This window comes from Mucilaginibacter sp. AK015, from assembly GCF_014200785.1.
In the GTDB taxonomy this organism is placed as follows: domain Bacteria; phylum Bacteroidota; class Bacteroidia; order Sphingobacteriales; family Sphingobacteriaceae; genus Mucilaginibacter.
Map to the genome: position 1 here is coordinate 346029 of NZ_JACHCV010000003.1, position 57058 is coordinate 403086.

Sequence of the window (57058 nt, forward strand, 5' to 3'; positions counted from 1 at the left end):
GTGCCCACCAGGTAAATGCGGTTCAGCTGAAAAAACGTTTCGCGACGCAGCAATAACGAATAGAACCCGAAAAACAGCGTGAGGTAAATATTTACCAGCAATAAATAATGCCACCAGTTCATAACTATTTATCTTTAAGTTTCTCAATCAGTTTCATGATCTCGTCGGCCTCCTTCAGGTTTATTTTCTCCTTTTTCACAAAAAACGATAATATCCTGTTCACCGAGTTATCAAAATATCCGGTAAGTAATTTTTCGGCCGCGAAGTTCTTATAATCTTCTTTGCTTACAACCGGGTAATATTCGTGGCTCTTGCCAAAAGCGTTATGGTCTACAAACCCTTTAGTCTCTAAAATTCTGATAATAGTTGATACGGTGTTATAAGCGGGTTTCGGCTCGGGCAAAACATCTAAAACATCTTTTACAAATCCTTTTTCCAGCTGCCACAACACCTGCATAATCTGCTCTTCGGCCCGGGTTAAATCTTTTATTTCCATTTACTTAAGATGATTATTATCTGTAAAGCTAAGGTATATCATATAAATCAAAATAACAACTAAATGTTTAGTTTATTTTTGAATAAACTTTTATTTGTCTATTTGGTTGTCTATCACAACTAATTATCAATGGATATTACCTTTCACGGAGCCGCCCGTAATGTAACCGGCAGCAAACATTTACTACGCTTACAGGATGGCACAAGCGTACTTTTAGATTGTGGCATGTTTCAGGGCCTTGGCGAACAAACCGAGGACATGAATGAACACTTTGGGTTTAACCCCAAAAAAGTCGACTATCTTATTTTATCGCATGCGCATATCGATCATTGCGGGCTGATACCCCGTTTGGTAAAAGAAGGTTTTGAGGGGCAGATATTTTGCACTGCGGCAACCATGGACCTGGCCCGGATACTGCTGATGGATTCGGCCAAGATACAGGTGCAGGATGCAGAATACAGCAACAAGCACCGTGCCCGCAAAGGCGAGGCCCTGCTGGAATCACTGTATACCGAAGAGGATGCTATTGCTGCGCTGCGCCTTTTTAAAATTGTAGATTATCACCAGGAATATGCTATAACGCCACGCTTAAAGTTTAAATTTACAGATGCCGGCCATGTGCTGGGCAGCGCCGCGGTACATATTACCGTTTTAGAGGATGCCAAAGAAACCCGGATAACCTTTAGCGGTGATGTGGGCAGGTACGGCGACCTGCTGCTGAAAAGCCCTCAAACTTTTGAGCAGGCAGATTATATCTTGCTTGAATCGACCTACGGCGACAGCCTGCATAAAGATATTGGCCCTGTTGAAGACGCCCTGTTAGATATCATTAAACAAACCTGCGGCATAAAAAACGGCAAGGTGATAATACCTGCTTTTAGCGTAGGGCGCACACAGGAGCTATTGTATGCTTTAAATGCACTGGAACTTAAAGGCGTATTGCCCGATGTACCCTATTATGTAGATAGCCCCCTATCAGAAAAAGCCACCCAGGTTTTAAAGGACCACCCCGAAGAGTACAACAGGAATGTAAAAGAGGTGCTGAAGGTTGATGCCGATCCGTTTGGCTTTAAGGGGTTAAGGTTTATACAATCAACCGAGGAATCTATCGCGCTTAATGACGATGCAAGGCCGTGCGTTATCATATCATCATCGGGCATGGCCGAAGCCGGCCGTGTAAAACATCATATAAAAAACAATATAAGCAACCAAAAAAATACCATACTGATGGTTGGCTACGCCGAACCAAACTCGCTGGGTGGCAGGCTCGCCCGCGGCGAAAAGGAAGTGTATATTTTTGGCGAACCATACCAGGTTAACGCCGAAGTACGATCCATTAAAAGCATGAGCGCTCACGGAGATTACGAAGACCTGATGCACTTTTTATCCTGCCAGGACCCTAAGCTGGTAAAAAAGCTTTTCCTGGTACACGGCGAATACGAGGTGCAGCAGCACTTCGCCGAAAAGCTAAAAGAAAAGGGTTTTGGCGATATACAGATTCCCTACCAGCACGAGAAGGTGGTATTGGAATAATTAACTTGTAAACAAGGAAGCCCGTTTAACCGGGGCTTCCTTGCTTAACTGCCCCCGGTTTATCGCAACATAACATTAGCACATTGGCCTGCCATTACCTGTACGGTTTGACTGGTGCTGTAGGTTGGCGGCGTTACTCCGTCTAACCCTTTCAAAAAGTACACCTTTCCAGTTACGGTATATCGGCCCGGCGCAAGGTCAACGGTATAACAATACTTTGCCCCGCATGATGGTGCAGAAGTATAATGGCCGCCAAAAATTGAATTGGTGCTTGAAACGCCAACTACGTCTACATACATTACATTTATCCCCTGTGGTTTCCAACCATATTCTGTTTGGTTGGTCCATACAATAAGGCTGCCCTTTGCAGGCTGGCCTGAACCACCGCCGTTTCCGGCACCCGTACCACCACCGTTTCCGGTACCTGTACCCGCGCCGCCTGTACCGGTGCCGCCACCGCCCGATCCGCATGGCCAGATGTTACTTTTTATATATTCGGTTTCCTGGTTATTAACCGTCCCCTGGGCCGGCACACCTACTATTAGCTTTCCGTTCTTCATCCTTAAAGGGAAAACTATGGTTTGGCCGCCAACAACAAATGTCATGGTAGATGCGCCGGCGTTATAAGTGCCTGTTGTTGCTGCACCGCCGCTACAGGCAATAGCCGTGGTACCGCTAAGTTTTAAGTAAGCATTTCCCTGTCCATCGTTGCGGGCCCAGGTTGCTTCCATGTCGGCTGAGTTGCCTGTTCCGCCCGTTTCCTCGGTGTCTTCGCTGTTGTCATCCCCGGTTGATTCTTTTTGGCAGGAAACTGCAAATAAAACGACAAATAAAATTGAAAAAATGGTTGTGAGCCTTAAGTATTTCATAAGCTGAATTGTGTTTGATATAAGGATTTAGAGTTCCTTTACAAAGATGCCTCTGCCCTGTTTCGTGCGCAATACTTACTTATGGGTATATTCTATTTTGGGTGATTTCACCCACATCCGGGGTGATTTCACGTGTATCGGAAGGTTTTAAAAGCAAAAAGCCCCCAATATCGGGGGCTTCTCGTTTATCATTTATTTACTTCTTTAAGCCAATTTCCCGTAAACGCTCGTCCAGGTATTCACCGGCGGTGATATCTGTGTAAAGCTTGGGGTGCTGCTCATCGATGGTTGATGGCAGGCTGGTAAGGTCCATACTAACTTTTGGGTGCAGGAAGAACGGCACCGAAAAGCGGGAGTTCTTCATTTGCTCGCGTGGCGGGTTAACCACCCTATGGGTAGTAGATTTTAGCTTATTGTTGGTTAAACGCTGCAGCATATCCCCCACGTTCACTACCAGGTCCTCGCCAAAGGCCGTAACCGGGAACCATGTGTTATCGCGGGTAAGCAATTCAAGCCCGTCGGCGCTGGCGCCTATCAAAAGGGTTATCAGGTTAATATCTTCGTGGGCGCCAGCACGCACTGCATCATCAGGCAAGGCATCAGGGTTTTCTATCGGAAAGTAATGCAGCGTACGCAATATCGAGTTGCCATTATGTACCTTATCGTCAAAATACCCTTCATCAAGCCCTAAATAAACAGCTATGGCCCGCAACAAGTGGGTACCAGCCGCTTCCAGCTTTTTGTACACCTCTAAGGTAGTACTGTTAAATTCGGGCAATTCTGCCACCATAATGTTGTCGGGATATGTTGCTTTTATCGGGTCGTCATCAGTTACCGTCTGGCCAATCTGCCAAAACTCCTTCAGGTCGGGCACTTTAAACCCTTTTGCGGTTTCCTTATTTTTACCTGTATAACCGCGTTGGCCGGCAAGGCCCGGTATCTCGTATTTCAATTTTACTTCTTCCGGCAAGGCAAAAAGCGCTTTTACCTGTGTGTAAAGCTTATCGATAAGCTCTTTACTAAGGCCATGGTTGGTTATAGTTACAAAGCCGGTTTCGTTAAAGGCTTTCCCAATACTATCAGAAAAAGCCTTACGTTCGTCGGCGGCACCATTTATATAAGTATTAAGGTCGAGGCGGGGGATATTTACTGTACTCATAGTTTCAATATTAAACGCCAAAATTATCTAAATCCGCGCAGATATACCGGCTGCGTTGATAAATATATTAGCACATGTAATTATTTTATGACATTGGCTATAAAACATTTACGGTGTTAAACGTTTGTGGTTAAATCAAGTCGAATACGGTATACCAGCTATTAAATCTCGCAGTATGAAAATCTTAAATAAAATATGGGGGATAAGCTTATTGGCAGTTATGCTGATATTGTCCGCACCGCATAAAACCTTAGCCCAGCAAGAGGGCGAATATATATCCGACCAGGAGTTTTACGACGAGTTAGAACCTTATGGCAGCTGGGTAGAAGACCCGCAGTATGGTACCGTTTGGGTGCCCGATGTTGAGGAAAACTTTAGGCCATACGCCACCCGTGGCTACTGGGCCATGACCAATTACGGCAATACCTGGGTGTCGGAATATCCATGGGGATGGGCAACCTTCCATTATGGCAGATGGCATTTTGATAACTACTACGGTTGGGAATGGGTGCCCGGTAACGAATGGGCGCCTGCATGGGTTACCTGGAGAGACGGCGGCGGCTATTACGGCTGGGCACCAATGGAGCCTGGAACAACCTTTGAAGCATCAATTGATGATAGCTACAGCGTGCCTGATGATTATTGGGTGTTTGCGCCATACGCTTACATAAATTACACCAACGTGTATAATTATTATGTGCCGTATACCCGTGTAAGGTACATTATCAGAAACACCCATTGGATGCGCAACAGGGTTACCTATAATAATCACTGGTATAACGCCGGCCCGCGCCGCGAAGAAATACAGCGTTATAGCCATCGCCCGGTACGTGTGTATAATATCAATAACGTAAGCCGGCCGTCGCGCATTACGGTCAGCAACAACACTATTAACCTGTACAGGCCAACTGTTAAGCATAACACCAATGCGCGCCCGGCCCGTGTGGTAGATGGTGCCGCTTATAAACAGCAAAACCCGGCCCACCGTATTGCCAATACCGATAACAGAAGGGGGACGGTTTACAATGCTACAAACGCCGCTAAACTGGCCGAAACGGCAAAAACAAGCACGCCCGATTCGAGATTGGTGAGGATTAGCACTAATGTAGACGGCCGCGGCGCCAATCCAGGCCGCCCTCAGCGGCCCGCCGTTGCAACACGTGATGAAGCCGGTAACGAAGGCCGTACAAACCGCCCGGCAATTACGGGCGATACACGCCAGCAAAGGGCTATTGACAGACAGCAGGGTGTGGTTCAACGTGATCAGATACGTGAGCAGCAACAAAAAGCACGTGAGCAACAAGCCGAACAACAAAGGCAGCAGCTTGATCAGCTGCGCCAGCAACAGCAAACAGATCGTCAGCACCGTGCAAGCCGCGATGCTGCTGAAAGCCAGCAAAAGGAACAGGCACAACAACAACAACGCCAGCAGCTTTTAGAGCAACAAAAGCAACAGCAACAAGAGCAGCAGCGCCAACAACAAGTTAGGGAGCAGCAGGAGCAGCAGCGTAAACAGCAACAAGTTCAGGAGCAGCAACAGGTGCGTGAGCAGCATAGGCAACAACAGGACCAACAACGTCAGCAACAGCAGGAGCAGCAAAGACAGCAACAGGAACAACAGCGCCAGCAACAACAGGAGCAGCAGCGCCAGCAGCAGCAACAAGCCCGCGAGCAACAAAGGCAGCAGCAGGAACAACAACGCCAGCAGCAACAGGAGCAGCAGCGCCAGCAACAGCAACAAGCCCGCGAGCAACAACGCCAGCAGCAGGAACAGCAACGCCAGCAGCAACAGCAACAACAACAGCCTCGCGACGCGCACCGGGGAGCACGCAACTAATGCGATATATACAAAAAAGGGGCGACCGGTTAAACCGGTTGCCCCTTTTTATTTGGCAACAATGTAATTAACTCACAATAAATGATCCTACCAAAAGGTCAAGCACTGCCTGTTTCTCCAACGGTTCGTCAAACGAGGCTGTAGCTATCCTTATGCTGTTGTTAAGGTCAGTTAAATTAACAGGGCCTTGTACCGTGTTTTCTTCACCAGCATAATTGCCGTTCACTCTTGCATCGCCGGTATCGTTACCCAAATGTGTAGTGCTTTGTATATATGGCCGTGTAGTGGTGCTTTGACCAAGATCATACCTAAGCTGGCGTATTGCAGCTGCATGTCGTGCTTCAACGGCATGGATAGATAAAGCTGCGGTTAATACCACCTGATTACCAATTAAGCTGGGCGCCTGGCCTTTGTAAGCCCGCACGCCGGTATCTTCAAATACCTGTGCAACAGTTAAAAAAGTAGGAAAATCTGTTAATGCCGCTTTGAACGGGCCGTTACCACTACCATTACCGCCAGACAGGTCGATATTTGGTTTAGCTACAGGTGTTCCGTTTAGGGAAGTGATCACCTTCTTTAAAAATGCAACGTGCGCGTTTTCGTCCCTGGTTATGGGCGCTATATACGCACGGTTTGCAGCCGGTATAACGTTTGCAGCCGTAGCCTGATTGTAATACTCGGCTTCGAGATACTCTAATGTTAAAGCAAAATTTAAAACACTCACAACATCAGATGCAGGTGCTGCTCCGTAGGCTTTTTTAAACATGGTGCCCAGGGCAAATGGCAAAGCAGCTACAGCTACCTTTGAGCCGAAACTGGTTATGTTTTTGATAGCGGCACGGCGTGGGTTCAATCTTTCGTGTATTTCCGGATCGACCTTTTCTATTTCGTCTATTATATTAAATAAATTCATGGCGATGTTTGATTATGGTTTGTAGTTATAATTTACGGCACTTACCTTAGTTTTCAGGTAAGTATTGGCTTGTGCAAGCACTTCTGCAATTGAAGCCGCTTTGTTTAGTCCGTCGCTGTTTACCTGGTCGGCCGGGACAAAGCTGCCCGGGCTTATCAGGTTAGAAATTAAAGCAGCATGCCTTGCCTCAACCGATACAATCTTTCCCGCAATAGTTAGGTATCCTGCATCTTTTATTAAATAACCCGCCCCATCATAAGCTTGTACGCCTAAATCTTCGAATGCCTTTGCTGCCATCAATACGTTATTACGACTGCCAAAGTCAATCTTGCTAAAGTCGGGGGTTAAAGCACCGATCGCTTTACTGCCTAAGGCTTTCTTGAAAAAGTCGCGGTGTAGTACCTCATGATCGCGGATATCAGTTAAATAAGCCGTTTCAATTGAACTCATACCGCTGTAAGGAGTGGCCACAACCTGTAAATAAAAGGCTGCTTCCAGCTGCTCAAGGGCATAAGCATAGTTCAATATCCCGAAGTCGTCCATACCGATATCGGTTGCTGATGAATTGTTCGGAATTACTTTATCCTTGCTACAGGATGCCGCGCCCATAACAGCTATAGCTGCCGCGCCTGCGCCGGCATAGCGCAAAAACGACCTCCTGGCCATGTTTGCCCCGCCGGTGGTTGGGTTAAATTCTGTTTTCATAGTTGATGTTTTAGTAAAATTTATAAGATTATTACCTCCATTTACGGACAAAGTTTTAACAGGGATTTAAAAAACTATCGTTTATAGCAAATAGGAGTGCGAAAGTTAAAGCACAAAAAAGGCCGAAAAACTCTCGCAGTATTTCGGCCCTACATCTACCTATGAAAAACTCCCTTTGAGAAGGGTTGTTAAATAGTATACAAAAGCAATGCCTTTTACCAAAAACCGTTTGGTAACCGCAAAAAGGCATGTTTATATATCGCGCCAAACTTTATGATGTAGAAATTGGTTCTCACTGTGTAGAAAATTATTTACCACGGTATTAACTTATGCGCACATTTTTGTTGCACAGCCGTATGATAAATATTAGAAACTTATTATAACTAACAATGTTACAGTAGTATGGATTACAATGTGTATTTATTGGCTACCGATCCCAACAATCCTTGCAGGGATGTGATACACTCAAGAGACACCGGGTTAAAGATCCGGGTTTTTTGCCTTAGTGAAGATAAGTTTAGCCCCAGTGATAGCGAAATTCAATTATACGGGTATGCGCATGGTAAGCTTTATGCTTTTGAAACCATCAATATTACCGCAGATGATGCGCTTGATGTGGTTAGCGCCATACAGTGGTATGCCGACTATATTGAGTACCCGGATATGGAAATTTTACCTGAAGACCCCCGCGGCAGCAAAAATATAGCGATGTAACAAAATACAAATTGCTGGTTATCTACGATTTATAAATAATTTAAATTATTTTTTGAGGTATTGACTGCAAATTCTATATTTGCAGTCCCAAAACGAAGGGAGTTTAGCTCAGCTGGTTCAGAGCATTCCGATTACATCGGAAGAGTCACTGACCAGGGAAGTTAAATTAAAACAAAAGGGAGTTTAGCTCAGCTGGTTCAGAGCATTCCGATTACATCGGAAGAGTCACTGGCCAGGGAAGTTAAATTAAAACAAAAGGGAGTTTAGCTCAGCTGGTTCAGAGCATCTGCCTTACAAGCAGAGGGTCACTGGTTCGAACCCAGTAACTCCCACCAAAAGCCTCACAGAAATGTGAGGCTTTTTATTTTTACTCATGTTTTTTACTTATATCCTTTACTCCGCTATTCTCGACACATATTACGTTGGATCTACATCCAACTTAGATGAGCGTATAAAAAAGCATAATACCAATCATAAGGGGTTTACTGGTAAGGCTCCTGATTGGGTAATTAAATGGGCAGAAAAACATTCTTCAAAAGAAGAAGCCGGCCGGCGCGAACGACAGATAAAAGCATGGAAAAGCCGAAAAATGATAGAACAGCTTGTTGCAAAACAATAGCTGGTACAGTGCATCCCGATTTTACATCGGGAGGGTCACTGGTTCGAACCCAGTAACTCCCACCAAAAGGCATCCGAAACGGATGCCTTTTTTGTTCAATATGTTTTCCACTTATATTTTATATTCAATCTTACTCGACACATATTACGTTGGATCTACATCCAATCTGGATGAACGCGTAAAAAAGCATAATACCAATCATAAGGGTTTTACAGGCAAAACCTCTGACTGGGTAATCAGATGATCTGAAAAGCATTTAACAAAAGAGGATGCGGGCCGGCGCGAACGACAGATAAAAGCATGGGAAAGCCGGAAAGATGATAGAACAGCTTATTTTAAAAAACACAATAGCCGCTTTAGTACATCCCGATTTTACATCGGGAGGCTTACTCAACACTCACAGTTAGGCCTTCCTGCTGCAATATTTTACGGTAAACCTCCATTTCGGTAAAGGAGCCTTCAAGCACGGCGCACTTGCCTTCAGTGTGTACCTTCCAGGCAATTTTTTCGGCCTGTGGTTCGGTATAGTCCAGGTACTTCATCATGCAGTGGATAACATGTTCAAAGGTATTATGGTCATCGTTCCACAGAATAAGGCGGTGCATCTCTTTAAGCCCGGCCATTAATTCTTCAAAGGTAAGTGTCTGTTCCTGTACTTCGGTTGGCATATGTACCTGCAAATTTACTCAAAATCAGTAACAAATACGCTAAAATGATAGCGCTTGGTATAAATCTATTCCACCTTGTACCTGAACACTTGCCTGCCAATATTGCCCTGGCTGTCTACACCCTCAATCACTACGCGGTAAGTACCTTTTCCGGCATTATAATAATCTAACAAGGCTTTCCCGTCCCCGGTAACAATATCAGGTTTCCAAAAGATGGTTGTGCGCAGGTCTGCCAGGGTTTGGCGGTTCTTAACATCATACTTCGGCGAGTAGAACGTACGGGCGCGGTAAATCCCTTTCGGCGCGTATGGCTTTATGCCACTTCCAAATGTTTTAGGGTAATAGGTCGGCTCGTCGCCACGCTTGGTTGTAATTACCAAAACGCCATTACCGCCGCGGCTGCCATAAATAGCGTAGCTACCTATGTTCCGCAGCACCTCTATGGATTGGATATCACTAACAACAAGCGTGTTTATAAGATCGGGGCTTGCGTAGATACCATCAACCACTACCAGCATAGGCCCACGGCTGCGGGTTGAGTATGGTATGCCGTTGCGAAAAATCACCCCAAGCAGGCGACCCTGGAGGCAATCGGCAAGCTGCGGGCAACCCAGGGTATAAAAGTCCTTTGCTAAAAACACCTGGTCGGCATTGCCAGGGCCGTTTAAATTTGATGAATGTTTAAGCGCGTTCCGCTTTTCGCGTATTTGCACTTCGCGCAAGCTGATAACATGGTTGCCCAGGCCATACTTCATTTGTTCGTAATAAAGCGCTTTGCTGCTTTGCCCGTACGCGGCAATATCGCTAACAGTATTTAAGGTGAAATCAGCTATGTTTTTAAAATTCCGGGTTGCGGGAGGCGGTATGCTATCCATTGTTATCAATACATTACGCTTATTTTTTGCTGAGCGCGCCTGTATCAAAAATTTAATACTATCGACAAATAAAATATCGTTAAACGCAAACCGCCCGCTGCTGTCGGTCAGCGTATCGAGTTTAAGCAACCCATCGTCAAAGTTGATCAGTTCCACCTTACCACCAACTACAGGGCTTCCCGACTGGGTAGTTACCCTGCCGGATATGGTAAAGTTGCTTTGCGGCGCATATCGGGTTTCAGGTTGGTTATCACTCATGATATCTCGCCATTCGTAACGATGATATCCCTGTGTTAACATCAGCACGTCAAGGTCGGCACGGGTTTTATCATTTACATTATTAAAATAATATGCCGGTTGCTCTATATAACCTTTTATGTCCGATGCAAGCAGCATGTTAGCCAAAATGTTATTTTCGCGGTTCTCATCAACGGGCACCTTACTCTCGTTGGTAACCGCTATAGAAAAACTACCGACCGCCGGCTTGCCCGCGTTATCCTTTGCTTCTATATTCAACTTTATATTTTCTCTTGCCGAATAGCTGCTTTTATCAGGGTTAACGGATATATTAAGTCGGTCTTCCGGGTTATCTATAAATACCAGCCGCTCATTTAGCGGTATACCTGTTGCCGAAAAGAGGGTAAACTGCGCTATCCCCGAAGGAAATTTATTTTTCGGAACAATGGCCGAAAATATCGTGCTCCCGGGCTTGCTTTTAGCTGCATAATAAACCTTGCCTATGCTTTGCGCAACCAGGCTAAATGGTGCTGTATTTTCTTGTGCAGCGCTAACTGCAACTTTTAAATTTGCCGGGCCGGATGGCGAAATGTTGAGCACGTAACCGCTATTGGCGGCAGCAGGCAAGCTAACAGTACCGCTTGAGCCATCGGCATAGATAATGCTGGCCTTGTAAGTATTACCGGCTTGGGGTGTAAATTCAAACACACCCATACCCAGGTGAGCGGTGCTGATGGAAGCTACCTGCTTACCTTTGCTATCTGTAACGCTCCCTTTTATATCAACTCCCAAACCATCTGTACCAATTGCTTTAAAGGCTACCCGGGTTGGTATTCCGTTCACCATGGTACCGCCTTCGGGGAAAAACTGCACATCCGCCCGGCCGGCCATTACCCTTACCGGGATGCTTTTATAAACAGTGCCCTGGCCGGTACCATTTAAACGGGTTACAATCCTGCCTGACCTAAGCAATGCCGGGTTATCCCCGTTAAACTCAATATGCAGGTTACCGGTATCGTCGGTCATTCCTTTCCCTTTCGCTATTACCACATTATCAAACAACACCGAATAATCAACCTGGTTGCCGGCATAGCTCGCGCCATTGGCATCGGTATAATTGATATTGGCGCCAACCATATTGCGACCGTTTTGGGCTGCGTAGGTAAAAGTTGTTTTTGTAAAAACCCTGTTAGTGATGACGTTGGTTATACCAATAGCCCTATCAAAAAAATATTCGCTGCCGGCGTTTCGCATATATTGGGTATAAGCTCTTACGCGGTAATTACCTTCGTGCAGGGTATCGGGCAGGGCAAAATCGCCATAGGCAAGTCCGTTCTTCAGCTGCACCTTTATTTTTTGTTTAACAGAATCCTGCTCGTCTATCAGTTCCACATTCAAAATTCCGCTATCAGGCTGCAGGCGATGCTGCGGGCCCACAACTACATAGGCTTTAAACCATATATCGTCGCCGGCTGCATAATACGGTTTATCAAGCTGCAGGTGTACCTTTTCAATGGGATGGTTTTGAGTCCACTTATCCAGCTGGCGCTGCACTTTTGCGATAATGTCGTCATCGGTGCCAAAACTATAGGCGCCGACAATACCGATGGCCAGTAGCAGCCCGGTAAAAAAACGTTTGTATGCCATAACTCACAGGTAAATCACAATATAAACAATGCTGAGGTTTAATTGTGCTTACCCGCAGCATTAAAACTTATTTTTCCACATCATACTTTCAACGGGGCGTGTGGTTGGGTTATTGTATTTGGCGTTACTTTTGGTATTGTACATGGTTTGTATCTCGCCCTCAACTACAAAGTATATCAGCTGGCCAATGGGCATCCCTGCGTATATTTTAACCGGCTGGGCGCACGATATCTCTAATGTCCAGGTGTTACAAAAGCCCACATCCCCTTTACCCGCAGTTGCATGTATATCAATGCCTAAACGCCCCGTGCTCGATTTCCCTTCCAGAAAAGGCACGTGTTTATGGGTCTCGGTATACTCGCGGGTCACACCCAAATAAAGCGTGTTGGGCTGCAGGATAAACCCATCCTTGGGTATCTCAAAACTTACTATCTCGTTATGCAGCTTGGCATCCAACACCCTGTCCTTATAGGTGGCCAGGTACTTCCCTAAGTGCACATCGTACGAGTTTGTACCCAGGCATTCCAGTTTAAAAGGTTCAATAACAATAGTCCCTTTTTCAATCTCTTCGAGGATGCGTTTATCTGATAAGATCATAAATTTTGAGCTGCCCTAAATTATTATTAATTGCCCTAACCGCCAACATTATTTATGCCTTATTTAAAAGGAAAGCCGCATATACTTTACGTACATGCGGCCAGTTAAGCCACTATTTTGTGGCGCTCATTCACATTATCCTACCTTTACCTTAAATATGTTGCTGCGCTGCGCGCTTTTGTGCGGCGGTTGCGGCCACGCGCTGTTTCATGCAGCCCTCGGTTATGGCAACGGCTAATAATACCGCAGCCGCTATGTATATCTTCTTCATTATATGTAGTTTGTGATAAAAAATGCTTAGTTATTGTTATGACGTAAGTGGTGGTATTAGTTACAATCGCGAAAAATTTATAGTTTAATTATTATAATTAACTGATATAAGTTGACAAGCTTTTTTGCAATTTTACCATCCATGGCTATAGCGTACCGACAACAGATTGATGATGATACAGAGTTTGCCCTCTGGAAGATCGAGGAAACTGCTGATGAGCTATACAAACAGCTTCAACTGGACGAGACCGAGAAAGCCTACACCAAAAAACTCAGCAAAAGCAAACGCTACCTGCATTGGCTGGGCACGCGGGTGTTGCTGCGTAAAATGCTGCGAACCGAAGAGTATATAGATGCCAAGGTTGATGCACACGGCAAACCTTACCTGGTAAGCCTGCCTTATCATATATCGCTAAGTCACTCTTTTGATTATGCAGCCGTGATGATAAGCAAAACCAGCCCGGTGGGCATTGATATTGAACAGGTGAAAGAAAAGGTAGAGCGAATTGCACACAAATTTATGCTGCCGCAGGAGTTAGCCTTTATTGAGGACAAGCACAAGATACAACAACTGTATGTTTGCTGGTGCGCCAAAGAGGCGGTTTATAAATGCTATGGCCAAAAGGAAGTATCGTTTGCAGATAACATATCTTTACAGCCCTTTACCTTTCAGCACCATGACGTGCTGCAGGCCAAACTGAATAAGGGAGATGTAAACATACACTACGAGGTGGGTTACCTGCAATACGAAGATTACATGATAGGATACGTGAAGGGATAGTGCAGATGTGCACTCCCGATAGCTATCGGGATCAGATGTGCAGATGTGCAGATGCACGGGCATCCGATAAATTCGGGTTCAGATAATAATAAATGAAGAATAAAAAGGTAATATTTCAGGATTGGGGGCTTACAGATTACCAGTTAGCGTGGCAACGCCAAGAGCAGCTTTTTGGCGAAACCGTTAAATTGAAAACCGAGATCCGCAACCGTACTCTGGCCTTTGCCGAAGGCGATCCCATTTATGACGATACAGTAACACCTAATTACCTTATTTTTTGCGAACACCCGCATGTTTATACCCTGGGCAAAAGCGGCAAACCCGAGCATTTATTGCTCGACGAACAGGGCCTGAAGGAAAAAAATGCTTCTTATTATCCCATAAACCGCGGCGGTGATATTACCTATCATGGCCCGGGGCAACTGGTGAGCTACCCGATTTTAGACCTGGATAATTTTTTTACTGATATACACCTTTACCTGCGCACACTGGAAGAGGCGGTTATACAAACCCTTGCCCACTACGGCCTTACAGGCGGCAGGTATCCCGGCTATACCGGGGTTTGGTTTGACGCTGATAATGATCGGGCCCGGAAAATTTGCGCCATGGGTGTACGCTGCAGCCGGTGGGTCACCATGCATGGGCTGGCTTTTAACGTAAACCCGGATCTTGATTATTTTAAGAACATTGTGCCTTGTGGTATTGATGACAAGGCCGTAACATCTATGCAAGCCGAGTTGGGCCGCAAGGTTGATATAAACGAAGTTAAAGAAATCCTTAAACATCATATTTCCGTACTTTTTGGTATGGAGATGATGTAGATGAGAATATTAACCATACTTTTTTTAATTGGTACACTAACAGCATGCAAAAAAGCCGATGTTCGGCAGCAGGGAATAAATACCACTTATAATAATATGCCCACCTCCGACTCATTAACATACCTGGCCCTGGGCGATTCTTACACCATTGGCGAGGCTGTGCCGTTAGAACAATCATTCCCTTACCAGTTAACGCATAACCTTAATGCGACGAACCACTTTGTTAAAAATCCGGATATCGTTGCTATTACCGGGTGGACGACCGGCGACCTAAAAAAAGGCATCGCTTCGCGCGACCTTAAAAACCGTCAATACAACGTGGTAACCCTGCTTATAGGGGTAAATAACCAGTACCGCGGTTACAGCAAGGACGATTACCGTACAGAGTTTATTGAATTGCTGAATACCGCCATTAACTATGCAGGTGGTAACAGGCAGCATGTGTTTGTGTTATCTATACCCGACTGGGGTGTAACACCATATGCAAAAGCTAACGGCTTTGACCCGGCGCAGGTTGCTGTTGAAATCGACCAGTTTAATGCCATAAACAAGCAGGAGACAGAAAAACTTGGCGTAACCTACGTTGATATTACGCCGTCATCGCGAAGGGCGAGTGATGATGCAAGTTTGATAGCTAACGACGGCCTGCACCCTTCTGGCAATATGTATAGCATGTGGGTTGCTCAGTTGTTGCCGTTAGTAAACGACCAGATTAAGGATTAGGATAACTGTCATTGTTTTATATTACTTATGGCAACAGTAAAAATAAAACGGGTGTATGATGCGGCTGATAAACAAGACGGAGTGCGCATACTGGTTGACCGCCTGTGGCCCCGCGGCGTAAAAAAAGAAACCGCACACCTGGATGAGTGGATGAAAGAAGTGGCGCCATCTACCGAACTACGAAAATGGTTTAATCACGAAGCACCACACTGGGACGAATTCAGATTAAGGTACATTCAAGAGTTACACCAAAACCACGCAGCTAACGCCTTGCTTGAGCTTGTAAGGAAACACAAAACAGTGACCCTGTTATACGCCGCACGCAACGAAAAACATAATCACGCCCTGGTTTTAAAAGAATTTATTGATGAAATGCTTAAATAGTTATTAAAGCATTAATTATATACTCCTAACACTCCGGCAAGCTTATAGGGATATTAATAGCCAGGCCTCCGTCGGAGGTTTCTTTATATTTAGAGTTCATATCCTGCGCGGTTTGCCACATGGTACGCACCACGGCATCAAGGCTTACCTTGGCCTTATCGGGGTTGCTCTGCAATGCCAGCTGGCTTGCAGTGATGGCCTTAATAGCCCCCATGGTATTACGCTCTATACAGGGCACCTGCACCAGCCCGCCAATCGGGTCGCAGGTAAGGCCCAGATGGTGCTCCATTGCAATTTCGGCGGCCATTAACACCTGGCGCTGGCTGCCGCCCAAACACTCGGTAAGCGCGGCTGCCGCCATGGCAGATGATACGCCAATTTCGGCCTGGCAACCGCCCATAGCGGCCGATATGGTAGCGCCTTTTTTAAATATGCTGCCTATTTCGGATGCTGTAAACAGAAACTGGATGATGCGTTGCTCATCAAAGCCGTCGCAAAACGAGATATAGTATTGCAGAACGGCGGGTATAACCCCTGCCGCGCCATTTGTAGGTGCGGTAACCACGCGCCCGAACGAGGCGTTCTCTTCATTAACAGCCAGCGCGAAACAACTCACCCAATCTAATATATTCTGGAAACCATTGCCCGTTTGTCGCATGGCCTGCACCCATTCGGTGTAGTTAGTGTAGGTTGCACCCTTTAGCAGTCGTTTATTTAAGGCTGTTGCGCGGCGGGCTACGTTAAGGCCGCCCGGCAGGCTGCCGGCGGTATGGCATCCACGGTACATGCACTCCTGCATCACTTTAAAAATATTGAGTACGCCGTTACGGGTTTCCTGTTCGGTGCGCCAGGCCAGCTCATTCTCCATCACCACTTCAGATATTTTAAGGCCTGTTTTTATACACCAATGCAGCAAATCACCCGCGGTATCGATCGGGAAGGGTAGGTCAACTTCTGTTTTTTGCTGGGTTTGCGCACCCTCTTTTACTACAAAGCCACCGCCTATTGAGTAAAAGGTAGCCGAAACCGCCGTTTCGTTACTTAAAAAAGCCTGGAAGGTTACCGCGTTGGGGTGGTAAGGCAAACTTTCGGCAAACAGGAAGAGCATATCCTCGTCTGCAAAAAAACTGATCTCTTTGGCACCTCCTAAAATCAATTTATGCGTGTCGTTGATATCATTAATTTTGGTGTCGATCTTATCTACCTCAAAAGTTACCGGGTCATCGCCGCTGAGGCCAAGCAGTATGGCTATATCGGTGCCGTGCCCCCTGCCGGTTTTGGCAAGCGATCCGTAAAGCAATATCTTAACCTGCACAACAAGCGGCAGTGCGGCCTGCTGCCTCAGCATTTCAACAAACTGCTGCGCGGCACGCCAGGGGCCAAGCGTATGCGAGCTTGACGGGCCTATGCCTATCTTAAACATATCGAATACAGAAATTTGTTCGCGTTGTTGCATCGCTATAAAATTACATATAGTATCGCAGATTACGGGGCAAACTGTTTATTAAGTTAAAAGTTCCGGAACCTTTTAATAAATAACCGGCTTAACGCCCGTTTATTACGCATGCAAACATAAGGATGCTATTTATTCAACACGCCCGAAGGTCTTAGCAAAGAATAAATACATACATTAACTACGCCACCTGTATCATCTTATCAAACAGCGGCAGCATTAAAGCCTGAAAAGGCCAGTATCAAATTTGCATCAGGGATATTTTCCAGGTACTGCGCTTTTTGCGAGTATTGGCCTACGCCGGGATAATCCCCCTGTGCATCTCCAACATCAAGCATCAATTGAAAATGCAGGTGAGGCGGCCAGCTGCCATTTTCGGTGACGTTGCCAAATGTGCCGATCTGCTGGTTTGCATCCACTGCCTGACCGTGTTGTAAGTTAACAAGGCTTTCGCGGCTTAGGTGCCCGTACAAACTGTAAAGGGGTAAGCCCTCAAGCTTGTGCTGCAATATAATGGTCGGACCGTAATCGCCAAAGTTATTGTTGTCGGCAAAGCTGTGCACATTTCCGGGCATGGGCGAGTAAACAAACGTGCCGGCGGCGCCCCAGATATCTACGCCTAAATGCAGACGGCGAGGCTCATTACCGGTGTCAAAATGTGCGCTTCTTGAGTAGATGGTACGGTGCTCCATATAGCCGCCAATGCCGTAGAGGCATTGGTTATCGGCCAGTTTCTTGTCTATCCATTTGCCAAAAGCGTCGGTATCTGCAACAAGGGTTTCAGACAGCTCGGCGTTGGCCGAGGTAAAATCAAACATGTAAAGCTTTTCGTGACTGGCATCAAAATCTACCACCTTACCAATACGCGGCTTGGCCTGTAGGTAAGCTGCCAATAAATCGGTAGCAAACATAGCTTTAGTTATCGTCGTTGTCTGGCTGGCGCGGCTCGTGGCTTAGCTTGTCAAATATTTTATCCATGCGCTCCACATATTCGCTGGTATCATCAACAAAAAACTCCAGTTGCGGGATGATGCGCACCTGGTCTTTAATGCGGGCACCAAGCTTATAGCGGATCTCTGAAGCGTGCATTTTAATGGTTTGCAGTGCGGTTGCGTTATCTGTGTTATTAAAAAAGCTAAGAAAAACGCGGGCGATAGCTAAATCAGGGGTAACCCGCACCCGGGTAATGGTAACCAGGGTATGCGGAAGATAGTTCATCCCCTCGCGTTGAAATATTGCGGCCAGGTCCTGCTGTATTACCCCGGCAAATTTTTGCTGACGTTTAGATTCCATAGTATTAGTAACGCCGCTTGGGCGATTGGGTTTGAATATTGTTTGCGAAGGTAATGCGTTAAAGCTAACGAATTGAATGTGGCATGCAAAATTGTATTTGTAAATATTGCTTACTCTCCCCAAAAGCGCCGCGCCTGTACCCCATATTTACTTGTAAATAATGTAAGGCAAAACCTGTTTTCCATCCTACGTTGCGTAGCCGGTAAGGGCCAGGGGTGGGTTACCTACAGCTCCTGCTTTATCTCGTCCAGCCGTTTAACGCTCAGGCTGGAGCTGATACCGGATGCGATTACCGCGATAACGGTAACCGTTAAAAACACCAACCCAATATCACCTAATTTAAAAGCAACGGGGTATGCATCAAGCACCGACATGGTTGACCCCATTTTTATAAAGCCAAATTGCTGTTGTATAAAACATATAACCAGGCCCAGGGCCAGGCCGGCTATACAGCCTATCACAGATATCATCATCCCCTCGAAAAAAAAGATGCCTTGTATTACCTTTTTATTGGCCCCCAGGCTGGTTAAAATGGCGATATCCTTTCGCTTATCAATAACCAGCATAGTTAACGAACCTATAATGTTAAATATGGCAATAACCAGCACAAACGTTAGTATCATAAAAATAGACCAGCGTTCGTAATTAATGGTTTTGTATAACTCGGTATTCTGTTGCTTGCGATTTTTAACCGTAAAGTCCTTCCCTATCTTTTCAAGTATAGCATCCTGCTTTTCGTCAAGGTCGGTGCCGGTTTTATAATTTATTTCAATGGACGACACCTTATCAGGCTCGTCGAGCAGGTCGCGGGTAAACCCGATAGGCGTAATAATCTGGTCGTCAAAATCCTGCTGGATGCCAAATACGCCCGAGGGATGAATAGACCGGAAGACAAAATCGTTCATAGGGTTTGACGAGTTACCGGCACTGCGCCTGGGCGAAAATATTTGCAGCGACGTAAATTGGTCTTTTAAGCTGACACCCAGGTTACCTTGTACCGTAGCGCCTATAACCGCATAATTTACCCCGTTATCTTTCAACGTAAACGAACCGAACTGTATGGTGCTGTCTAACTGTTTACCTTTTAAAAAGTCATCGCTTACGCCCTTAATGGTACCGATGAACGACCTGTCCGAGTACCTTATCAATGCTTTTTCCTGTAATACCTGCGTGTACGATAGCACATTCTTATCTTTTGCAAGTGCAACAAAGTAAGGCTGGTTTGGGTCAAAAGTTTTGCCCTGGCGCGGTTCTATCTTAAGTTCGGGTGTAAAGTTGCTGTATAACGATAAAATAACCTGTTCCAACCCGTTAAACACCGAAAGGATAATGATCAAAGCCGCGCTGCCAACCAGCACACCCAATATGGATATGCCTGATATAATGTTGATGGCATGGGTCTGCTTTTTGGAGAACAGATACCTTTTGGCTATATAGACGGACGTGTTCAAATGCGCTTTATTTACAAATATGGGTTAGTTTGTTTCTCGTAGCCAATAGTTGTTTCGGGGCCATGGCCCGGATAAACCGTACAATCGTCAGGCAGGGCGAAAAGTTTTTCTTCGATATTTTTTACCAGGGTGCTAAAATTACCCCCGGGTAAATCTGTACGGCCAATGCTGTTCCTGAACAATACATCACCACCTATCAGTATGTTTGCCGTTTTATCATAAAAACACAAATGCGCTGGCGAATGCCCGGGCGCAAATATCAGTTGCAATTCGGTGTTGCCAAATTTAACGGCCCCGGTTTCGGGCAGGTATTCATCAGGCAGCGGCGAAGCGTCGTACCTGAAACCCATGGCAGGTGCATAAGCCACAACCGCCGCCAGCGTGTCCGATTCGCCAATATGAAACCTGGGCTTTAAACCAAACTGGTCGAAAATAAACTTATTGCCCAACACATGGTCTATATGGCAGTGGGTATTTAGCAATAGCACAGGTGTAAGTTTATTCTCCTGAATAAAATCTACCACCGCGTTTTGCTCGGCGGCTGTGTACATCCCCGGGTCAATAATGGCGCATTCGCCTGTTTCGTCGAACAACAAGTAGGTGTTTTCCTGGTAGGGATTGTTTTCGAAGGATTGAATGGTAGCCATGGAGCAAAAGTAGGTTATTGAGCCGAAAGCAGAAAAATTAAAGCCTAAAGCGAATAAAAAGCTTTTTGCTTTATTTCCACTTAAACGTTTTTATCATCACATCCACATCCTTCTTTATGAAGTTAAGCACCGGCTGAATTGAATCGAGGCGCGGCTCGGAGTTAAAGTAAAGAGCACCGCGCAGGTAATGTTTGGTACTGTCTGTAAGGTAAAACTGCGCCGATGATGCCGCGTTGCCATCAATGGTGTAATAAATGCCATATACCTTACGGTCGGGGTAGGCTATCACACCCTCGTCAATAGATGTTGCCTTTACGGTATGTTTAAAGCTAAGCTTGTGAGCATCTTCTATCAACTCGTTAAATTCTTTTTTTGAAGTTACCTGCTGATAGCTTAAATGAAGCGTGGCATTAAACTGCGGGAACTGTATATTTTGCCAGCAGGGTTTTGCATTGGCCGATTTGTCTGCCTCTACCTTGCCATACTTCGGATACTCAAAAGTAAAGGGGCAGCCTTCGGTATATCGCTGATATTCTTTAGCAGGGAATACGATACGGTAGTAACCCCGTGGTTTAGGCGAATAATCGGCATTACCACCGCAGCCGGCTATACCCATTATTACAATAAATAACACAAGGTATCTCATGGGTGCTTTGCTTTTGAATTCCATATTTCCCAGGCTTTTTCTGCTTGCAATACTAACATTTCATATCCGTTTTTTGTAACGGCACCATGCTCCGCTCCTTTTTTCAGGAACAGAGTTTCTTCGGGATTATAGATCAGGTCGAACAAAAGGTGATCGCCGGTTATTGCTTCGTATGGGATAGGCGGGCATTCATCAATGTTTGGATACGTACCCAACGGGGTGGTATTGATGATAAGCTTATTTTCTTTAATAAGGCGAGGGGTAAGATCGCTGAATAATATATTGCCGGGTATGGCTTTACGTGTAACGCAATTATAAGTGATGCCTTTGTTATCCAGCACGCATTTAACAGCCCTGGCCGCTCCCCCATCGCCCAGTATCAGGGCTGTATCGTGCTGGTTGGTAAGCAGCGGACTTATAGACATATCAAATCCATAAATATCGGTGTTGTAGCCTTCGAGCCTAAAATCGTGGCCTTCTACACCAACCTCGCCCGAAAACGCTGCCTGCAATGGGCTTTCGGAGGTAACGCGTATACAATTAACAGCTCCTGCGCCTTTAGCGTCATGCTCTATCCAATCCAGGTATTTTAAAACGGCCACCTTGTGCGGTATAGTTACGTTAAGGCCGCAAAGATTGGGGTGTTGATGCAGCAGTTTCGGCAGGTCGTTGATGTTTTCTAAAGGGTACAACTCGTACGTGCAATCTGCTATGTTTTCCGTTTCAAATTTTTCTGTGAAATATTTCTTTGAAAAAGAATGCGAAAGCGGGAACCCGATAAGGCCATATTGTTTCATTGCCGATAGTTTTATAGAAATGTAATAATAGCAAAATGCGGCAAATAAGTACAATATAAATAACCTTACGGGGGCTGTTTAGCTTTTTACCTTGTAAAATGCATGCATGCAGCCGTGGCAGCGGTAGCGTTTTAATTTTAACCAGGGTAAAAAGGTTTTAACCAGTATGCCACGCTTTATACGCTCACAGGCATTTCTGCCGCAGCGCGGGCAAGCCGCATCTTGTTTGGGTTCTGCCGCCACTTTCATTGTTGCTTTTTGTTCGTTGAATATCAGTTCCATTTTGTGTTTGGGTTTCCCCAAAAATCAGGCGTTAGCCCAAAATAAAACTGCCATTATTGTAAATAAAATTGCCATTTAAGTATACAAAATCGCCATTTTCAATTTAAAATTAACCTATATTAATTAGTGCTATAAAAGTTCGGTAACCTCGCGGCCGTAATGTTCCTTAAATAATTTGCTAAAATAAGCCGGCGTTTCAAACCCCGCCAGGTATGATATCTCGGCAACGGTGCGGTATTTGCCGCTTTCAATAGCTTCGCGCGCAACCTGTAGTCTTACGGTGCGAATATATTTATTGGGTGTTAAGCCTGTAATATCTTTAATACGCCTGAATAGCTGCCTTTCGCTAATGGCCATCTCGTCGCTGAGTATGGTGATATTTATCTCGGTTTTACCAAGATGGGTACGTAGTGTCCTTTCAAAATTGCTAAGCCATACCATATCCGCGGGCGACGGCGGTAAGGGGGCGCGCGCTGAAACCACGTCAGGACTAATTGTATGCCGGTCCGGATCGACGGTGTCAAATTGCGGATAGCCCCTTCCCGAGGCATTGGCCAGCAGGTTGGCGGTACGTGCAAGCAGTTCGCCGGCTATAAATGGTTTGGTTAAATAGTCATCTACTCCGATGTTTAGCGCGCGTAGCTTATTACGGCTATCTGATAAGGCCGTAAGCATTATTACCGGTATACGGCAATAAACAGGATGTTCTTTTAACTTGCTTAAAAGTGTAAATCCATCCATCTCGGGCATCATCACATCGGATATGATCAGATCGGGTAATACCGTGGCGTTGTTTAACATCTGTAACGCAATAATGCCATTGCCTGCGGTTTTTATATTATATGAGGGAGAGATAACCGAAGCAACGTACCGCACCATTTCGTCGTGGTCTTCTACCAGTAAAACCAACTTACTCGTTTGTGAAACTGCGGCGTTGCCTGGTGCGTCAACTTGGCCGGTAAGGCTTACATGGCTGTTTTGTACAGTTACCGCATTCAATGGTATGTATGCTTTAAAGGTAGCGCCTTCACCATATACGTTTTCAATTTCCACACGCCCACCCATCAGTTCGGCAAATTCTTTAGCTATTGAGAGACCTATACCTGTCCCTCCTTCGGCGTTTAAACTGCTTTGCCTGCCCTGGTAGTAGCGGTCAAATATTTGCGGCAGGTCATCGGGGTGTATGCCCGGGCCGTTGTCCTGTACGCTAAAGGCTATCATATCATCGTGCACAGCAGTTACCACATTTACAGACCGCCCCGCTTGAGTGAACTTTATGGCGTTGCTGATGAAATTATTGGCTATCTTCTCAAACTTATCCTTGTCTAACAATACATGCAGGTTTTCGTTAATATTGCAGCTAAGCGTGTACCTGACACCTTTATATTCGGCGGCAGAAGCGAAACCCTGGAAAAGAAGCTTTATAAACGCGGCCAGGTTTACTGTTTGTGGCTTCACTAATAAACCGCCTGAATCTATTTTTCCAAGATCAAGCAATTCGTTAACCATATTCAGCAATTTTTTGCTGTTACGTGTTATTGCCTGCAAATTAGCTGAGTGCTCTTCAGGTGTTAATTTGCCCTGCAGCAACTGCTCGGCCGGCCCCATTATTAAGGTTAACGGAGTTTTTAACTCGTGGCTGATGTTTGCAAAAAATCTGCTTTTCATAGCATCTATTTTTGCCAGTTGCTGATGTTCGCGAACAAGAGCGGCAGCTTCTTTTCTCTTTTTATATACAAACCACCTGTATGCAGCAATAATTGCCAATAGCGCAAACAACGCCGCTATAATTGTAAAGTTGCGTTGCTGCTTAAGCAAATTACTACGGTTATCTGCCAGTAACAGGCGCTTATCATTTTGATACTTTTTATCCAATTCGGCGGCAAACTGGCCCTGGTCGGTTGTAAGTATGCTATCGTTTAGCCGGTTTTCTTTAACCGCAAAATCAAACGCCCGCTTGTAATCTTTAAGCCCGGCGTAAGCATCAGCCAGTTTGTTGTAAATATCGCGCTGTAAAACCCGGTTGCTATTAGCGCCGGATTGTATTGCCAGCGCTCGGGTATCGTAATCAACCGCTTTTTTATATTGCTTACGATCAATGGACAGGGTGGCTAACTCATTAAGGCTATGCTTTGCCAGCGATGGGTAATTATATTTGGAAGCAATATCTAACGACCTTAGCAGCACAGCCTCGGCTTTATCTGGCTTGCCCTGCATCTGGTAAAGCCTGCCCAGGTTGCCCATATAATTAGCTTTTGCAAAATTTGGTATATTCTTCTCAAACGGCGGGTTTAGTATCTTTTCGAGATAATATGCAGCTTTTGCCAGGTTTTCGGCAGGTATATCCCCATGCTTTTTGGGGCCCGAATAAACATTTGATAAGGTGCTGGCTGCAAAAATGTAAAGGCCGGTATCACGCAGGGCAAGGGCTTCATTTGCCGCCTGCCCGGCAAATGGCAATGCCCGGTTAATTTCGCGTAAGGGGCGGTAAATATCTGCAATGCATATTTTGGTTTCAATGCGCAGCTTTCGCCAGCCATATTTATCAGTTATTTTCAGTGTGGCAAAGGCTTCTTTTAAAGCCGGCTCGTTTTGGGCGCTGCGGCTAAGCATGTAAGCTATCATTAACCGCGCCTTTACGTAGGTAACAGAGTCTGCTTTTGGGCTTATTGCAACAACAGCACGCCGCGCATAATCTAACGCGGTATTTTCTTCGCCTGCCTGGTAATATTTAAACGATGTGGTGTAAAGTATCTGGGCTTCAAACACTTTATTATTCTGCTTTTTAGCAATATTTAAGAGCGAATCGCTATAACGCCTTGCGGAATCGACCGTACTGAACCGGGTAATTCTTTTTATTAAAGGCTTATTATCGCCTTTAGGTGCAGCAGCAACCGTTACCATTACGAGCAAAAATAAGCACAGCAAAAGCCCTTTAGGGTGGTGATAATTAACAGGGGCCATAGTACTCGCTAATTTACAAATTAACCTATGAGATAAGGCATCTTTTATTTAAAGTTAATATATAGTACTAAGTAACTTTGTGGGGCGCAATATGTATTATAACGAAAAATAAGCTATCCTTATTCCGCTAAAAAAATGCCATCACGAAAAACGGGACAGCATTTTATATCGGCAAAATAAGTTATTTTATGGCCTCAAACTTTACAACTAATTCCCACCGTTTCGGATTTTCTACCAGCTTGAACATAGGGTCGGCCGAGTCGTTAAACTCGCACCTGCGGATATTGGTAAAACCCGCGTCGCGCAATTCTTTTTCTGTCGATTCCCAATCCCACAGCCAGAGATGTTCAAGGTACCCAAATAAATGTTTGGTAACCGCTTTAAAGCTTCGCGGCCTAACCTCAACGCCCATCATCATTCTTTTGATGAGGGTGATTGACGCTTCAGGATCGTGCTTTACATCTTTATCGTTGATATAATCGCGCACCAAAACCTCCAGGTCGGGCATTATCATTCTGAATATGCCGCCCGGTTTCAGCATTTTATAAGTGTTACGTAGTGCTATTCTGAAATGCTCGAGCGACATGTGCTCTAATACATGCGAACAATAAACCCCGTCGGCGCTGTTATCTTTTATCCCCGGTAAACCCTTGGTAATATCGCCATACCTGACGTTCTTATCAAATACCTGACCCAGGCTTTTTTTAAGCAAAAAACCTACAACCGGTGTATTTTGAATAACAAGCGTTGGCGATACATCAAAATTAGCCCATTCCTGCGGAGCTGTTTGGCCGCAACCATAATGAACATACAGTTTGTTATCAGACATTTTTAAAGGGTTTTTATCGATAAGCGATATTTACTTACCGTTTTAAAGGTAAACTATTTTTGAAAAATTTTAAAGGCGTTAAAACATATAATTCATCACCATTAGTTGTTTGGAAAACCATTTAATGTTTAATAACAACGGGTTTTATTATTAGTTTAGCAATAAATACCCGGGCATGATACACAACCGCAATATTTTGTGCATAAGCGGAACCGAATGGAACGGTAATTACATTAAGGCTGTTGTTGAGCTCATGAAAGTTCTTTCGGCAAGTAACAGGGTATTATTTGTAGAGAACGCTTATACTTATAAAGATGCCCTTGCCGGTGTAAGAGATAAGGACAAAATAGACTTTGCAAAGGCGTTTGGCTTAAAAAGCCGTATAAAAACAATACCAACCGATAACGGGGGCCGGGTATACGTGCTCTTTCCGCCCCTGGTGTTCCCTGTAAATTTTTTGCCAAGCGGCCTGGTGTATAACAACCTGCTGAAGTTTAATGGCTGGCTTTTGCGGCGCAGTATTAAAAAAGCGTTAAAGCAGCTGGAAATGCAGCATGAGCTAATCAATTTCACATCATTTAACCCGGGCATGGGCGTTATAACCGGCCGCACCTTTAACGAAAAAACACTGATATACCATTGTTATGACGAAATTAAGGGCGCCCCATCATGGCTAAGCAAACATGGCCTTCGGCTCGAGGCTGCATTTATGAAAATGGCCGACGCGGTTATTGTAACTTCAAAGGGCCTTTATGAAAGCAAGAAAGACTTTTGTAAACAATGCTTTATAGTAAAGAATGCCGTAAAGGTTGATCTGTTCAGGAAAGGCTTTAACCATACACCAAACCACGCCAAAATGGTTATTGGTTATGTAGGCACTGTGGATGATCGGTCTGATTATGATCTGTTGCAGCACCTTTTCACCCACATGCCCCATGCTGAATTTGTTTTTGTTGGCCGCATACTAAGCGAACGCGGCGAAGCTATACTAAAAAAATACCCCAACGTAAAGGTTGAAGGCCCTAAAGCACCTGAACAGCTCCCTGCTTACCTGCAAGCTTTTTCGGTTGGTATCATCCCTTTTGTAAAGGACAATTTTACAAAGGGTATTTATCCCATGAAAATAAACGAGTATTTGGCCGCGGGGCTCCCTGTGGTAAGTACCAATTTTGGTGACATTGCCGACTTTAGCAACCTGATAAAAATAACCGACGACAAAGAAACGTTTCTGCAATATGTATTAAGCGAAATGACTGAAGATACGCCCGAAAAACGGCAGGCGCGCTTAAAAACCGCCGAGAGTAACACATGGCATAGGCGTGCTGAAGAAATATCGGCCGTGATTGAACGGGTGGAGGAAGGGCTAAAATGAGCCGATCCCGAAAAAAATCCCGTTATTTGAGCATCTCTTTATGAACCCGTATCAACAAAAACGCCTTTGGAAATATTTTTTGCTTGCCTTTGCCGTGGTTATTGCCAGCGGGTCGGTTTTTTATACCAGCTATCTTGTAAAAAATATTGCACACAGCGAACGTACGCGGGCCCAGGTATGGGCATTAAGTATGAAACAGATAGGTAACACATACGATAATGACTTTTTGTCGTACGTGTTATCTGTACGCGATAGCCTTATTGTGCCCGCCATTGTTACCGATGCGAAAGGCGACTTTTTGTTTACCCGGGGGTTAGATTCAACCAAAACCTTCATCAACCTGGATAAAGAGGAACTCAAGAGCCAGAAAAAGAAATTCGACCTGCAGTATTTTAAGGATGAGCTGGCTTATATGAAAAAGCAGCACGAGCCTATAAGGCTTACAACTGTTTTTAACGAACCGTGGCTTGTGTATTATAAAGATTCGCCCCTGCTAACGCAGTTAAAAATATTCCCCTATATACAGTTATCGGTTATCGCCATATTTTTATTAGTTGCTTATACGGCGTTCAGTTCTTCGCGCAAATCCGAGCAAAACCAGGTTTGGGTAGGCCTGGCTAAAGAGACCGCTCACCAACTGGGTACCCCCATATCATCGTTAATGGCCTGGATCGAGGTGATGAAAGAAAAATTCAATGCCGAGGACGACCCGCTTATGGCCGAAATGGAGAACGATGTAAAGCGGCTTGAGATAGTAGCCGACCGTTTTTCGAAAATCGGATCGAAACCAAAGCTGGATGAACACCCGGTTTACGATGTAGTAAAAGATTTTGTAGACTATTTCAGGGTGCGGGCGAGCAACCGGATCACGTTTGAACTGACAGGCAACCGCCGTTTAACCGCCGGACTAAACATCCCACTGTTTGATTGGGTGTTGGAAAACCTGCTGAAAAACGCAGTGAATGCGATTGAAGGCACCGGGACCGTAAGGGTATCTGTAACGGGCAACAAACCAAAAAAACTGATATTTATTGATATTGCCGATACCGGCAAAGGCATAGCACGCTCAAAGTTTGATACGGTGTTTCAGCCGGGTTATACTACAAGGCAGCGCGGCTGGGGGCTGGGACTGTCGTTAACAAAACGCATTATACAAAATTATCACGACGGGCAGATCTTTATTAAAGAGTCTGAGCTGGGTAAGGGTACAACATTTAGGATAGTATTAAAAACAATAAAGTATGATAAGCAAGCCAAACTCTGACGAGTACCCGCCGTATGCTGCAGGATACGTGAACGCAGTGCCTGAAGGCGCCGATGTTTTGCAGCTGTTGGCCGATAATCAGGCGTTTACCTACAACTTATTCCACAACATGAGCGAAGAGCAGGCCATGCATGCCTATGCTGATGGTAAATGGACATTGAAGGAAGTGCTTGGCCACATGATAGATACCGAAAGGGTATTCTCGTTCCGCGCCTTTGTTTTTTCGCGCGAGGATATATCCCTGCCCGGCTTTGACCAGGAAACCTATGTAAATAGCACCGACTTTAACAGCCGTACCATACAAAGCCTTGCTGAAGAGTTTAGAGCGGTGCGCCAATCCACCCTGTATTTGTACCGGTCATTCAGTGCTGAACAATTAGGGCATAGTGGTGTGGCCAGTGGCGCGCTGGTTAAAGTTGCTGCATTGGTATATATTACCGCCGGGCACGAAATATATCACCTTAATATTATAAAAGATCGCTATTTATAAATAAAACGGCCTGTCAAATTTTTTGACAGGCCGTTTTATTATGCAGTTACTCTTTAATAGTTCCAGCTGGTCCTTCTCATATGGTCCACAGCGGGTTCGTCTCCCTGTATTTTCAGGTAGGCCGTAAACTCCGATTCAACGGGTTTATCATTGTACATACTGGGTATCCATTCAACAGCAAACTTATCGTCGGGCAGGGTCACCTTCTGTTTGTCGGCCTTTTTGCCGTTTACCGAGTAAATTACGGTATAGGTTGCTTTGCCATCGGTACCAATACGAGCAGTTACCTCTGCATCCATATCTTTATACTTTGCATCCCTAACGGCGTAAATATTATTTGCCATTAGCTGTAAATAATAATCTACCGAGCAAAGTGGCAACGGAACCGAAGCGTCTTTTCGTACCTTATCTTCATCACTTAAAATGGTAACAATTACGTTATCAAGCGCATGTTCATCTAAAAATGCCAGTTTTTTCTGGTCATAATTATAGCGCATAAATAATTTGAAATCTTTATTAAAAAAGTTCCAGTTACCGGCCCTTTGGTCATCCTTATACACACCCTGTAACCACAAACCATTGTTATTAAGGTTTTGTATTGCATACACGCCCTCTTTATGATTATTGGTGGTGTTCACATTATAAACCACTTCCGAAGCGTTGGTTATTTTCGCCTTCTTCTCAGCGGTTTGCGCTGATGCCGAAAGCCCCGCGACCATCAGCGTCATCATTAATAATATTTTATTCTTCATCACAATTAGAATTTTCATATAAAGATAACAGGAATTAATATTATAACAAAAAAAAAGGAGCCTGTCGGCTCCTTTAAATGCTTCTGCTTATTAAGCTTATTTATTAAGGTCGTTGTCGTAAAGTTCTTTCTTTTCAATACGGTAAGAAAGCACCAGGCCAAGGCCGCCAAATATGGCTATCAGGCCAAAGTAAATTGCTTCATTTTGATATTGGCTGCTGGCGAAAACGGTGCGATCAAGCAGGTAGGCCAAAAACAAACCTAAACCTGCACCAAATAGAGAGCAAGCCAGGCGGTTACGATTATAACGTTGAAAATAAGTCGCGATCGTATTATTTGAATGAGGCTATACAACAATTATTGCCTGACGATGCCGCTATTATAACCATGTTTTACAAGGGCGAGCAATCGCTTGAAGAGATATCGCAGGCCATGGGTATAGAGGCCAACACGGTTAAGGTGAAACTATTTAGAGCGCGCCAGCGTTTGAAAGAAAGGCTGGAGCGTAATTTGAAACATGAAGTTAACGAATTGATATGAACAGTATAGAAGAAAAGCTTTGGAACTACATTGATGGTACCTGCGCCCCGCAAGAGCAGCAGGCCATTGCCATGCTTATTGAACAGGACGAGGTATATCAAAAAAAGTACAATGAGTTGCTGCAATTGAATACGGCATTCAGCGCGATGGACCTGGATGAGCCACCGATGGCCTTTACCTATAATGTAATGGAAGGCATCCGCATAGAAAATGCGAAACAGCCGCTGAAGGCGGCTATTGATAAACGCATCATTTTAGGGATATCAACCTTTTTTGCGTTAAGCCTGGTAATATTATTAATGTATGCCTTAGGCGCGGTAAACTGGTCGGCGGGCACGGGCTTCAAATTATCCGGGCAGCTAAACGTTACGCAATTAAACGTTCCGCAGGTAAGCAGTTATTTTACAGGTCCGGTAATTAAAGGGTTCCTGTTTTTTGATGTGGTAATGGGCCTGTTTTTACTGGATAACTATCTGCGCCGTAAAAACCTCACAAAGCTGCAATAACTGTATGCCTGCTTGTATAAAATAACCAACACTACTGCCGTATATGATAGCCGAGGCCCTTTATAAAAGGTTCTATTCCGTCGTTTTGACACATTTAGAAAATTTTTAGCGCTTGTTCAATTTTGGTATAGTATTTGTTCTACGCTATGCATACCGGCAATCTTGCCGGTTAATTGTGATAAGGTTTAGGTTGAAAGTCCCCCGGAGCAAGTCTGGGGGGCTTTTATTTTTTACGCAGTTCACAAAAATCCTTTGTATATATTTCACTTAAAATTCATCTTACAATTAGTAACTTCGTAATAACTATGACGATGAAAAAATATTTTAAAGGTGTTATAACCATGCTGTTGGCATGTGCTACCATAATTGCTTCCGCGCAGGACAAGCCGCGTATCCCCGAAGCCAGTTCAACCCAAACTATTATACAGGATTTCGGGTTGGGAAAAATCACGATAACCTACTCGCGCCCCAACGTTAAAGGCCGAAAAATATTTGGCGGCATAAACCCGTATGGCGAAGTATGGCGCACCGGCGCAAACGCTGCTACTACCATAACCTTTAGCGAAGATGTATTGGTTGAAGGCAACAAAGTGCCCGCAGGCACGTATGCCCTTTTCAGCATTCCGGAGCCAAATAGCTGGACCATTATTTTAAATAAAACGGCTAAACAATGGGGTGCTTACGACTATAAAAAAGCCGATGACCTTTTACGTTTTACCGTAAAGCCTATAACAGTTAAAGAAAAACGCGAAACCTTTACCATTGCGTTTGCTAACTCAACCACTAAAACAACCGACCTGTATATTATATGGGACCATACCGCGGTTCCTATTCATATGCAAACAGACGATGATGCGCAGATAACTGCCAACATTGATAAGTTGATGCAGGGGGATGTTAAAAAGCGCCCTTATTTTAATGCCATACAGTATTACTACGAAAATGATAAAGACCTTAAAAAAGCTATGCAATGGGTACTTGAAGCTGAAAAGCTTGAGCCAAACGGCCCGTGGTATAAATTATGGAAGGCACGCATACAATTGAAAACTGGCGATAAAGCAGCGGCTGTTGCAACCGCCCAGGAGGGTGTAAGGTTAGCCAAAGCCAGCAACGATGATGAATACGTACGCCTGAACGAAGCCGTAATAGCACAGGCTAAAGAATAAAAGAATAATTACAACACCGTATAGTAAAAAGCCTTAAACAAAAAGTTTAAGGCTTTTTTATTTCGAACAAACTGCTGGGGATGCGTGTGTAGGTTTGCGGTTGTACAAACACCAGCTTTATTAGCGGGAAGGTTGTTTTTATGGCCAGTCGAATCCGCTCTATCGATGCGGTAATATCCTCGGTGTCGATATCCGGATCAAATTCTATTATCAGCATTAATACAACCTCGTCAGGCGCCTGGTAGGTAGATAACACGTTAACCACCTTTATAACAGCCTTATCTTTCTCGGCAAGCACCCTTATTTGATGCTGGGTATCGCGCCCGATGCCTTCGCCCATTAACAGGCTGCGGCTTTCTCTGGCCAATATGGCCGATACAAACACCAGTAGCAACCCAACCAGCACCGACGCAATACCATCCATATAAGGCATGTGATAGTTATGGCCTATCAGCATAAATACAAACACAATAGCAAGGCCAAGCACCGCTGCGCCATCTTCAAATAAAACCAAAAAGCTGGACGGATCTTTACTTTTAACAATCGCGTTCCACCATGACAGGCCACCGCGAACCTTGTTAAATTCTTTTATGGCGATAATAAGCGATGTACCCTCGAAAATTGCCGATAGCGCCAGTACAATATAGTTCCACATGGGGTTGTTAACCGGCTCGGGTTTAATAATATGCTGTATGCCCTGGTAAACCGATATGCCCCCGCCCAAACCAAATATGAGTATTGATACCATGAATGACCAGAAATAAAGTTCCTTACCGTACCCAAACGGATGGATAGTATCCGGCTTTTTTTTGCTTTGTTTTAAGCCATATAATAGCAGTACCTGGTTTACAGTATCAACCATAGAGTGTATCCCTTCGGATATCATAGACGAACTGTTGGTAAAACCGCCTGCAATAAATTTGGTTACAGCTATAAGCAGGTTAGCTGCCAGCGCGCTATAGATGGATGCATTGTTTTTAGCTTTCATACCGGTGTTACAGTACTAAATGCTAAAATACCCGATGTGTTTGTTTGAGCGTACTTTTTTGGGTGGATTACCTTAAAGCAGGCTTTTTTTGCATGATAAATATATTTAACAGCCAGGCAATTATAATTACCCCGATGCAGCCAATTGCGTTTAACCAAAGATAGGCTACCGCATTATAATACCCCATAATACATATTATTATTTCGGTAATCACCGCTGCAGCAAATACGGGCGTACCTTTTATACTTTTTATGTAAAAAGCTACAATAAACACCCCCAGGATGGTGCCGTAAATGTACGATCCGAGCTGATTAACGGCTTCTAACAGGTTGCCTATCTTGCTTGCGTAAAGCGCCATGCCAATACAAACCACCCCCCAAAACACCGTTGCCACGCGCGATGCTGTTACATAAGTATGATCGCTTTCGTTGGGCTTTAATATACGTTTGTAAATGTCGACCATGGTGGTCGATCCTAGGGCGTTAAGGCCACTGGCTGTGGAACCCATAGAGGCCAGAAAGATAATGGCAATAAGCAATCCTATTAGTCCTCGCGGCAGGTAATGCGTTACAAACGTAAGAAAAACGTAGTTGGTATCGTTTACGTTGTCGTTGCCGCTGTTTTTCTTTATGATGCTGATAGCGCTTTTCCTCACCGAGTCGGTTTGCGCCTCCGCGGCTTTTAAACCGGCTTTTGCGGCACTTATCTGCTGTGCATCTTTACTATCAAATGCTTTTATCAGGTCTTCTGTCTTTTGCTTTTTGTGGTTAAAGGCGTCGCCATATCGTTTTTCTAACAGGTTAAATTGCGGGGCATATTGGCTCCTCTTTACCTGTTCTACCTCGTAATTATTAAAAAACACCGGCGGCCTGTTAAACTGGTAAAAACTAAACACCAGCACACCTATCAGTAGTATTAAAAACTGCATAGGAACTTTGATCAGCCCGTTCATGATCAGGCCGAGCCTGCTTTGCCCCACGGAGCTACCCGTTAAATAACGCCCAACCTGGCTTTGGTCGGTACCGAAATAAGATAACTGCAGAAAGAAACCGCCGATGATACCGCTCCATATGTTGTAACGGTTATCCGCATCAAACTTCCAGTCGATAACGTTCATGCGGCCCAGGTTGCCGGCCAGCTTAATGGCTTTTATAAAACCCACGTTTTGGGGCAATAACATTACCACCAAAACACCCGCCACGAACATCCCGGTAAAAATAATGCTCATTTGCAGCAGTTGGGTGTACGATACGGCTTTGGCCCCGCCGTAAACGGTATAAAACAAAACCAGCCCGCCAATAAACAAGGTGGTATAGGTAGTGTTGATATGCAATATACCCGAAAGGATAATAGCCGGTGCATATATGGTGATGGCCGTAGACAAGCCCCGTTGAACCAAAAATAAAATAGCGGTAAGCGCCCGGGTCTTGAGATCGAACCGCTGCTCTAAAAATTCGTAAGCGGTGTAAACTTTAAGCTTATGAAATATAGGAACAAAAGTTATACATAAAACGATCATGGCCAGCGGCAGCCCAAAGTAAAACTGCACAAAACGCATCCCATCGCTGTAAGCCTGGCCCGGGGCCGATAAAAAGGTGATGGCGCTGGCTTGGGTGGCCATAACGGATAAACCTACGTGGTACCATGGCAGCGAACGGTTGCCGAAGTATTGGTCGATATTTTTGCTGTTGCCGCTTTTCCATACGCCATAAGCAACTATGGCAAGCAGCGTGCTGCCGAGAACTATCCAGTCGGTTAAGCTCATTCAAAATACTTTGTGATGAGCCAAAATACTAAAATTAAAAAAACCAGCCATACGATAACGATACCGTAAAACTGGTTCCAGTTTTTTATAAAAGATGGGAGATCGGTATTATCAGACCTCTTCACGGCCTCTCACCAGAAATTTAATGAACAGGGCTGCGGTTAATAAACCAAAAACACCACCTACAGGTATCCAGATAAACCCTCTTTCAACAATAGCGCCTACGAACATACCGCAAACCAAAGCTACCAGGTAGTATACATAATCGTAGTTTTTTTCTTCTTTGTGTGGATGATGATGATGTGACATGATATTTTATATTATGGCAACAAAAGTAGGTGATTAATTGCTTTATATCAACTGCTTATTTTAAGCAATTTATTCCATTACGGGCTCATTTAGGGTTATCAGTTCTTAGGTTTACTTAACAAGTTTATAAATAGGCGATACGCCCCCGGCACACCCGCAGGCAGTTCCCTGAAAAACGCCAGCGATGTATATACAAAGCGCCCTTTGCCAAAGTTTGCTACAATCAGCGCGCCCTTGTTTGGGGCCATGCCGGTATCGTTCATCTGCAGCGGGGTGCTGTATTGGCTGTCGATATCGCTTACAAAGTACAATCCGCGTTCCTGTATCCAGTCATTAAAATCTGCATTGGTTATTTTATTGGGATAGTTTAGCACAGGGTTTTGCGGGTCGGTAAAGGTTACTTTTGCATCTTCTTCAGTTACGCGCTGGTTTACCACCGTAAACGGATAAGGGCCAATTTGCTTGGTTACCAGGCCATTATTATTATTGTATTGCACAACCAAATTACCACCATTTTTTACATATTCCATTAGCCGGGGCTGTTCATATGCAAGACGGGCGCTTACGTTATACGCCCGTACGCCGGTTACAATGGCGTCGTAAACAGACAGGTCGGCGTTAATAATTTCATCCTCGGTTAGCAGGTGCACATCATACCCCACCTCGCGCAGCGCATCAGGCACCAGGTCGCCGGCACCGGCTATGTAGCCCACTTTTTTGCCCGCGGTTTTTAAGTCGATGCTCACCAGTTTAGCCTGCGCCGGCGGGAAAATAGTAATGGCCGGGATGTGATTGTACCTGATATCCAGCAATCCCCGCGAAAACGTTTTGCCGTTGGCGATGATATCCGCCTGCAATACCCCTGTGTTGGTTTTGGTATCAACGGGCGATACGCTGAATGTTACTGCCCACTCTTCGCCTTTGGCTTTATCTGTAAAATCAATTTTAGCCGGGCTTATCTTCCACCCCTTTACAGGCTTTAAACTGATGCTGCCTTTGGTGTTTGTAAAGCTTTTTAATTTTATCTGTAACAGTTGTGGTTGCGTATTGTTATATACGTATGCCTTCTCGGCAATGTTAGCGGTAACAGGTGGGGTTATTTCTAACGGCTGATAGATCTCGCCTCGTGCGGGATCAACATATTTGTAAACCAATTTACGGTTATACGAAATGTCTTTGCCTGCTATATTAAACTGATAATTTATCGCAGGCACATCCGGATTTTCAGGATTACCAACTTTAAGGATGTTATTTATAGCATAGCTCCCAATGCCATGCGATTCTTCCAACCAGTAAGGTTGGGAAAGTTTAACTGCCGGTAACTTATAAGGGAAAGTTTTTAACTGCCCTTTAGTTAATATGCTGTCAGCAAATACAATAAACTCGTCAGCTTGGTTGATGCCAAAAAGTTTCACTGATACATTACTGCGGTTAATCGTCTGCAGTTGAATTTTTATCGTATCGCCCAAAGCATACGCAGGCTCATTTGCGTAAGCCTCAAACCACAATCCCGCGCATTGTGCTATCAGATCTTTTAGCTCGTTTGTTTTTTGCTTGTGCCAGTAATCATAGCTTGAGTTAGCCACTTCAGTTAACCTCACCGTTTGGAAGGCTTTATTGGTAGCTACCGTTTGGTCAACTTCATCCAAAAACTTAACCAGTGCCGGTACCGATGCCTCGGGGGCATCATCATTAAACGCTTTGGTAATAACAGCAAGTTGCGCGGCTACCGGCGCACCAAATGGTATGCGGTTCCAGGTAACATCAACGCCATCCATCAGGTCGGTTTTAGGTGCGTCGCCCAAAATGGTCTTGAAATATTCAAAGGCATCGCCGCGCTGCCTGGCCGAGCCAAAGCCCTGAGTTTTATGGTTACTACGGCTCTCGGCAGCTATTTCGCCATAGCTTTTGCCTAAAATTGGGTTGTAACCGCCAACATTTATCTTAAACTGATCAGGCGAGGTGGTATTCACCGATCCAAAACTAAAGGTGTTCCATAGCAGGCGTTTGGCCTGCCACACGCCAACGTATTTTAATTGTTCGGGATAACGTTTAGGGTCGGCAGCTGCACTGAAAGCCTCCTGTGCTAAAATAGCCGAAGCCGTGTGGTTACCATGGCCGCCCTCGCCGGTTGTGGGGAAACGGCATATCATTACATCGGGCCTAAAATTACGTATCACCCAAACCATATCGCCTAATACCTTGTCCTTATCCCAAAATTTCAGGGTTTCTTCTGGATTTTTAGAGAAACCGAAATCGTTGGCCCTGCTAAAAAACTGCTCTGCCCCATCCGTACGGCGGGCTGCTAAAAGTTCCTGCGTTCGTATCAGGCCCAATAACTCGCCCTGCTCGGTACCTATCAGGTTTTGCCCGCCGTCTCCCCTGGTGAGCGACAGGTAACCCGTACGATAGTGTTTTTCCTGGGCCAGGTAGGCCAGCAGGCGGGTGTTCTCGTCATCGGGATGGGCCGCAATATAAAGTACGCTGCCCAGCACGTTCAGCTTTTTTAAATTTTGCCGGATGGAACCGATATCCGCCTGAGGGGCTGTTTGCGAAAAAACCAAATAGCTTATTAAAACAAAGACAAGAGTGAACGATATGCGCTTCATAACAACAAATATATCTGAAAGATAACTTGGTGCAATAATTGGTACGATAATTATACCGTCATAATTACCCTGCAATTCTCACCTTTTAATCGATTGATTAATTTTTTCAACTTGATTATCAGATAATTACATAATCAGACAAATAAATGACTTTCACTAATCAATCGTTTGATTAATTTTGCGCGGGACAAAAAGAAATGGAAAAAGAAAAAATTGATAAAAAAGACCACATACTCGACGTAGCCGAACGGGTTTTTGCCGAGTTAGGTTATGATGGCGCCTCAACCCGTGTCATCTCCGGCGAGGCGGGCGTAAACATGGCGATGCTTAATTACTACTTCGGGTCGAAGGAAGGGGTTTTTCTGGCAATTTTCGATCGCCGCATATCTACCTTCCAATCGGTGTTGCTTAGCATAGGGAATGACGAGAGTAAAAGCTGGTGGGAAAAACTGGATAAATATATTGACAGCTACGTGGAGAAGGTTATTAACAATAACTGCTTCCATGTAATGCTTCACCGCGAGATATCCAAATCAAAAAAAACGGAGCTCACCGACCAGATAACCGGCATCATTATGAAAAATGTAAGTGTACTGCAGGATATCATAGACGGCGGTATCAAAAGCGGCGAATTTAATAAGGATGTTGACCCGCAATTTGTGGTGGCGACCGTATTTGGCACCAAAAGTTACCTTGTAAATACGCCGCATATATCGTCGGTGATTATAGGTTACGATGTAATGGATGCAAAAAATCAGGACGAAAAACTAAAGCCCCGGTTAAAAAACTATCTAAAAAAACTGTTAAAAGCTTACTTACAGAACGAAAATGACAACCACTAAATACCTACACTTGAAACCTTTAAAAATTAACAAGGCATTAAAGGCCGCGGGCAGTATTGCTATTTTGCTTATGGCGTTGCTGATTACCAGCCCCGCCGCCGCCCAGGAGCGGACAATTACACTTGACGAAGCCATTAGGCTGGGCTTAGAAAACAGCAAAGTGCTAAAACTTTCGCAATCGCGTATTGACCAGGCCGTGTCGCAATACCAGCAGGCTAAAGACCGCTCGTTACCAACCGGATCTGCCAGTTTTGGCTATAACCGGGCGCAGATACCTGCCCACAAGTTAAACCTGGGAGAAGAAACTTTAACCCTGCCTACAAGTGCTAACGCCTACTTAGGTACCTTATCGTTAAACCAGGTAATATGGGCCGGAAATAAGTTAAGGTACGCACGCGAATCAACCAACCTGCTTACCGAAGTTGCGCGCCTGGATGCCGTGAACGACAGGGACCAGATTACTTATAGCATTATTAATGCCTATTACAACCTGTATAAGGTATTACAAAGCAAAAAGATAGTTGAGCAAAATCTGGCCACCATTGATGCCCAGATCAAGCAATCGCAACGCTTTTTTGACCAGGGTATAGTAACCAAAAATGATGTGTTACGCTTTCAGTTACAACGTTCGAACATCGAACTGAATGGCATCGACCTGGAAAACAATCGTCGTATCATCAACTATAATATGAATATTTTATTGGGATTACCCGAAGGCACCCAGTTAAATATTGAGCAAATTACGGAGGCCGAAAGGTCAGCAATGCCTTTGTCCGCTTATCTGGATTCGGCCATGAGCAACAGGCCCGAATTCAAACAAATGGATCTGCGTACCCAGGTTGCTGATATCGACATCAAAAACATAAAAGCAAACACCAGGCCTACCTTATCAGCATCGGGCAGCGCGTATTATGTAGGTGTATCGGCCAACCCGCTGCCCAAAAGCGGCAACTTTATTACGCCAATATCAATCGGGTTAACCTTAGGATGGGATTTTGGCAGCCTTTGGACTAACAAGAACAAGGTTACCGAAGCCAAGCTAAGGCGCGAAGAGGTGATCATTAACAGGGGTATTACCACAGATAATGTCAAAAATGAAGTGAACCAAAGTTATCAGAACTATAAGACGGCACTTGAAAAGATAGCCCTGCTGCAAACCTCTATTAATCAGGCGACAGAGAATAACCGCATACTTGAAAATAAATACCGCAGCAATATATCAACCGCTACAGATCGTGCGGACGCGCAAACCCTGCTTTACCAGGCCGAAATTAACCTTGAACTGGCTAAAGCTGATGCAGGGCTTGCATATTATACTTTACTAAAATCAACAGGAAAACTTAACAAATAATTACAATACATAAAGCGATGGCAAACCAAACACAAGAAACACAACCTAAAAAGAAAAACAAAGTTCTCCCAATAATACTTGGGGTGATCCTTTTAGGGGGTATCATATTCGGTGTAAAAGAATATATATACTTCAGCAAGCACGTTGACACCGACGATGCACAGATAGATGGCGACATTAGCCCTGTTGTTGCCCGTGTAGGCGGCTATGTTGACAGCCTGATGTTTGAAGAGAACACACACGTAAACAAAGGCCAGTTACTGGTTAAAATAGACGACCGCGACTTAAGAGTGAAATTAGAGCAGGCGCAGGCTGCACAGGTTGGTGCAAGCGCAGGCGTTAATGTAAACCAATCGCAAATATCTACCACAGCAGCAAATTCGGCGAGCGCAAAGGCACAGGTTGCATCGGCAGCGGCCCGGTTAGAAAAAGTGCAGAAAGACTACCAGCGCTATGCCAACCTGGTTAAAGACGGATCGATAACACAGCAACAGTTTGACCAGGCCAAGGCCGACCTTGACGTGGCACGCGCTAACTACAATGCCGCAAAAGACGAATACAGGGCGGCCCAGCAGCAAATAGCCACCAGCCGCAGCCAGTTAAAGGTTACCAATACCGGTGTAAGCCAAAGGCAGGTTGATATTGATTATGCCAAGCTGCAGTTAAGTTATGCTAATGTTAAATCGCCGGCGAGTGGTATCGTAGCGAAAAAGAACGTACAGGTAGGCCAGCTGGTGCAGGCAGGACAAACCTTGTTCTCGGTAGTAAACGATAACAGCATATTCGTGACTGCTAATTTTAAAGAAACGCAGCTTAATAAAATTAAGAACGGCCTAAAGGTAGACCTTAAGGTAGATGCCTACCCCGACCTGAAAATTGAAGGTACGGTGTACAATTTTTCGCCTGCTACAGGTGCTAAATTCTCGTTACTTCCACCAGATAATGCTACCGGCAACTTTGTTAAGGTTGTACAACGTGTGCCTGTTAAAATCAAAATAACCGGCAGTAAAGAAGATATCGCGAAACTGCGCCCGGGTATGAGCGTTGATGTTTCGGTAATTACAAAAGACTAAATAAAATGGCTGAAACTGGCTTTAAAAAATGGATAATCACCATTACGGTGATTATGGCGTCATTACTCGAGCTGATTGATACCACCATTGTAAACGTTGCTATACCGCACATTCAGGGAAACCTTGGGGCAACCCTGGAAGATATTGCCTGGGTAGTTACCGGTTATGCGGTGGCAAACGTTATCATCCTGCCTATGTCAGGATGGCTTGGTGGGCGCTTTGGCCGTAAAAGTTACTTCCTTACTTCCATTATCATATTTACCATAGCATCGTTTTTATGTGGTAACGCTACTACGCTCAACGAGCTTGTGATATTCCGGATACTGCAGGGCATTGCCGGCGGCGGTTTGATCTCAACCGGACAAACCATATTACTGGAAACCTGGCCGCGCGAGCAAATTGGTACCGCTACAGCCCTTTTTGGTTTGGGTGCGGTGGTGGGCCCAACGGTAGGCCCAACTATTGGCGGCTGGATCACCGAAAATTACTCGTGGCCGTGGATATTTTATGTAAACTTACCGGTAGGCGCGCTTGCCGCGTTCCTAACTTATACCTTTATCAGGGAAACGCCCAAAGAAGAAAAAAGGCCCATTGATTGGTGGGGCATTGGTTTATTGGCGGTTGCAGTGGGCAGCTTGCAAACTATTTTAGAAAAAGGAGAATCAGAGGATTGGTTTGCTAAAAACTATATCATCGTACTAACCATTACTGCGATACTTGGCATTATACTATTTATATGGAGGGAACTAAGTACCGACCACCCTATTGTAAACTTTAGTATAATGCGGCACCGGAGTTTTGCCGTGGGCATGTTTACCTCCTTTATATTAGGATTTGGTTTATATGGTTCGGTGTTTGTGTTCCCGGTATTTTGCCAAAACCTGCTGGGATTTAACGCACAACAAACCGGCGAATTATTATTCCCCGGTGGTTTGTGTACCATAATTATGATGCCCTTTATTGGTAAAATGCTTAATAAGGGTATCCCCGCACAGTTTATGGCTACAGCGGGCATGTTCCTGTTCTTTGTATTTACATGGATGCTTAGCAACTCTACCCTGGCAACCGGCGAGAAGGATGTGCTGATACCATTGCTTATACGCGGTGTAGGTATGGCCCTGCTATTTGTGCCGTTAACCACTTTGGCAATGGCCGATCTGAAAGGCCCGGAAATTGGGCAGGGATCGGGTTTAAATAATATGATGCGCCAATTGGGCGGCTCGTTTGGCATAGCGGCATTAACAACGCTTATACACATTCGCCAGGGTTATCACCGAAGTACTCTGATTGAACATGTAAACCCATACAACCCCGCCTTTACCGAGCGCTTAAACCAGTTAGTACACGGGTTTATGGCTAAGGGCAAATCGGTTTTAGACGCCACACATATGGCTTATGCGGCCATTGAGGGCACGGTTATCAGGCAAACCATGCTGTTAACTTACGACGATGCTTACTGGATCTCGGGCTTGATCATGCTGTTCTCGATACCCTTATTGTATCTGCAGCCTTTCCGCAAAAACATGAAACCCATCGCCGACGCGCATTAAAAACAAAGCCATTCTGCTTTTACAAGCGGAATGGCTTCTCCAAAAAATCAACAATTAAAATTCTTATCCCCTGGGATCTATAGTCTTAAATAAATAAAATCTTTACGATAACAGGGGGTATTAGTAATGTTAAGCCTTAAAATTAGGGCTTTTATATGAACAAACCCAAATTTTATTTTACATTATTTTTGAACACGGTAAGGATCATCCGGTTTTAAAAAATAATTTTTCCGGTAGCGGTAACCAGTGATGCTATCCTAACGGCATCAAATATGCGCTCCTCGGTGGTGCCTAACTTTATTAGCGAATCTTCGTGCGCGTTTACACACATCTCGCAGCCATTAACAGCAGATATAGCAAGGCTCATCAATTCAAAAAACTCTTTGCCGGTTACGGGCTTCATCATTAATTGCATACGTATGCGTGCAGGTATCTGGGTATACTTTTCCTTTTGAGTAAAATGCCTGAACCTGTAAAATATATTGTTTGAGGCCAGCAACGAAGCGCAGCCTACAGCTTCGGCCACGTCAGCGTCAGTAGCCTCATTTTGCTTCGCTACGCCGGTATAGTAAGCAATAAGCGCCGCGTTTTGATTGTTAACTGCAGTGCTTAGCCCCAGCAAGGCGCATTCTTTCGGGCTAAGATGCTCAGACGTAAGGGTGCTGGTAAAGTTTAACTTCAGATCGCGCAGGTAGCGCGATTCGCCAGTTTCTAATAAAGTAAGGGCGGGTGTACGGTATGATGTTTCCAGGCCCACGCTTTGCAGCAGTTCCTGTATTATCTCGGTGCTTTCGTTCATGATATGTGGTTAATAAAAAAGCCCTGCACTTTTACAGGTACAGGGCCTTTCAATGATATAAAAATTATACAGTTAAAGTTTCCTGGCCTTTTTCCCAGTTACAAGGGCAAAGCTCATCGGTTTGCAAGCCGTCAAGCACGCGCAAAACTTCTTTAACATTACGGCCTACGCTCAGGTCGTTTACAGATACCCAGCGGATGATGCCGGTAGGGTCAATAATAAAAGTAGCGCGGTAAGCGATCTTTTCGTTTGGCTCTAAAATACCCAGGTCTTCGGCTAATGATTTTGAAGTATCAGCCAGCATCGGGAATTTAAGGTCGCGCAGGTCATCATGGTGGGTCCTCCAGGCAGCATGCACAAACTCGCTATCAGTAGAGGCGCCAATTAAACGGGTATCGCGGTCGCGGAACTCGCCAAAGTTTTTGTTGAACTCAGCGATCTCGGTCGGGCATACAAATGTAAAATCCTTTGGCCACCAGAACATTACGGTCCAAACGTTATCATCGTTTTCAAGATAATCCGAGGTGATGGTTTCAAACTCTTTGCCTTTTTCCAAAGAAACTACGGCTGTTTTACTAAAAGCGGGAAATTTTTGTCCTATCGTTAACATAATGGCTATTTTATTAAAATTTATGCAACAAATATACGGATAAAAGCCCATCTAATTCCATCATTAATATCTATATTATATAGTTTTTATCTATAATATAATACACTGATATTGAAGTAAGTTATTACAAAATTTGAAAAAACCTGATTTAATTAAACAAATTTGCCGCATTTATCTCCTCTTTACTACCTCCCGGGGCGGTGATAAAAACCTTTAACGGCGTTTGCCTTATCCGGTAAGCACCGGGCTGCAACACAGGCTGGTTATAAATATATTTCACCTTGATGGTGTGGTATCCTTTGGCCAGGGGCAGCGCCGGCTCAGCCTCGGTTATCTGCAGTCCATCTATAAATACCTGGGTATCGGTGTAGGATGCCTGGGTGAAATTATACGCGCCATCTGCAGGGATGTTTATATAGCCATTGTAAACCACGCCAAAGCTGGGGTTATCCTTTTTAAATTGTTCTGCATTCAGCCTGTCGATGATGGCCGAGTCTTTTGCGGTTACATAATCTAATTGTTCGGGCGTGGTAAATTTGCTTTTTATCAGCTTGTAGCTCAAGCCCGGTTTGTTAGCGGTATAGTTTACAGCGGGTAGCAGCGCGCGATTGTACATCAACACCCTTGTAGCAATACTGAGCCTGCCCGATGGCGTAATAACCCGTGTTTTAAACTCGCGTTTCTCGTTTGCGGGGATAGCGAAAACAATAGGGGTGCCGTTATATTCCAGGTCTGTATCCAGCGGGTCGCGGCCGTTTAGGGTATAGTATATTTTAGCCCCCGGCACCACGCTTTTCGGTGCCCAGGTAAACCGCTGACCAAATACCATGGTATCTATAACCGGCATTGCTGTTGGTACGCGGTAATTGTACCCCTTTGCATCTAACCGCGCAAAGTGGTTAGCCAGGCGCACATTGGCAAAATTGTCGTAATCCTTATTGGCAGGCAGGCTCCACGCCACCTCACTCAACGCGAACAAGCGCGGAAATATCTGGTACTGCAGCTTAGCCATCGTCGGCACGTACTCCGTCCACAGGTTGCCCTGGGTACCAATGATGTATTGCTGCTCTTGGGGTGTCAGTTCTTTTGATACCGGGTCGTAATTATAGGTCTCGTCGAGCGTGGCGTAACGGCCAAACGATACCGGCTCCTGCGGCGAACCGCTTTGGTAATGATCAAAGTAGTTGCCGGTGGTTTGCGGTGTCATGATAACGTTGTGCTTTTGTTTGGCTGCCGCTATGCCGCCTTCTTCGCCTGTCCAGCTCATTACGGTTGCATTTGGCGCAAGGCCGCCTTCCAGTATCTCGTCCCAGCCAATAATGCTGCGCCCTTTACTGTTAATGAATTTTTCCATCCGCTGTATAAAATAGCTTTGCACCCCGTTCTCATCTTTCAGGTCTTTCTCCTTTATCAAATTCTGCACAAAAGCCGACTCTTTCCAGGGCTGCTTATTGGCCTCGTCGCCGCCAATGTGTATGTACTTACCCGGGAAAAGCGCCATCACTTCGGTAAGTACGTCCTCTAAAAAGCCGAACGTTTTTTCGGTTGGGCAAAACAGGTTGTTGTAAGCACGGGCATTGGTCTTACTATCGGCCGGCTGTTCACACTTCAATTCGGGATACGCCCGCAAAGCGGCTTCGCAATGCGCAGGCATCTCAATTTCGGGCACTATGTTTATAAACCTGTCAGCAGCAAATCTCACCACGTCACGTATATCGTCCTGGGTATAATATCCGCCATAAGTTAGGCTGTCGGGCCAGTCGCGGTTGGTGCCAAACATGGTTTGCTGGCGATAAGCGCCTACTGAAGTTAGCTTCGGATATTTTTTGATCTCGATCCGCCAGCCCTGCCCGTCAACCAAATGCCAGTGAAAATTATTGATCTTATAAGCGGCCAGCAATTCAATCACTTGTTTAACCTGCGGCACAGTAAAAAAATGGCGCGATACATCAAGCATCATGCCCCGGTAACCAAAGCGCGGCGCATCCTCAATTACCACGCAAGGCAGCTTTTCGGTGCCCGATGTGGCTACCGGGAACAACTGCATAAATGTTTGCATCCCATAAAATAACCCCGCTCCTTTACCTATAATAGTAATGCGATGCGGCGTTATGGTAAGCTTATAACCCTCTGTCGGCAAGTTTTCGGCACCTTTTGCTGTTAGAATCAGCGTGGTGCCTTTGGTCGATCTTATTTTCGGATTGTATTTGCCAAACCTGTTATTGAAATGGCGGTTATTCAGTAAAAAATCCCTTAAAAAAGCAATGGTTTTGTCTTTAGGGTTATCGGCCTTTACCTGTGTAAGCTGGCTAAATACAAACACCCCTTTATTTTTGATAATAGATGCCGGCGCGGGGATAATGCCCAGGTGCGGGTCGTCGGCAGGAGTTTGGGCGCTGGTTTGCACTATTACAGCAAATAAAAGGGCTAAAGCTAAAAATGCTTTTTCAGGTAAATGGTTTGTGATCATAACAAGCAGATAGTGTGGGCTATGGGTACGAATTGCTAAAATACCATTATACCTATAGATTACTATATTAGCCGTGTAACAAATAATTGACAGGCAGAATATTACATTTGTAGCCGCCTGAATTATAAAACCGAATTTTACAGATGTACGATATTTGCTGCATAGGCCATATTACCTTAGATAAAATTGTTACCCCCAGGGCTGTTAAACATATGGCCGGGGGTACCGCGTTCTACTTCTCCAGCGCTATCCGTAATATGGATGTTAAATATAAACTGGTTACCGCGGTTGCCGATACCGAGTTGCCCAGTGTAACCGCGTTAACTGATAAAGGCATTGATGTAAAGGTACTGCCGAGCGCCCATACCGTTTATTTTGAGAACATTTACGGCGACAACCAGGACAACCGTACCCAGCGTGTTTTACAAAAGGCCGATGCTTTTACAGCCGGGGATATATTGGATGTGGAAGCCGTTATATTTCATTTGGGACCGCTGCTGGCCGATGATATGTCGACCGACTTGATCAAAGCCTTATTTAGCCGGGGTAATGTTTCTGTTGATGCGCAGGGTTACTTGCGCGAGGTGATCGATAAAGGGGTGCATGCTGTTGACTGGGCCGATAAGCGGGAGGCCCTGCAATATATTGATATACTAAAAGTAAACGAACACGAACTTGAGGTACTTACCGGCAACGCGGATATTAAGGAAGGCGCTAAAGTGCTGGCCGAGTGGGGCGTTAAAGAAGTAGTGGTAACCCTGGGCAGCATGGGCTCGGTTATTTATGCCGATAGTGTATTTTATGAGATCCCCGCCTACAAACCTACCGATGTGGTGGATGCTACGGGCTGCGGCGATACTTATATGGCAGGCTATCTGTACAAACGCGTTAAAGGCGCCGATATACAAAAAGCGGGCGAGTTTGCTGCCGCGATGGCCGGACTAAAAATTGAAACTTCCGGGCCGTTTGAGGGATCGGAAGAAGATGTTAGGGCAATGATGGGGAGGTAATGAAGACGATGCTTAAGATTTAACCCGGCCCAGACTTACTATGACACAACGGAATTGTCGGTCTGAGCTTGTCGAAGACTTGAACGCTTTGTTAACGGTTCGACAAGCACACCACGACAGGCCCTGTTAATTTGGATGTGTGACTTCCCTTAATGCTTCAACAATTTTTTTTGCCGTGGCAGCCAGTTCATCCTGCGATGGCGAAAGCTTTGGGCGGGAAAAGTTCATATCGTCAACCTGGTTCATGGGTATTAAATGGATGTGCGTGTGCGGCACTTCTAACCCAATAACGGCTACACCCACCTTTTTACAGGGGATGGCCTTTTTTATACCGCCTGCGACAATTTTGGCAAACATCTGCAAACCCAGGTAGGTTTCGTCGTCCAGGTCAAAAATATAATCCACTTCTTTTTTGGGGATAACCAGCACATGCCCTTCTGCTAATGGACTGATATCTAAAAAAGCCAAAAACTCGTTGGTTTCGGCAACCTTATGGGCCGGTATTTCGCCTGCTATGATTTTTGAAAAGATGCTCATGGTAATGATGGTTGATTTGTGAATGATGAGTAGTTAGTTGTATGGTTTTGGGTGAGCAGTTATGAACCACTCACCCAATCATCCATTCACTACCTGCTAATTTCCAGTATCTCGAATTCTATCTTACCTGCAGGTACGGTTATCTCGGTGGTTTCGCCAACCGATTTACCAAGCAGGCCTTTTGCAATAGGCGATGCTACAGAAATTTTTCCGGCCTTAAGGTCGGCTTCGCTTTCCGACACCAGCTGGTAGGTCATGGTAGCGCCGTTCTTCACATTTTTTATCTTCACTATAGATAATGCTAACACCTTTGATGTATCCAGTTTAGATTCATCAAGCAAGCGCGCGTTTGCCAGGGTTTCCTGCATCTGGGCTATTTTGGTTTCGTGCAATCCCTGTGCCTCTTTCGCGGCATCGTACTCGGCATTTTCCGACAGATCGCCCTTATCGCGTGCCTCTGCTATAGCCTTTGCAATATTTGCGCGGCCTGTAGTTTTTAAGTATTGTAATTCTTCTTTTAGTTTTTCTAAACCATCCTTGGTAAAGTATGATACTTCTGCCATAACACAATTATAATTAGTAATTATTATCAGTTTACCGCCAAAAAAAACCGCTCCCCTACTTTTTGATAGAAGAGCGTGACGGCCTTAAAAACAAAACAAGACTACAAAGGCAGGTGCCCGCATAGTCTTGTTTTGTATTAAACGAAGATAGTATAATTAAATTTTAATATGCAAATTTTTTGTTTTAGGTCGATATTCTTTTCTGTAGAGACACGATACTCGTGCCTCCCATTAATATAATCATTTATTAAGACGCGAGGTATCGCGTCTCTACGCCAGGCCTAACTCGCCGAATCTCTACTCTGAAAGACGCGAGGTATCGCGTCTCTACGCCAGGCCTAACTCGCCGAGCTTCTGCGCCATTACTTCGCTTATCTTACGGTAGCTGTCAAATGTCCACCCGGCAACATGCGGGCTTAAAATAACTCTGCCGCTTTTGCGCAGTTCATCAAACCACGGCTGCTCGCCCAGCGCCGGGAATTTTTCAACCTCGAGCACATCTAACCCGGCGGCTATAATTTTCCCCTGCTTAATGGCATTTAGTACTGCCTGTGTTTTAACCACTTTGCCCCGTGCCATGTTCAGGAAAAAGATGGGCTTTTTAAAATGAAAGAAGTACTCGTCATCCACCATGCCGTTGGTTTCTTTGGTAAGGGGAACGTGCAGGCTAAGCACATCGCTACGCTTGACAATTTCCTCCATGCTTACCTCGCGCGCATGTTTATCGCTAAAGCCGGTCTTGTATTTATCATAAGCAATAACCTCTACCCCAAAGCCGGATAGCTTTTTGGCAAAACTGCTGCCCATATAACCGTAGCCGATAATGCCCACGGTACGGCCTTTTAATTCGTGTCCCCGGTTTTCTTCCCGGCGCCAGCTGCCGGCGCGTATCTCGGCATCGGCAGTGTTCAAATTATTCATCAGGGATAGCAGCATACCAACCGCGTGCTCGCCAACCGCATCCATATTACCTTCGGGAGCGTTTATCAGTTTAATGCCTTTTGCAAGGGCGTATTCTTCATCGATGTTATCCATACCGGCGCCTGCCCGGCAAATAAAACGCAGGTTTTTAGCCTGGTCTATAAAGGCCTTATCTACCTGAAACTTTGACCGGATAGCCAGGCCATCATAATTGTCTATAATGGCAAAAGCTTCTTCTAATTTCATATCAGGCTGGTAATTGCAGGTATAACCAAAACCTTTGGCCTGTTCCATAAAGGCGGGGTGCAGGTCGTCTACTATAAGGATATTATTTTTCAATGGAGTAAGTTTGATAGGCAAAATTACGAATTTCATATATCTAAACGTGACACAATTGCCTGCTCTGCGGGGTTGACTCACCCCGCGGCACTTCGTGCGCACCCCTCTCTGCTGCGCAAAGAGGGTGAAGAGAAAGGGTTTTACCTTCTTTGCGCAGCAGAGAGGACCGACCAGCGTAGCGTAGTCGGGTGAGTAATTTATCGCCAGCCAGAATCAAACTTGGCACGTAAATAGTATGCTCATATCTATGAAGATCCCCTTTAAAAAAACACGAACCGATATAAAACAGTATGTAGATACGCTGTCGCAGGATGGTTTCAGAAAGATATTTGACCAGATAGACCAGTTAAGCGTAAAGAAAGGTGTTGATAAGCACGGGCTGGATAAGTTTATAAACCATTGCGCCTATATGGCAGCCGGCAGCGGTGCCATTGCGGGCAGCGGCGGTATCATAACTATGTTGGTGGGTATGCCGGTTGATTTTGTGAACCTGATAACCCAGCAATTTAGGGTAACAATGGCTATTATGTATTATGCAAAGGGCAGTTACCGGGTGGGCTTTGATGAATTTATGCAGCTGGTAGCAACCTCGTTTAAGATTGAGGCGGGTGTTGCCGTTACCAAAAACGTGATGGAAGGAATAGCCGAAAAGCTGCTGCTTGCCTTTGGCGTTCGCGCTGCCGAAAGGCTGGTGCCGGTAGTAGGCGCTGTAATTGGTGGCACAGCAAACTACCTTTTTGTAAAACGCATGGCCCAAAAGGTGAAAGAAATAAACAGGGTAGATAAACGGGTGGTTATACCTGTTGTTTAGTGCTTACCCAAAACGCCTTTGGCATCCAGATATTTAAACTTCATAAGCTGGTTATAGCCGAATAAAACGTTCCTGTCGGGTTCAAACGATTCTGCTACATGAGGTAAAATAGTTTCTGAAGATAATAATATCCCCTTTTTGGTGACCAGGTATTTCACTTGTGGGCTATTCAAACTCAATTTATTAACTGACGACATCAGTTTTGGAAGAACAGCAACGTAATCGGCATCGCCTGCGTAGGCCTTCCTATCTTTGCTTATCCTATTCAACAATATCTTTTTGTACTCAGCTTTAATAAATTGCAATCCGCGGGCGGTAATAATTTTAGATAACGGGATTGCTTTGCCAGTATTGGGGTTTAATGTAAGCCACCGCTGATTAGTGCTGGGGTAAGCGCCCATAGTCTCGTACGTTAATTTAATGGAAATCAAATCGCTATACAAACAGGTAACTTCATATTGCAGTGATGTTATTCCACATCCGCATTCAGTATATTCATTTATTACATCCTGCAAGGTTTCTCCGTTCAATAGCTCTTTTTCAGAAAGCGCTTTTTGTAGTTGCGGTAGCCTGTCTGCTATTTGCGGCAAATACAGCGTGTCGGTTTGGTCTTTATATTTAAGAGGGACAACTTTTGTAGTGACTGTTTTACGGCTCATCACCGCCTGCGCATTACTGTATCCAATGCCGAGCACTCCGATAAGTAAAAATGATAGTATCGTCTTCATTACCTGCTCATTGCAATTTCATTGGTCAATTTTACAAAATCGGCCACACTCAAGCGCTCAGCCCGCAGGTCAAGGGTTTTGTTATCCACCATTTTTTCCTTATTTATCAGCGATGATACCGCGTTGCGCAGTGTTTTGCGGCGCTGGTTAAAGCCCGCCTTTACCACCTGCCAGAAAAGTTTTTCGTCGCATGCCAGTTCGGCAGTTTCGTTGCGGGTTAGCCTGATAACCGCCGATAACACCTTTGGCGGGGGATTGAAAACTCCGGCTTTTACGGTAAATAAATATTCTACCTTATAATAGGCTTGCAAAAAAACGCTCAGTATACCATACTCCTTACTGCCTGGCTTGGCAGCGCAACGCTCGGCCACCTCTTTCTGGAACATACCTACCACCTCATGCACCTGGTCGCGGTGGTCGAGGACCTTAAAAAGTATCTGCGAGGATATATTATAAGGGAAGTTACCGATAACCGCCATCTGGCTATCAAACCGGGCTTTAAAGTCCAGTTCCAGGAAATCGTCGTTTATAAGCCTGTCGCCAAGGGCGGGGTATTTCTTTTTCAGAAAAGCGTACGATTCGGTATCAATATCGATCAGAAAGGTTTCGTATTCGGCCTTTTGCAGCAAAAAATCCGACAGGATCCCCATACCCGGACCAACCTCCAGCACTTGCTTGTATTTGCCCGCCGGGCGCAGGCTTTCCACAATTTTCGAGGCGATGTTTTTATCAGTAAGAAAGTGTTGCCCTAAATGTTTTTTTGCTCTTACTAATGTCATTATCGGTTTTTATTTGAGCAAATTAAGGCATATTTGTGCTTTAATCAGGAATTATAAACTTAAAATCTTTTTATTTGCATGTTGAGCGGAAAGCTAAAGGCTTAAAGCACAAAGCAAAATTTCAGTAAAACTGATTGTTTGTCAGGTTTCAAATGGTTGAGATCTCAAACTAATCAGTGAAATCATACTACTATGAGCGACAAACCTAAAATAGGAATAAGTATTGGCGATATTAACGGGATAGGACTTGAGATCATTATTAAAACCCTGGCCGATAACCGCATATACGACTATTGCACACCTATTGTTTACGGGCATACCAAGGTGGCATCGTTCCATCGCCGGGCTACCGATGTAAATGAATTTAACTTTAACGTGATAGACCATCCGGCCAACGCACAGCACCGCAAGGCCAACATGATAAACTGCTGGGAAGAGGATGTTAAAATAGAACCCGGCCAGGTAACCGCGGAAGGGGGAAAGTACGCCTATATTTCGCTGCAGCGCGCCGCCGACGACCTGCTGGCCGGTAACATAGACGGACTGGTAACCGCGCCTATCAATAAAGATAATATCCAGAACGAGGAATTCAGTTTCCCCGGCCATACCGAGTATCTGCAGCATCGCGACAGCAAAACCGAATCGCTGATGTTTTTGGTGAGCGAAACCCTGCGCGTTGGCGTAGTAACCGGCCATATCCCGGTAGCGAAGATAGCAGAGAGCATCACCACCGATAAAATTGTGCACAAGCTGAAGCTGATGAACGCCAGCCTGCAGGACGATTTTTGGGTGCGCAAACCGAAGATCGCCGTATTAGGGCTTAATCCCCACGCCGGCGACAACGGCCTAATTGGCAGCGAGGAGAAAGATATCATCATCCCCGCCATAGAAGAGGCACGCAATAACGATGTGCTGGCCTTTGGCCCATACCCCGCCGACGGCTTTTTTGCCAACGGCACCTACATGCAGTTTGATGCCGTACTGGCCATGTACCACGACCAGGGGCTGATACCTTTTAAACAGATAGCCTTCGAATCGGGCGTGAACTACACGGCCGGGCTGAGCTTTGTACGCACCTCGCCCGATCATGGTACGGCATACGATATCGCCGGCAAAAACCGGGCATCTGCAGTATCGTTCCGCGAGGCTTTATTTACGGCTATACACCTGGTTAAACACCGCCGCGAAACCGCCGAATTGAACGAAAACCCGCTTGTTTTTGCTAAGTTAAGCCGCGACAGGGATTAATTGCCCCCCTTACAGATACTGTTTTAATTTAATTGCCGTTAAATAAAACATTTATCTGTAAAAATACTTTTTCCTGTTTAATGAGTAATTTAATTAACCGCATCAGGTCAATTGATGCGTTTCGTGCGGTTACCATGTTCCTGATGATCTTTGTAAATGATCTGGATGGAGTGCCAAACACCCCTGAATGGCTCAAACATGCAGATGTAAATGCCGACGCTTTAGGACTTGCCGATACCATCTTCCCCGCCTTTTTATTTATTGTAGGCTTATCAATACCCTACGCGTTCAAAAAACGCCTTCATAACCAGGATGCCAAATTGCCGCTGCGGATTGTGACCCGGTCGTTTGCGCTGGTGTTTATTGGGTTTTTCCATGCCAATATGGAAACCTATAACGACCCTGCCACCCTGCTGCCCCAACCCGTTTGGGAAAGCCTGGCCACCTTCAGCTTCTTCTTTATCTTTTTAGATTACAGCAAAAAATCAGCGCGAACGCGTTACCTGCTGCAGGGTTTTGGCATAGCGCTGCTGATAACCATGTGCGCACTTTACAAAAGCACCGACCCAAACCATCCCTGGTTGCATTTAACCTGGTGGGGCATACTGGGGCTTATCGGGTGGTCGTACCTGGTGTGCGGGTTAATTTACTACTACAGCAACGGCGTATTATGGGTGCAGGCCGCCGCCTGGATCTTTTTCATGTTCTTCAATATCGATTTCCACTTTGGGATGCTGAATTTTCTGAACGGCATACAAAAATACATGTGGATAGCCGGCAACGGCGCCATGCAGGCCTTTACCATGGCAGGCGTATTTGTATCGGTAATGTATATACGCCTGAACCAGAACAAGGAGATCAAGATGCTTTGGGTGGGCCTGCTGCTTATAGCCGTGATCCTGTTTAACCTGGGCTTCATTGTGCGCTACTTTAGCGGCGGCATCTCTAAAATGCGCGACACCCCCTCGTGGGTGCTCATATGTACCGGCATCAGTTTGGTGGTGTACGCCTTTTTTATCTTTTTGGTTGATTTTAAGCATAAATTCCATTGGTTTAAGGTGATAGAACCCGCTGGCACCAACACCTTTACCTGCTACCTGCTGCCCTTTTTGTTTTATCCCCTTTACCAAATGACCGACCTGGGCTACCCCGAATACTTTGACCAGGGCACCGGCGGACTCATCAAATGCGTCATCTTTTCGTTTATAATGGTATGGCTAACCGGCCTGCTGCAAAAAATAAACGTACGGCTCAAGATATAACCAGGTGTTCACGTTCGGCGCACGTGAACACCGTGAACACTCGTGAACGCCTGGTAATGAGGCATTAACATTTTTGCATAGTGACACGGTCGTGTCACCATTTTTATGAAACATTTACCGGTTTATCTGCTGATATAGAACTTTTTTCGGCGTTTTTAGGAAGCAATACAATCCCCCCCCGGGAGGGGTGCGGCTGGCAAGTGTAAAGGCAGGGAGGGGTGTAAACCTTGTTAAATGAACAAGGCTTTAGGTGGTTTTGTAAAGGTGCTGTTTGCGGGGTTTCGGTTGCGGCAGCCCCGTTTTCCGCTTCCCGATAGCTATCGGGACCCAGCAGGCCTTAAGCGCGATGGCCGGTATACGCTTCAACCGGGTTTAGATTGACTGCTGGCGGTGCCGGTTTATATTTTATCCAAACAAATATTTTTCTATCCAGGCATTATTGTAATTGCGCGCTATGTCGAATAAAGAAGACTTCAGTTTCTCACAAACATCATCTTGATGAATTACCAATTTATTATCTTCTAAAAATTCAAAACTTAAAATTTGTTGAACAAATGTTGGTTGCTGTTCAAACAGAATATAAGATTGACTATCAAGATAATCTTCAAGGAAGTGCCATCCATCCCATTCATCGGTTTGCTTTTGGACACAAATTCTTCCCATAAATTATTGAGACCACAATCGGGAGATAATCTATACGCTTGCGGTGCTCGTTTTAAATCGTGCACCAATTTTTTACCAACGCATTGTAATAATAGTTTGCTCCTGATTCTATTAATTCGTCTGACAACTTACTCATCTTAACAATTTACCTTTTATTCTACCCCCACTTTATCAATTTCAGCCATCAATCTTTGTGTTTCGGTTAGGGCGACTATCATGCGCTGATAATGTAGTATATCGTCGAAACTTAACTCGCGGCCTTTGCGGTCTTTTAGCCATTTTTGGGCGGGCTGGTAACCACCAATATAAAACTGCCAGGTACCGGCAGGCACGCCGTCGAAATATTGGGTATCGTTGATATATACTTTGCCGGCATCGTAACGTGTACCGGTTATTATGTTATTGCCATCCTGTGGGTAGCTGGTAATATATTTATCAACCTCGCTGCTTTCTAATAAATGCAGTTGCCTTAACTCGCCACCTAACTTTACCAGTTGCCAAAACCTGGCAGCATCTTTTGGGTAGGGCACACGTGGGAAATCAATTTTTAAAAACTCCTTGTATTTTTCGCGATAACTTGGACTGTGAAGTACAGCATAGATATAATCTAAAATATCAACCGGTGCAAAAGTGCCTACGGTTGGTTCTTTTTCGTTGGTAAAAGTTAAGCCTAAACCTGTTGCTATTTGTTTGACGATTTCTTTGTCGAGATTAGAAGTCCGGGCATTTGAACTATATAAAATTGTTTGCGGATCATTATTAGGATATAAATACAATGGCAAACAATAAGATTGATCCGATAGAAAATTTTTATCAACCATATTTGAGGAAATAAAACAATGGTTAAAAGTCTTTTCTTTACCAAGTAATCTAGCTCTTTTTAAAACTAAGCATATGTTTGGTCCACTATACATATGCCTCATTATACTTTCTCTTGGCCTCCCCATTAATCCATTGGATTGACCTGTATAGATTACGCTTCTTTGTTCAAAAGGCCTATATGTTAATTTATATATCTTATGCTGATTTTTTTGTACGTCCTTTTTTGCATTCGCAAGTTTTTGCCTGTACTTAGTTGGCAAATTAAATCTTTTTAGCAAATCATCTTCACTTAAATCATGTAACAATTCAAATGTTTTCTCAGAATCTGAATAAGTCTGTTGAATGGCAATTTCGTCAAATTCTGTCTGAACGCCTGAATTGTAGTTTTTAAATAGTTCGATTGGTGAAATCCCATTGTCAAAGATTAGTTTTAGATCTAGGTCTTTCTCCGTAAAATAAAAATCAGGTTTTGAGCTAATAACATTGGTAAACTGAATGGTTTCTAAAGAATTATCCTTCAAAAACGAATACTTTTTGTTTCTGTTACCCCAAACGTTAACATGCTTAATTATGGGTGAATCATTAAGCCCCCTTTTTTTTATAAAAATATTAATACTTACTCCCTGCTGTATATCGAAAACATTTTCGTCCTTCGTCCCATCTGGAGAAATCTCGTTCGTTTTAGAACTCCCATGTAGGTTTAATATATA

59 protein-coding genes and 1 tRNA gene (2 of these 60 only partly in view) are annotated in these 57058 nt (G+C 44.8%); 25 read left to right on the top strand and 35 right to left on the bottom strand.

The features are described 5' to 3' along the window. Both HDC91_RS13745 and HDC91_RS13750 read right to left on the bottom strand, forming a co-directional pair. A protein-coding gene (locus HDC91_RS13745; RefSeq protein ID WP_183553126.1) for a M56 family metallopeptidase crosses the window boundary here: on the bottom strand, window positions 1-122 show its 5' portion. Its footprint begins 1825 nt before the window's first position; only the first 122 of its 1947 coding nucleotides appear in the window; it begins with the start codon at window positions 120-122; its stop codon lies beyond the left edge, outside the window. A gap of 2 nt (window positions 123-124) precedes the next feature. Continuing rightward, complete coding sequence (locus tag HDC91_RS13750) at window positions 125-496, bottom strand: BlaI/MecI/CopY family transcriptional regulator (RefSeq protein ID WP_162430543.1); 372 nt, start codon at window positions 494-496, stop codon at window positions 125-127. Window positions 497-625: 129 nt separating this feature from the next. Between HDC91_RS13750 and HDC91_RS13755 the strand changes: the two genes are divergently transcribed. Continuing rightward, a complete protein-coding gene (locus HDC91_RS13755) occupies window positions 626-2029 on the top strand; it encodes an MBL fold metallo-hydrolase RNA specificity domain-containing protein (RefSeq protein ID WP_183553128.1) in 1404 nt (467 codons plus the stop codon). Between the two features lie 59 nt (window positions 2030-2088). On the opposite strand, the gene HDC91_RS13760 is transcribed toward HDC91_RS13755, so the two are convergent. Both HDC91_RS13760 and HDC91_RS13765 read right to left on the bottom strand, forming a co-directional pair. Continuing rightward, a complete protein-coding gene (locus HDC91_RS13760; protein ID WP_183553130.1) occupies window positions 2089-2898 on the bottom strand; it encodes a hypothetical protein in 810 nt (269 codons plus the stop codon). 196 nt (window positions 2899-3094) lie between these two features. Beyond that, window positions 3095-4057: an isopenicillin N synthase family oxygenase gene (locus HDC91_RS13765; RefSeq protein ID WP_183553132.1), complete on the bottom strand. Its 963-nt coding sequence runs from the start codon at window positions 4055-4057 to the stop codon at window positions 3095-3097. 175 nt (window positions 4058-4232) lie between these two features. On the opposite strand from HDC91_RS13765, the gene HDC91_RS13770 reads away from it, so the two are divergent. Beyond that, window positions 4233-5894 carry a DUF6600 domain-containing protein gene (locus tag HDC91_RS13770; protein ID WP_183553134.1) on the top strand — a complete coding sequence of 554 codons (1662 nt, stop codon included), beginning with the start codon at window positions 4233-4235 and terminating at the stop codon, window positions 5892-5894. A gap of 67 nt (window positions 5895-5961) precedes the next feature. Here HDC91_RS13770 and HDC91_RS13775 read toward each other — a convergent pair whose 3' ends face one another. Beyond that, complete coding sequence (locus tag HDC91_RS13775; protein WP_162430539.1) at window positions 5962-6807, bottom strand: ferritin-like domain-containing protein; 846 nt, start codon at window positions 6805-6807, stop codon at window positions 5962-5964. A 12-nt stretch (window positions 6808-6819) separates the two neighbouring features. Then, window positions 6820-7512: a ferritin-like domain-containing protein gene (locus HDC91_RS13780; protein WP_183553136.1), complete on the bottom strand. Its 693-nt coding sequence runs from the start codon at window positions 7510-7512 to the stop codon at window positions 6820-6822. 402 nt (window positions 7513-7914) lie between these two features. Between HDC91_RS13780 and HDC91_RS13785 the strand changes: the two genes are divergently transcribed. The 4 genes from HDC91_RS13785 to HDC91_RS20200 all read left to right on the top strand — a co-directional run bounded on the left by HDC91_RS13785 (window position 7915) and on the right by HDC91_RS20200 (window position 9089). Beyond that, window positions 7915-8226 carry a hypothetical protein gene (locus HDC91_RS13785; RefSeq protein WP_162430537.1) on the top strand — a complete coding sequence of 104 codons (312 nt, stop codon included), beginning with the start codon at window positions 7915-7917 and terminating at the stop codon, window positions 8224-8226. Between the two features lie 257 nt (window positions 8227-8483). Further along, a tRNA-Val gene (locus tag HDC91_RS13790) sits at window positions 8484-8561 on the top strand. Window positions 8562-8599: 38 nt separating this feature from the next. After that, window positions 8600-8845 carry a GIY-YIG nuclease family protein gene (locus tag HDC91_RS13795; RefSeq protein WP_183553138.1) on the top strand — a complete coding sequence of 82 codons (246 nt, stop codon included), beginning with the start codon at window positions 8600-8602 and terminating at the stop codon, window positions 8843-8845. Between the two features lie 100 nt (window positions 8846-8945). Then, entirely contained in the window at window positions 8946-9089 is a 144-nt protein-coding gene (locus HDC91_RS20200; protein ID WP_221262187.1) for a GIY-YIG nuclease family protein, read from the top strand. A 142-nt stretch (window positions 9090-9231) separates the two neighbouring features. Here HDC91_RS20200 and HDC91_RS13805 read toward each other — a convergent pair whose 3' ends face one another. From HDC91_RS13805 to dcd, 3 genes are all read right to left on the bottom strand, one after another. Next, entirely contained in the window at window positions 9232-9513 is a 282-nt protein-coding gene (locus HDC91_RS13805) for an ATP-dependent Clp protease adaptor ClpS (protein WP_162430535.1), read from the bottom strand. A 65-nt stretch (window positions 9514-9578) separates the two neighbouring features. Further along, window positions 9579-12272: an MG2 domain-containing protein gene (locus HDC91_RS13810; protein WP_183553140.1), complete on the bottom strand. Its 2694-nt coding sequence runs from the start codon at window positions 12270-12272 to the stop codon at window positions 9579-9581. A gap of 60 nt (window positions 12273-12332) precedes the next feature. Continuing rightward, window positions 12333-12869, bottom strand: a complete 537-nt coding sequence (dcd, locus tag HDC91_RS13815; protein WP_183553142.1) for a dCTP deaminase — start codon at window positions 12867-12869, stop codon at window positions 12333-12335. 412 nt (window positions 12870-13281) lie between these two features. Between dcd and HDC91_RS13820 the strand changes: the two genes are divergently transcribed. The 4 genes from HDC91_RS13820 to HDC91_RS13835 all read left to right on the top strand — a co-directional run bounded on the left by HDC91_RS13820 (window position 13282) and on the right by HDC91_RS13835 (window position 15848). Continuing rightward, a complete protein-coding gene (locus tag HDC91_RS13820; RefSeq protein WP_183553145.1) occupies window positions 13282-13920 on the top strand; it encodes a 4'-phosphopantetheinyl transferase superfamily protein in 639 nt (212 codons plus the stop codon). Between the two features lie 92 nt (window positions 13921-14012). Continuing rightward, on the top strand, window positions 14013-14741 hold the full coding sequence (gene lipB / locus HDC91_RS13825; protein WP_183553147.1) for a lipoyl(octanoyl) transferase LipB: 729 nt from the start codon (window positions 14013-14015) through the stop codon (window positions 14739-14741). A 96-nt stretch (window positions 14742-14837) separates the two neighbouring features. Continuing rightward, on the top strand, window positions 14838-15464 hold the full coding sequence (locus HDC91_RS13830; RefSeq protein WP_183553149.1) for an SGNH/GDSL hydrolase family protein: 627 nt from the start codon (window positions 14838-14840) through the stop codon (window positions 15462-15464). Window positions 15465-15491: 27 nt separating this feature from the next. Further along, window positions 15492-15848: a DUF488 domain-containing protein gene (locus HDC91_RS13835; protein ID WP_183553151.1), complete on the top strand. Its 357-nt coding sequence runs from the start codon at window positions 15492-15494 to the stop codon at window positions 15846-15848. A gap of 25 nt (window positions 15849-15873) precedes the next feature. Here the strand turns inward: HDC91_RS13835 and HDC91_RS13840 are convergent, their stop codons facing one another. The 10 genes from HDC91_RS13840 to HDC91_RS13885 all read right to left on the bottom strand — a co-directional run bounded on the left by HDC91_RS13840 (window position 15874) and on the right by HDC91_RS13885 (window position 26210). Next, the gene (locus tag HDC91_RS13840) at window positions 15874-17304 is read right to left on the bottom strand and encodes an L-serine ammonia-lyase (protein WP_183553153.1); all 1431 of its coding nucleotides are present in this window, start codon (window positions 17302-17304) and stop codon (window positions 15874-15876) included. A gap of 200 nt (window positions 17305-17504) precedes the next feature. Continuing rightward, window positions 17505-18212, bottom strand: a complete 708-nt coding sequence (locus HDC91_RS13845) for a peptidoglycan DD-metalloendopeptidase family protein (protein WP_183553155.1) — start codon at window positions 18210-18212, stop codon at window positions 17505-17507. Between the two features lie 4 nt (window positions 18213-18216). Beyond that, entirely contained in the window at window positions 18217-18594 is a 378-nt protein-coding gene (gene rbfA, locus HDC91_RS13850) for a 30S ribosome-binding factor RbfA (RefSeq protein ID WP_162430525.1), read from the bottom strand. Between the two features lie 224 nt (window positions 18595-18818). Further along, window positions 18819-20045: an FtsX-like permease family protein gene (locus HDC91_RS13855; protein ID WP_183553157.1), complete on the bottom strand. Its 1227-nt coding sequence runs from the start codon at window positions 20043-20045 to the stop codon at window positions 18819-18821. 11 nt (window positions 20046-20056) lie between these two features. Next, entirely contained in the window at window positions 20057-20692 is a 636-nt protein-coding gene (locus HDC91_RS13860; protein ID WP_183553159.1) for an MBL fold metallo-hydrolase, read from the bottom strand. Window positions 20693-20762: 70 nt separating this feature from the next. Next, window positions 20763-21338, bottom strand: a complete 576-nt coding sequence (gldD, locus tag HDC91_RS13865; protein ID WP_183553161.1) for a gliding motility lipoprotein GldD — start codon at window positions 21336-21338, stop codon at window positions 20763-20765. After that, window positions 21335-22135, bottom strand: a complete 801-nt coding sequence (locus tag HDC91_RS13870) for a shikimate dehydrogenase (protein ID WP_183553163.1) — start codon at window positions 22133-22135, stop codon at window positions 21335-21337. The genes gldD and HDC91_RS13870 overlap by 4 nt, the downstream gene beginning before the upstream one ends. 78 nt (window positions 22136-22213) lie before the next feature. Further along, window positions 22214-22417: a hypothetical protein gene (locus HDC91_RS13875; protein ID WP_162430520.1), complete on the bottom strand. Its 204-nt coding sequence runs from the start codon at window positions 22415-22417 to the stop codon at window positions 22214-22216. A gap of 129 nt (window positions 22418-22546) precedes the next feature. Next, window positions 22547-25381 (bottom strand): ATP-binding protein, encoded by a 2835-nt coding sequence (locus tag HDC91_RS13880; RefSeq protein WP_183553165.1) that lies wholly within the window; start codon window positions 25379-25381, stop codon window positions 22547-22549. A 181-nt stretch (window positions 25382-25562) separates the two neighbouring features. Then, the gene (locus HDC91_RS13885) at window positions 25563-26210 is read right to left on the bottom strand and encodes a methyltransferase domain-containing protein (protein ID WP_221262189.1); all 648 of its coding nucleotides are present in this window, start codon (window positions 26208-26210) and stop codon (window positions 25563-25565) included. A gap of 175 nt (window positions 26211-26385) precedes the next feature. Here HDC91_RS13885 and HDC91_RS13890 point away from each other — a divergent pair, with 175 nt between their 5' ends. The 3 genes from HDC91_RS13890 to HDC91_RS13900 are packed head-to-tail and all read left to right on the top strand — an operon-like array spanning window position 26386 to window position 29336. Beyond that, window positions 26386-27582: a glycosyltransferase gene (locus HDC91_RS13890; protein ID WP_183553167.1), complete on the top strand. Its 1197-nt coding sequence runs from the start codon at window positions 26386-26388 to the stop codon at window positions 27580-27582. Between the two features lie 40 nt (window positions 27583-27622). Continuing rightward, window positions 27623-28846: a HAMP domain-containing sensor histidine kinase gene (locus tag HDC91_RS13895; protein WP_183553169.1), complete on the top strand. Its 1224-nt coding sequence runs from the start codon at window positions 27623-27625 to the stop codon at window positions 28844-28846. Further along, window positions 28824-29336, top strand: a complete 513-nt coding sequence (locus HDC91_RS13900) for a DinB family protein (RefSeq protein ID WP_183553171.1) — start codon at window positions 28824-28826, stop codon at window positions 29334-29336. The genes HDC91_RS13895 and HDC91_RS13900 overlap by 23 nt, the downstream gene beginning before the upstream one ends. Window positions 29337-29389: 53 nt before the next feature. Here the strand turns inward: HDC91_RS13900 and HDC91_RS13905 are convergent, their stop codons facing one another. Together HDC91_RS13905 and HDC91_RS13910 are read right to left on the bottom strand one after the other, a co-directional pair. After that, the gene (locus HDC91_RS13905) at window positions 29390-30106 is read right to left on the bottom strand and encodes a hypothetical protein (RefSeq protein WP_183553173.1); all 717 of its coding nucleotides are present in this window, start codon (window positions 30104-30106) and stop codon (window positions 29390-29392) included. A 78-nt stretch (window positions 30107-30184) separates the two neighbouring features. Next, complete coding sequence (locus HDC91_RS13910; protein WP_183553517.1) at window positions 30185-30340, bottom strand: hypothetical protein; 156 nt, start codon at window positions 30338-30340, stop codon at window positions 30185-30187. On the opposite strand from HDC91_RS13910, the gene HDC91_RS13915 reads away from it, so the two are divergent. From HDC91_RS13915 to HDC91_RS13925, 3 genes are all read left to right on the top strand, one after another. Beyond that, window positions 30283-30627 carry an RNA polymerase sigma factor gene (locus HDC91_RS13915; RefSeq protein WP_255476728.1) on the top strand — a complete coding sequence of 115 codons (345 nt, stop codon included), beginning with the start codon at window positions 30283-30285 and terminating at the stop codon, window positions 30625-30627. The two genes, HDC91_RS13910 and HDC91_RS13915, sit on opposite strands and share 58 nt — an antisense overlap. Next, a complete protein-coding gene (locus HDC91_RS13920; RefSeq protein WP_183553175.1) occupies window positions 30624-31133 on the top strand; it encodes a hypothetical protein in 510 nt (169 codons plus the stop codon). Before HDC91_RS13915 ends, HDC91_RS13920 begins: the two co-directional genes overlap by 4 nt. 311 nt (window positions 31134-31444) lie before the next feature. Next, on the top strand, window positions 31445-32299 hold the full coding sequence (locus HDC91_RS13925; RefSeq protein WP_162430512.1) for a DUF2911 domain-containing protein: 855 nt from the start codon (window positions 31445-31447) through the stop codon (window positions 32297-32299). Window positions 32300-32345: 46 nt separating this feature from the next. On the opposite strand, the gene HDC91_RS13930 is transcribed toward HDC91_RS13925, so the two are convergent. The 4 genes from HDC91_RS13930 to HDC91_RS13945 all read right to left on the bottom strand — a co-directional run bounded on the left by HDC91_RS13930 (window position 32346) and on the right by HDC91_RS13945 (window position 37970). Continuing rightward, a complete protein-coding gene (locus HDC91_RS13930; protein ID WP_183553177.1) occupies window positions 32346-33287 on the bottom strand; it encodes a cation diffusion facilitator family transporter in 942 nt (313 codons plus the stop codon). Window positions 33288-33354: 67 nt separating this feature from the next. Beyond that, entirely contained in the window at window positions 33355-35052 is a 1698-nt protein-coding gene (locus tag HDC91_RS13935; RefSeq protein ID WP_183553178.1) for a sodium:solute symporter, read from the bottom strand. Window positions 35053-35163: 111 nt separating this feature from the next. Further along, window positions 35164-35361, bottom strand: coding sequence for a hypothetical protein (locus HDC91_RS13940; protein ID WP_162430509.1), 198 nt, complete (start codon window positions 35359-35361; stop codon window positions 35164-35166). Between the two features lie 98 nt (window positions 35362-35459). Further along, window positions 35460-37970 (bottom strand): PIG-L family deacetylase, encoded by a 2511-nt coding sequence (locus HDC91_RS13945; RefSeq protein ID WP_183553186.1) that lies wholly within the window; start codon window positions 37968-37970, stop codon window positions 35460-35462. Window positions 37971-38167: 197 nt separating this feature from the next. Between HDC91_RS13945 and HDC91_RS13950 the strand changes: the two genes are divergently transcribed. From HDC91_RS13950 to HDC91_RS13965, 4 genes are read left to right on the top strand one after another with little or no spacing between them, the layout of a single operon-like run. Continuing rightward, window positions 38168-38812: a TetR/AcrR family transcriptional regulator gene (locus tag HDC91_RS13950; protein ID WP_183553188.1), complete on the top strand. Its 645-nt coding sequence runs from the start codon at window positions 38168-38170 to the stop codon at window positions 38810-38812. A 10-nt stretch (window positions 38813-38822) separates the two neighbouring features. Beyond that, window positions 38823-40163, top strand: a complete 1341-nt coding sequence (locus HDC91_RS13955) for a TolC family protein (RefSeq protein ID WP_255476729.1) — start codon at window positions 38823-38825, stop codon at window positions 40161-40163. A gap of 17 nt (window positions 40164-40180) precedes the next feature. Then, window positions 40181-41236 (top strand): HlyD family secretion protein, encoded by a 1056-nt coding sequence (locus tag HDC91_RS13960; protein ID WP_183553192.1) that lies wholly within the window; start codon window positions 40181-40183, stop codon window positions 41234-41236. A 5-nt stretch (window positions 41237-41241) separates the two neighbouring features. After that, the gene (locus HDC91_RS13965; RefSeq protein ID WP_183553193.1) at window positions 41242-42786 is read left to right on the top strand and encodes a DHA2 family efflux MFS transporter permease subunit; all 1545 of its coding nucleotides are present in this window, start codon (window positions 41242-41244) and stop codon (window positions 42784-42786) included. A gap of 214 nt (window positions 42787-43000) precedes the next feature. Here the strand turns inward: HDC91_RS13965 and HDC91_RS13970 are convergent, their stop codons facing one another. The 3 genes from HDC91_RS13970 to HDC91_RS13980 form a co-directional block, all read right to left on the bottom strand. Then, complete coding sequence (locus tag HDC91_RS13970) at window positions 43001-43585, bottom strand: carboxymuconolactone decarboxylase family protein (protein WP_183553195.1); 585 nt, start codon at window positions 43583-43585, stop codon at window positions 43001-43003. Window positions 43586-43649: 64 nt separating this feature from the next. Beyond that, window positions 43650-44195 (bottom strand): peroxiredoxin, encoded by a 546-nt coding sequence (locus HDC91_RS13975; protein WP_162430502.1) that lies wholly within the window; start codon window positions 44193-44195, stop codon window positions 43650-43652. A 148-nt stretch (window positions 44196-44343) separates the two neighbouring features. After that, window positions 44344-46665, bottom strand: a complete 2322-nt coding sequence (locus HDC91_RS13980) for a family 20 glycosylhydrolase (protein ID WP_183553197.1) — start codon at window positions 46663-46665, stop codon at window positions 44344-44346. Window positions 46666-46808: 143 nt separating this feature from the next. Here HDC91_RS13980 and HDC91_RS13985 point away from each other — a divergent pair, with 143 nt between their 5' ends. After that, window positions 46809-47675: a PfkB family carbohydrate kinase gene (locus tag HDC91_RS13985; protein WP_183553200.1), complete on the top strand. Its 867-nt coding sequence runs from the start codon at window positions 46809-46811 to the stop codon at window positions 47673-47675. Window positions 47676-47801: 126 nt separating this feature from the next. Here the strand turns inward: HDC91_RS13985 and HDC91_RS13990 are convergent, their stop codons facing one another. From HDC91_RS13990 to HDC91_RS14000, 3 genes are all read right to left on the bottom strand, one after another. Then, the gene (locus HDC91_RS13990; protein ID WP_183553202.1) at window positions 47802-48212 is read right to left on the bottom strand and encodes an HIT family protein; all 411 of its coding nucleotides are present in this window, start codon (window positions 48210-48212) and stop codon (window positions 47802-47804) included. A gap of 89 nt (window positions 48213-48301) precedes the next feature. Further along, window positions 48302-48775 (bottom strand): transcription elongation factor GreA, encoded by a 474-nt coding sequence (greA, locus tag HDC91_RS13995; protein ID WP_162430498.1) that lies wholly within the window; start codon window positions 48773-48775, stop codon window positions 48302-48304. Between the two features lie 327 nt (window positions 48776-49102). After that, entirely contained in the window at window positions 49103-50035 is a 933-nt protein-coding gene (locus HDC91_RS14000) for a 2-hydroxyacid dehydrogenase (protein ID WP_255476730.1), read from the bottom strand. Between the two features lie 247 nt (window positions 50036-50282). Between HDC91_RS14000 and HDC91_RS14005 the strand changes: the two genes are divergently transcribed. Next, window positions 50283-50846: a hypothetical protein gene (locus tag HDC91_RS14005; protein WP_183553206.1), complete on the top strand. Its 564-nt coding sequence runs from the start codon at window positions 50283-50285 to the stop codon at window positions 50844-50846. Here the strand turns inward: HDC91_RS14005 and HDC91_RS14010 are convergent. Then, window positions 50843-51574 carry a hypothetical protein gene (locus tag HDC91_RS14010; protein ID WP_183553208.1) on the bottom strand — a complete coding sequence of 244 codons (732 nt, stop codon included), beginning with the start codon at window positions 51572-51574 and terminating at the stop codon, window positions 50843-50845. The two genes, HDC91_RS14005 and HDC91_RS14010, sit on opposite strands and share 4 nt — an antisense overlap. Beyond that, window positions 51574-52353, bottom strand: coding sequence for a 16S rRNA (adenine(1518)-N(6)/adenine(1519)-N(6))-dimethyltransferase RsmA (rsmA, locus tag HDC91_RS14015; protein WP_183553210.1), 780 nt, complete (start codon window positions 52351-52353; stop codon window positions 51574-51576). Before rsmA ends, HDC91_RS14010 begins: the two co-directional genes overlap by 1 nt. Before the next feature lie 192 nt (window positions 52354-52545). Here rsmA and pdxA point away from each other — a divergent pair, with 192 nt between their 5' ends. The 3 genes from pdxA to HDC91_RS14030 all read left to right on the top strand — a co-directional run bounded on the left by pdxA (window position 52546) and on the right by HDC91_RS14030 (window position 55244). Next, complete coding sequence (gene pdxA, locus HDC91_RS14020) at window positions 52546-53601, top strand: 4-hydroxythreonine-4-phosphate dehydrogenase PdxA (RefSeq protein WP_183553212.1); 1056 nt, start codon at window positions 52546-52548, stop codon at window positions 53599-53601. 80 nt (window positions 53602-53681) lie between these two features. Continuing rightward, window positions 53682-54863, top strand: a complete 1182-nt coding sequence (locus tag HDC91_RS14025; RefSeq protein ID WP_183553214.1) for a heparan-alpha-glucosaminide N-acetyltransferase domain-containing protein — start codon at window positions 53682-53684, stop codon at window positions 54861-54863. 234 nt (window positions 54864-55097) lie between these two features. Beyond that, on the top strand, window positions 55098-55244 hold the full coding sequence (locus HDC91_RS14030; protein ID WP_183553216.1) for a hypothetical protein: 147 nt from the start codon (window positions 55098-55100) through the stop codon (window positions 55242-55244). A gap of 24 nt (window positions 55245-55268) precedes the next feature. Here HDC91_RS14030 and HDC91_RS14035 read toward each other — a convergent pair whose 3' ends face one another. Continuing rightward, on the bottom strand, window positions 55269-55526 hold the full coding sequence (locus HDC91_RS14035; protein WP_183553218.1) for a hypothetical protein: 258 nt from the start codon (window positions 55524-55526) through the stop codon (window positions 55269-55271). Between the two features lie 152 nt (window positions 55527-55678). Beyond that, on the bottom strand, window positions 55679-57058 hold the end of the coding sequence (locus HDC91_RS14040; RefSeq protein ID WP_183553220.1) for a type ISP restriction/modification enzyme. 1767 nt of this gene lie beyond the right edge of the window; only the last 1380 of its 3147 coding nucleotides appear in the window; its start codon lies off the right edge, out of view; its stop codon occupies window positions 55679-55681.

Excerpts from the sequence above, each read along its gene's own strand:
- HDC91_RS13750 (WP_162430543.1), bottom strand. The coding sequence starts at position 496 with ATGGAAATAAAAGATTTAACCCGGGCCGAAGAGCAGATTATGCAGGTG.
- HDC91_RS13755 (WP_183553128.1), top strand. The coding sequence starts at position 626 with ATGGATATTACCTTTCACGGAGCCGCCCGTAATGTAACCGGCAGCAAA.
- HDC91_RS13760 (WP_183553130.1), bottom strand. The coding sequence starts at position 2,898 with ATGAAATACTTAAGGCTCACAACCATTTTTTCAATTTTATTTGTCGTT.
- HDC91_RS13765 (WP_183553132.1), bottom strand. The coding sequence starts at position 4,057 with ATGAGTACAGTAAATATCCCCCGCCTCGACCTTAATACTTATATAAAT.
- HDC91_RS13770 (WP_183553134.1), top strand. The coding sequence starts at position 4,233 with ATGAAAATCTTAAATAAAATATGGGGGATAAGCTTATTGGCAGTTATG.
- HDC91_RS13775 (WP_162430539.1), bottom strand. The coding sequence starts at position 6,807 with ATGAATTTATTTAATATAATAGACGAAATAGAAAAGGTCGATCCGGAA.
- HDC91_RS13780 (WP_183553136.1), bottom strand. The coding sequence starts at position 7,512 with ATGAAAACAGAATTTAACCCAACCACCGGCGGGGCAAACATGGCCAGG.
- HDC91_RS13785 (WP_162430537.1), top strand. The coding sequence starts at position 7,915 with ATGGATTACAATGTGTATTTATTGGCTACCGATCCCAACAATCCTTGC.
- HDC91_RS13795 (WP_183553138.1), top strand. The coding sequence starts at position 8,600 with ATGTTTTTTACTTATATCCTTTACTCCGCTATTCTCGACACATATTAC.
- HDC91_RS20200 (WP_221262187.1), top strand. The coding sequence starts at position 8,946 with ATGTTTTCCACTTATATTTTATATTCAATCTTACTCGACACATATTAC.
- HDC91_RS13805 (WP_162430535.1), bottom strand. The coding sequence starts at position 9,513 with ATGCCAACCGAAGTACAGGAACAGACACTTACCTTTGAAGAATTAATG.
- HDC91_RS13810 (WP_183553140.1), bottom strand. The coding sequence starts at position 12,272 with ATGGCATACAAACGTTTTTTTACCGGGCTGCTACTGGCCATCGGTATT.
- dcd (WP_183553142.1), bottom strand. The coding sequence starts at position 12,869 with ATGATCTTATCAGATAAACGCATCCTCGAAGAGATTGAAAAAGGGACT.
- HDC91_RS13820 (WP_183553145.1), top strand. The coding sequence starts at position 13,282 with ATGGCTATAGCGTACCGACAACAGATTGATGATGATACAGAGTTTGCC.
- lipB (WP_183553147.1), top strand. The coding sequence starts at position 14,013 with ATGAAGAATAAAAAGGTAATATTTCAGGATTGGGGGCTTACAGATTAC.
- HDC91_RS13830 (WP_183553149.1), top strand. The coding sequence starts at position 14,838 with ATGCCCACCTCCGACTCATTAACATACCTGGCCCTGGGCGATTCTTAC.
- HDC91_RS13835 (WP_183553151.1), top strand. The coding sequence starts at position 15,492 with ATGGCAACAGTAAAAATAAAACGGGTGTATGATGCGGCTGATAAACAA.
- HDC91_RS13840 (WP_183553153.1), bottom strand. The coding sequence starts at position 17,304 with ATGCAACAACGCGAACAAATTTCTGTATTCGATATGTTTAAGATAGGC.
- HDC91_RS13845 (WP_183553155.1), bottom strand. The coding sequence starts at position 18,212 with ATGTTTGCTACCGATTTATTGGCAGCTTACCTACAGGCCAAGCCGCGT.
- rbfA (WP_162430525.1), bottom strand. The coding sequence starts at position 18,594 with ATGGAATCTAAACGTCAGCAAAAATTTGCCGGGGTAATACAGCAGGAC.
- HDC91_RS13860 (WP_183553159.1), bottom strand. The coding sequence starts at position 20,692 with ATGGCTACCATTCAATCCTTCGAAAACAATCCCTACCAGGAAAACACC.
- gldD (WP_183553161.1), bottom strand. The coding sequence starts at position 21,338 with ATGAGATACCTTGTGTTATTTATTGTAATAATGGGTATAGCCGGCTGC.
- HDC91_RS13870 (WP_183553163.1), bottom strand. The coding sequence starts at position 22,135 with ATGAAACAATATGGCCTTATCGGGTTCCCGCTTTCGCATTCTTTTTCA.
- HDC91_RS13875 (WP_162430520.1), bottom strand. The coding sequence starts at position 22,417 with ATGGAACTGATATTCAACGAACAAAAAGCAACAATGAAAGTGGCGGCA.
- HDC91_RS13880 (WP_183553165.1), bottom strand. The coding sequence starts at position 25,381 with ATGGCCCCTGTTAATTATCACCACCCTAAAGGGCTTTTGCTGTGCTTA.
- HDC91_RS13885 (WP_221262189.1), bottom strand. The coding sequence starts at position 26,210 with ATGTCTGATAACAAACTGTATGTTCATTATGGTTGCGGCCAAACAGCT.
- HDC91_RS13890 (WP_183553167.1), top strand. The coding sequence starts at position 26,386 with ATGATACACAACCGCAATATTTTGTGCATAAGCGGAACCGAATGGAAC.
- HDC91_RS13895 (WP_183553169.1), top strand. The coding sequence starts at position 27,623 with ATGAACCCGTATCAACAAAAACGCCTTTGGAAATATTTTTTGCTTGCC.
- HDC91_RS13900 (WP_183553171.1), top strand. The coding sequence starts at position 28,824 with ATGATAAGCAAGCCAAACTCTGACGAGTACCCGCCGTATGCTGCAGGA.
- HDC91_RS13905 (WP_183553173.1), bottom strand. The coding sequence starts at position 30,106 with ATGAAAATTCTAATTGTGATGAAGAATAAAATATTATTAATGATGACG.
- HDC91_RS13920 (WP_183553175.1), top strand. The coding sequence starts at position 30,624 with ATGAACAGTATAGAAGAAAAGCTTTGGAACTACATTGATGGTACCTGC.
- HDC91_RS13925 (WP_162430512.1), top strand. The coding sequence starts at position 31,445 with ATGAAAAAATATTTTAAAGGTGTTATAACCATGCTGTTGGCATGTGCT.
- HDC91_RS13930 (WP_183553177.1), bottom strand. The coding sequence starts at position 33,287 with ATGAAAGCTAAAAACAATGCATCCATCTATAGCGCGCTGGCAGCTAAC.
- HDC91_RS13935 (WP_183553178.1), bottom strand. The coding sequence starts at position 35,052 with ATGAGCTTAACCGACTGGATAGTTCTCGGCAGCACGCTGCTTGCCATA.
- HDC91_RS13940 (WP_162430509.1), bottom strand. The coding sequence starts at position 35,361 with ATGTCACATCATCATCATCCACACAAAGAAGAAAAAAACTACGATTAT.
- HDC91_RS13945 (WP_183553186.1), bottom strand. The coding sequence starts at position 37,970 with ATGAAGCGCATATCGTTCACTCTTGTCTTTGTTTTAATAAGCTATTTG.
- HDC91_RS13950 (WP_183553188.1), top strand. The coding sequence starts at position 38,168 with ATGGAAAAAGAAAAAATTGATAAAAAAGACCACATACTCGACGTAGCC.
- HDC91_RS13960 (WP_183553192.1), top strand. The coding sequence starts at position 40,181 with ATGGCAAACCAAACACAAGAAACACAACCTAAAAAGAAAAACAAAGTT.
- HDC91_RS13965 (WP_183553193.1), top strand. The coding sequence starts at position 41,242 with ATGGCTGAAACTGGCTTTAAAAAATGGATAATCACCATTACGGTGATT.
- HDC91_RS13970 (WP_183553195.1), bottom strand. The coding sequence starts at position 43,585 with ATGAACGAAAGCACCGAGATAATACAGGAACTGCTGCAAAGCGTGGGC.
- HDC91_RS13975 (WP_162430502.1), bottom strand. The coding sequence starts at position 44,195 with ATGTTAACGATAGGACAAAAATTTCCCGCTTTTAGTAAAACAGCCGTA.
- HDC91_RS13980 (WP_183553197.1), bottom strand. The coding sequence starts at position 46,665 with ATGATCACAAACCATTTACCTGAAAAAGCATTTTTAGCTTTAGCCCTT.
- HDC91_RS13985 (WP_183553200.1), top strand. The coding sequence starts at position 46,809 with ATGTACGATATTTGCTGCATAGGCCATATTACCTTAGATAAAATTGTT.
- HDC91_RS13990 (WP_183553202.1), bottom strand. The coding sequence starts at position 48,212 with ATGAGCATCTTTTCAAAAATCATAGCAGGCGAAATACCGGCCCATAAG.
- greA (WP_162430498.1), bottom strand. The coding sequence starts at position 48,775 with ATGGCAGAAGTATCATACTTTACCAAGGATGGTTTAGAAAAACTAAAA.
- HDC91_RS14005 (WP_183553206.1), top strand. The coding sequence starts at position 50,283 with ATGAAGATCCCCTTTAAAAAAACACGAACCGATATAAAACAGTATGTA.
- HDC91_RS14010 (WP_183553208.1), bottom strand. The coding sequence starts at position 51,574 with ATGAAGACGATACTATCATTTTTACTTATCGGAGTGCTCGGCATTGGA.
- rsmA (WP_183553210.1), bottom strand. The coding sequence starts at position 52,353 with ATGACATTAGTAAGAGCAAAAAAACATTTAGGGCAACACTTTCTTACT.
- pdxA (WP_183553212.1), top strand. The coding sequence starts at position 52,546 with ATGAGCGACAAACCTAAAATAGGAATAAGTATTGGCGATATTAACGGG.
- HDC91_RS14025 (WP_183553214.1), top strand. The coding sequence starts at position 53,682 with ATGAGTAATTTAATTAACCGCATCAGGTCAATTGATGCGTTTCGTGCG.
- HDC91_RS14030 (WP_183553216.1), top strand. The coding sequence starts at position 55,098 with ATGAACAAGGCTTTAGGTGGTTTTGTAAAGGTGCTGTTTGCGGGGTTT.
- HDC91_RS14035 (WP_183553218.1), bottom strand. The coding sequence starts at position 55,526 with ATGGGAAGAATTTGTGTCCAAAAGCAAACCGATGAATGGGATGGATGG.